Source organism: Nostoc sp., assembly GCF_036919815.1.
Taxonomy (GTDB): Bacteria; Cyanobacteriota; Cyanobacteriia; order Cyanobacteriales; family Nostocaceae; genus Nostoc.
The window spans coordinates 1-57,671 of sequence record NZ_JBALCE010000113.1 but is presented as its reverse complement, the minus strand read 5'-3'; the positions used below and the strand labels follow the sequence as shown (position 1 = coordinate 57,671).

Below are 57,671 nucleotides of genomic sequence, written 5' to 3'. Positions count from 1 at the left end.
GTTTTAACTGGAACAATGCCTGTGAAAAAATAGATGATTGGACAAGAAATAAAAACCAGAGTTGAAAAACCAGAGAAATAGCTATACATCGTCTGAAAATAGTGCAATCTTTGCCAGAATGTTAGCCCTGATTTTGTGAGCGGATTTTCTCTCATTAACACTTGGATAGTTCCTTGTGCCCAGCGTAGCCTCTGTTTCAGAGTAGAACTCAGGTCATCTGGCGCTAAACCTTCTGCCAAAAGTTCATTGTGATAAATAGATTTCCAGCCAGCACTATGCAGACGCATGGCTGTATTCATATCTTCGGTAATGCTATTACTCGATATCCCACCAACTAAATCAAATTCATTTAAACTTTTTTCGTCTTTGGTAAATTCCTCAGCAAAATTTTGCAGTCCGACACTAACTAATGCTTCCCGCCTCAGTATCGCATTTGTGCCCGTATAGAAGGCGGCATTCATGCCATCTTTACCCTGTTGGAGTGGCCCATAAAATAAATGTGCTTGATGCCCAAACGGATCGCCTGGAGGAATGTTGTGAAAATCTTGGGGTGTCTGTACAAAAGCAATTTTATTCGGCTCATATTTACCTATTAAAAGGTTATAGATGTAGAAATAAGGCAGAACTCGCTTGAGAAATTGTGGTTTGGGAATATGGTCAGCATCTAGGGTAAGAATAAACTGTCCTGAAGTTTCTCCAGAAAAAATCGCGTAATTGAGATTACCCGCTTTAGCGTGGTGGGGTACACCAGCTGGTTTGGGACGAGCAATGTAACGAAAACGAGCGAGTTCAAGTAGTTCGAGTTCTTTCTTGCGAATAGCCTCTTCTAAGGTTTTCCGTTCAGTAATTAAGCGATCGCTTATACTTTGATCAGCCGGAGATAACCAAAGTATAAGCGATCGCAGACTTTGCACAAATTCGGTAACAGACCGGTTAACTATTAGTTCTGATGATGATGTTTGCAGCCATTGTTCTGCGGCTTGAGTATTAGCTGTCAGATTTTCCAGTTGCTTGCGGCGCCCCAACAAATAAGAGTGTTCTGCATCAATTCTATTTGCTTCTTGTTGTAGTTGTGCTGACTGCAAATCTTCAAAACATAATCTTTCTGCCATAGCCCGCATATCAGCCGAGTTGCCATCATCCAGCACATAAACTCGTAACTTTATTGGCGGGTAATCCATCGCCAGAGCAGCTTTGGCAGTTTCTTCGACAATTTTGGGTGGTTCGTTGTAGCAGGTTACAAACACATCCACTGTTGGCCAGTCCAATTTGGGTAGAAGTGGGATCATCTGGTCTAGAGACTTAATCTGTCGGACTAAAGGACGCCACAAGCCAATTACAAACATTACGCCGCCAAAATAGCTATAAATTTCTGCTATTAGCAAAGGAATCGAGATCCACAGCGCATCAAAATTGATCGAATAGGTAATGCGCCATTGCAAATACCAGATACCAAAAATTAAATTTATTTCTGCTAAATAGCGAAATAATAGCGTTCTTTTTTTGAGTAACGAGCGGCTGTTACCAGAAAAACTTGAGGAATTATCAATAATAGAAACTGAAGTCATATAGGACTCACATTTTATTTTTGAAATACACGTAGTGGCGTGACAAAGCTAAAATGATGTCATTCGTGGTAGGGTGTGTTATGGCGTTAGCCTAACGCACCGTTTTTATGATCTATTGCGGTGCGTTAGCCTTCGGTATAACACACTCTAGATATACTTATATTTTTTCAAGAATCAAATCGGATTGCCATATTATACAATTTTGGATTTTGGATTGTGTACTCCTGCAAAGAAGCAAGCTACCTGTAGCGTCTCGTAGAGAAAGAGTTATGGGATCGGATTGCGATAGATGAAGCGATCGCAATGATTTTTCAAATTGGTATTAAACCTCATCTAAGTTGAGAACCGTAGTTTTCGCCCTCACCCTAAATTCCTCTCCCATATCTGGGAGAGGGACTTTGAAATTCTGGCTCCCCGAATCCCAGATATGGGATTCGGGGTTGGGGGATGAGGGCAAATCCTTTTCATCACCGAAGAACTATAGGTTTCAAGATAGACCTGGTTTAGTACCAATAATAAAATTAATAGACTATTGGATGCCTGCCTCTAACTTTATAAAGCAGACTTTCTAAAACGATCGCATTCGTATTAACGTCAACTGAAGCATTAACACCGAGTTGAGAATTTTCATATCGTCCTGAAAGATAACCACGATTTTTATCTGATAAATTTTGAACAAAGTCTCGCAGCATTTTCGTGTAAGGCTCATCTGGCATGAGAGCAAACCAAGAAAATGCTGCTTTCGTACTGAAAAACCGCAATTGGGGAAAAGCTTTTCCCCTAGTGTTCAGGACTTCCCAAGCTTTCCCATTGGCGTATACGCTGTAATAGAGAAAGTAAGGGGGACGATCCAAGGAATCCTCATTTATAGCAGTTAAAATTCCAGTACGCTTAAACCGTTGTTGTTGCACTTTCAAAAGATTTTGCACTTGAGGCTTGACAGCATCATTCCAACCCATTTCTAAACCCCAAAGCAAATAAGGATCATTTGTTAGGTAATTAGTAGCTCCAGAGTTTTTTAAATTCCGTTGATCGATTTGCAGAGTCACACCATCAACCTTAACCGTCTTTACTGGTGGATTGGAGAGAGCATTAGTAGCTTGAATATTCCACAGCTTTAGACTGTGAGCAGCGTATTGCTCGTAGCCTAATCGCCCTTCTTGCACTTCCAGAAGTCTGCCTGCTCTGGGGATACTACCATTTAACCAACCATCTTTAACAAGTTTCGATAGATTCCAGCGAGTGACGATGCGATTAATCCGATCGCTATATTCTGGATAATGCGATCGCATAACATGCAATCCTAATAAAAATCGCGCCATATCTATAACTGACCAGCCAGTTATCCCTTTAGGATCGGGGGTGTCATTGAGTTGGCGCATTTGGGCAGTACGCGTGCTATAAGCTTTATTGGGTAAACCAGTTGCAGGTAGCGGCAGTTTTTCCAACGTCTGTAGTAATGTGTTCATCCGCTTTTGAAACATATCTGGCGGCAATAACCCTAACTGGCGAGCCGCATGAATTCCTAATAAAGCGCTACCCTGATCCCACCAAGTTGTCCAGGGAAAGTTGTCTGCTGAATTTACTAAACCTGTTTGGGGATTCCAATTACGTTCAAAATATTTCCAAGCCCGCCCTCCGGCAATTTGATCAGCTGCTTGAGTCAATGGCAGTGGTGAGGTTTTCAGCGAAGGAGTAGCAGGTTTTTCTGGCGTAACTGTCGGTTTTGGTTTTAGCGGTAGTGGCGTGACTGTGGGAGCATTAGGTTGTGGAACGGTTTGTGGCGGTGGTGTTTGGACATCAGGGTTAAAGTTATTAGGGGCAGCAATGATCATAGATGGGGTAGGAGAGCATTGCCACATCGCGGTACTTGGACAAAGCAGGGGTTGTTGATTTGTCGTTGTGTACAAAACTGATTGCAAAATCATGCTTTTGATGACGCTTGTTGCCATTTAGATTTTCTTTGCCAACTCAGCAGGGGATAAGGGATTTCCAACAAATAAATTACTACTACTTGTGGGGTAGGCCGAAAAGCCCGCCTTTAGCTATGGGCGGGTGAGACACTCACCCCACAATAAGTAGTTGGATATTTTTTTATTTGTCAGTCCCTAAATAGCGGAAAGCCGATTTAGGCGATGCGAGAAGAAACAAGCGCCTTATACCTATGGTGGAAGATTTGGCGGCACAGCCAGCTAGTAGTGTACCCCAAGAAGAGTGAGGTTGGGCGTGAGTGCGAAGCTACAACAACTCCGTGATGCTAAATAACCGTTGTCGGTCTATTTTCTGAAGCTTGATTTTTTCAGCGTAGAAAGCCTGATAATAAGATTGATAACGCTCTGGTTCAGCTTCTGGATCAGTTTGTTGCCATAGTTCCAAAAAGTGACGATAGCGTTTTTCCAGCATTACCAAATCCATGCAAGCGATCGCAGCTTGAACCACTTGCAGAGTCCGAAGTATTTCTTTCTTCCATTTTTCGTTGAGATGAAACAGATACGACACTAATCCCAAGTCTTCTGATAATTCTAAATATATGTTTTCCAGAGTTGAAATTAAATCTACCTGTTCCACAGCTGTTTCTAAAATCTGTTGCCATAAAAATCGGTGGTGGGAAAGGCTAAATTGCAAATCTCGCTCCTCTAGTTCGTCAATAATCGCTTGACGCTGTTCAGGACAATGTAAGTAAATTCGCAGTAATAACGCCTCTGCGTGTTCTAAAAGACTGCGTTCTGTGGGAAGTGGAGAGTCAGAAACTTTGCCACCTCCCCATGCTTTCTTCGCTGACACGGGCTTAGTGTATGTAGCCGTAGCCGGCGCAATTTGAGTTAGCAGATTTTCGACTCGTAGGGGTAGAAGTCTGGTATCTCCCAAACTGAGTATGTCTGCACAATAAGAAACGTAATAATTTAGTGTATCGCTGTTCGCTATATTTTTAAGTAACTTGACTAATTGCTGAGTTACTTGCTGAAAATCAGTAGCCTGTTTTAAGTCTCGGTCTTGAATAATTTGCTGAATCTGCCAATTTAACCAAAGTGGCGCATTTTTTAGGAGTTCTCCATAATCTTCTGGAGTGTGGCTATACAAATATTCATCAGCATCTTTGCCATCGGGTAAATTGAGAATCTTTAACTGAACTTCGCCCTTATATGCTAATTCGGCAATTTCACCGATCGCCCGAACGGCTGCATTGGTTCCGGCTTTATCAGCATCAAAGTTGAGTACTAATTGTTTCGATTCGGTATAGCGTAATATTAACCGCACTTGTTCTAAGCTTAAGGCTGTACCGAGTGAGGCGACGGCATTATTAATACCAGCAGCGTGGAGAGCGATCGCATCAAAATATCCCTCTACCACCACCGCTTGATCGACTTGAGAAATCCCAGCTTTGGCTTGATCAAGGGCAAATAATGTTTTACCTTTACTAAAAAGTTCGGTTTCTGGGGAATTGAGATATTTAGGTTGTTCATCAGTCAGGGTTCTACCACCAAAGGCAATGACGCGCCCTTGGACATCACGGATGGGAATCATCAAGCGATCGCGGAATACATCATAATAACCGCCTCCTTCCTTACGTGGTTTAATCAATCCCGCTTTTTCCAGTATTTGCGCTGGGTAATGTTTATCTTCCACTAGATAACGATGGAGAGTTTCCCAACCTGCGGGGGCATAACCTAAACCAAATTGCTGTATAGTTTCTTCTTTGAGTTTACGGTTAGATTGTAAATATTGAATTGCCTTTTGCCCTTGGGATTGTCTGAGAGCGTGTTGGTAAAACTGTGCTGACGAAGCGAGAACTTCATACAACTGTTCACGCAAAGATAGTTGACGCTGTAATTCTTGGCGTTGTTCGGGTTCGAGAGTTTGTACAGGTACTTGGTAACGCCGTGCTAAATCTAGCACCACGTCAGGAAAAGAACGCTTTCCCAACTCCATCACAAACTTAATCGCATTTCCCGCAGCTTGACAGCCGAAGCAATAGTACATTTGCTTAGTTTGGCTGACGGTGAAGCTAGGAGATTTTTCGTCATGGAAGGGGCACAAACCGACAAAATCCTTTCCCCGTTTGCGTAAAACTACGTATTCCGAGACGACATCTACAATATCAGCCCTTAGTTTAACTTCCTCAATTGTGTCTGGGTGCAAGCGGGGGATTTGCATATATATATTTAGTTATTGGGCATTAGGCATGGGGCATGGGGCACTTGTACTGAGCGTTGCCGAAGTATTGGGCATGGGGCATTGCTCAATAATTAATAGTTCTTCTTCCCCCACTCCCATTCGGCTACGCCCTTCGACTACGCTCAGGACAAGCTCACGGCAAGCCCACTCCCCACTCCCTGGGCATGAACTTTGAAAAAAGGACAAAGGACAAATGACTTTGGGCTTCTGATCGCTATTATATTCTTGTTGCTAGAGCAAGAATGATGTATAGAATTGCTTACACTTAATTTTACCAGAGGAAATACTGAAAATGGGACGTATTTTTATATCGGCGGCTCATGGAGGCAAAGAAGCTAGAGGAATTGATGCAGGTGCGATCGTAGGTGGTACAAGTGAAGCTAAAGAAATGATTTTGCTACGGGATTTGATTGTCACGGAGCTGAGAGCGCGGAATTTGGAAATTTTGGCGGTTCCTGATGACTTGAGTGCCGTCCAAACTATCGCCTGGATCAATTCCCGTAGTCGCCCTGGTAATATCGCCCTAGAAATTGAATCTAATGCGGCTAACAGCCCTTCTGTGCGTGGGGCTAGCGTCTTTTACATTGCTAATAATAGCGATCGCAAGAGTAATGCTGAACAGTTGCTAATCGGCTTGTTGCGCCGCGTACCACAACTACCGAATCGGGGAGTCAAGCCAGATACAGATAGTGGGTTAGGTAGTTTAGCATTCTGTCGCCAGACAACGCTTCCAGCTTTGGTGATGCAAGTGGGGTTTCTTAGCAATCCAGAGGATCGGGCTTTGCTGCAAACTCGTCGCCGCGATTTTGCTTTGGGAATTGTCGATGGACTTGTAACTTGGAGTCGTGTGATTGACCCCACTCCTGGAACTCCGACCGAAGCGGATTATCCGGCAATTAATATTAATATTAATGGGCAAAGTTATACAGAGCAAGGGGTTTTAGTTAATGGTAATGCTTACATCCCCATTGATTTAGTAGACCTTCTACGGATTGACCTTTCAAAAGCAGCTAATGTCAATCGGATTACCTATCACAAAGTAGTTTATGTTAAAGCGATCGAACTGCGAGATTTTAAGATTGCAGTTAGTTGGGATGCGGCAAGTCATACTGTCAGCTTGCGCTCGAATTTGACGGTTTGCCCTGGTCAATTTGACCGAGTGATGTCGAACGGTAATACTTCAGAAGTACAGTTACAATTATTCCTCAAAAACAATAATGACAATGCTTTGGTAAAGTTTCCTGACATCCCAAAACTTTATCGGGAAGAAGCAGGTATGGAGGGAGTAAACTATGATATTGCCTTTTGCCAAATGTGTTTAGAAACTGGATTTTTACGGTTTGGTGGTGATATTAGACCTGAGCAAAATAACTTTGCTGGGTTAGGTGCGATCGGTGGAGGTTCGGAGGCTGCATCTTTTCCAAGTGCGAGAATTGGAGTGAGGGCGCACATCCAACATTTGAAAGCTTACGCCAGTTTAGAACCTTTGGTACAAGAAGTAGTAGATCCCAGGTTTCGCTTTGTCACACGCGGGATTGCAACATTAATTGATCAGCTATCAGGGCGGTGGTCAGCAGATTTGGATTATGGTACGAAGATTTCAGCAATGCTCAAACGATTATATGAATCAGCAGGACTTCTTTGAGTATTGAGTAAATAAACTTGCACTAATTACTTGATCCCTCTCTTCCTTCTCTACCTTGCGCTGCGCGTACTCCTGCGGAGGACAAGCTACACGTAGTGTCTCGTAAAGAAGGCGTACTTGGCGTACTTGGCGTACTTGGCGGTTCGTTTAATAAATAAATATTAAATGCATCCTCATAGCAAAATGTTAGAGGATGTTTTAAAAGCCCTCTGTTCGGTATAAAAACGTTTTAGATCCCCCTTAAAAAGGGGGATTTTGATTCTGGTTCCCCCCTTTTTAAGGTGAGCCAGCGCGGGAACAGGGGGTTTCTCCCATGAGCGACTGGCGTGGGTTAGGGGGGATCAATAAGTGCCTAAAATTACACCCAACCACTTTTAAAACATCCTCTTATAAGGTTCTGCACGGCGCGATCGCAAACGTGGTCTGCTTCAGCATAAAAATGCCATAAAGTTGTAAACTTGATAGCAATTAAGAAGACAGACCGTGATCGTCCCATCAAGCAGTAGAGCGTTAGTCGCAAGTCATAACAGTAGTTTCGGGTTTACCAGCCTCGCAAAACTATCAAGTGGAAACTTGCTTGCAGAAGTCGATCTTCGTCGGGCTGTAGTAAGTTTAAAGCTAAGGCAAGATAAAAAAGTGTCGATGGGTCAGTTTCTGACTCCCGGCTCAGTAGCCCAATTGATGGCTGGGATGTTTAATCGGCTGGATTTGCCGGAAATATCCTTACTTGATGCTGGAGCCGGAATCGGTTCATTATTAGCCGCTTTTGTAGCAAAAGTATGCCAGCAGGAAAAACAAACGTCAAGTTTGCGCGTTGTAGCCTATGAAATTGACCCTTTTTTAATTGGATATTTGCATCAGACTTTAAAACTATGTGAGAGAGAATGTGAAAATGTAGGTATTTCCTTCAATTACGAAATTCGTGAGACTGATTTTATCGAAGATGCAGTCAGGCTACTTCAACTTGGTTTATTGAATAGTGCGATGCCTACGGCGGTAAACTACGCAACAGAATTTACCCATGCTATTCTCAACCCGCCTTATTTGAAAATCAATGCTCATTCCCAGGTGCGCGAATTGCTGCGTTCCATCGGTTTGGAAACTAGCAATCTTTATACTGGTTTTATGGCTGCTACAGCACAACTTCTAAAACCAAGTGGGGAGTTTGTAGCGATTACCCCGCGCAGTTTTTGTAATGGGCCATATTTCCGTGACTTCCGCAAGATGTTTTTAGAGATGATGGCTTTAGAGCAAGTACATCTTTTTGAGTCGCGCCAAGAAACATTTAGTGACGATGATGTTTTACAGGAAACTATCATCATCCAAGCTACAAAACAAAGACAAAAGTCTAGCAGCGTAATTATCAATACCAGTTATGGCGCTAATGATGACTTGATCCTATCACACTCTGTACCATATTCGGAGTTAGTTCACCCCAATGATTTAGAGCAGTTTATTTATATTATTCCAGATAAGATTAGCCAGCAAATCGTTCAAAGAATGGAACTTTTTACCTGTACGTTGAAAGATTTAGGGCTAACGGTTTCAACCGGACGGGTAGTAGATTTTCGTGCAAAAGAGTACTTAAGGAAAAATCCAGAAAACAATACTGTCCCTTTAATTTATCCGGTGAATTTATCGAATGGATATGTAGAGTACCCAAAAATAACCAAAAAACCCCAAGCGATAGTTCATATAAAAGAAACAGCGAATCTTCTGATACCAAACGAACATTACGTCATATCCAAAAGATTCTCATCGAAAGAAGAGAAAAGGCGTGTGGTTGCGGTGGTTTATGATGCCAGCCAATTTAATTATGCCTATGTCGGCTTTGAAAATCACTTGAATTACTTTCACAAAGATGGGCATGGACTTAGTATTACCTTGGCTCGTGGGCTTGCTGTTTATCTCAATTCAACTCTAGTCGATGCTTTTTTTCGGTTGTTCAATGGGCATACTCAGGTCAATGCAACAGATTTGCGAAAATTAAATTATCCTAATTTGGAACAGCTATTGTCTTTAGGAACAGGGATTAAAGAGGAGTTTCCTTCTGTGCGGGAAATTGATCAACTTATCGAAAATCAGCTATTGAGTATGTCGAACTTATCAGATAATAATCTAATTACAACTAAGTCTCGAATTGATGAAGCGCTGCAAATATTGACACAATTAGGCTTTCCACAAGCACAGCTTAATGAACGATCAGCTTTAACTCTCTTGGCGTTGCTTGACTTAAAACCGACAGACTCTTGGCAATTAGCAACTTACCCTTTGATGGGAATTACGCCGATGATGAACTTTATGGGTCAATATTATGGCAAAACCTATAAGCCCAACACACGGGAAACAGTTCGCCGCCAGACAGTACATCAATTTCTGGATGCAGCTTTGATAGTTGCTAATCCAGATGATTTAAGCCGCGCTATTAACAGTCCTAAAACTGTATATCAAATTGAAAACAGTGCGCTTGAACTAATACGAACCTATGGTACTGAGGAATGGGAAAAGAGCATCAACACCTACCTTGCTTCAATTGAAACTCTGAAAAAGCAATATGCTCAAGAGCGCGAAATGTCTCGTATTCCGATAGTAGTTAATGGAGAAATTAAAACTTTATCGCCAGGTGGTCAGAATATTCTGATTGAAAAAATTATTAATGATTTTGCCCTTTGTTTTACCCCTAATGGAAAGCTCATCTATATTGGTGATACAGATGAAAAGTTCACCTACTTTGATGAAGCTACATTGACAGATTTGGGCGTTAACATCGATTCCCACGGGAAAATGCCAGATGTGATCATTCACTTCACAACAAATAACTGGTTGGTGCTGATTGAAGCTGTAACCTCGCATGGACCAATTAATCCGAAGCGGAAGAAGGAACTTGAAGTCTTATTCAGAGGTGTCCAAATACCTCTGGTAATGGTAACAACATTTCTCAGTCGTAAGGCAATGGTGGCATATTTGGCAGAGATTGCTTGGGAAACAGATGTTTGGGTTGCTGAAGATTCAACTCACCTGATTCATTTCAATGGTGAATATCTATTGCAGGCTTACCAAATAGAGAACAAGCAAACTTCCTGAATATACAGGATAATTCAGGTGTCTGTTGTTTGCTATCACTAAAATGCCCGTAATCAAACTGGCTAACAGCTGTGATCGCACACAGCAGCAAGAAAATACCAACCTGATAGTTGCACATTTGTTTTACAAATCTATGACAAATTAATGACGCAAATGTGACGAGATTGATTATGCTACTTATAAGTAACAATTTCTTGACTTATTGTATATAAAATTAATAAAATTCTGGATGGCTTTATTTTAATATCGGGAAATACTGATACTGTAAAGGATACAACTGTTCTATCTGATGTAGCGAGAGTAACTTCCGGGAACTTACCTGAAAAAATGTATTAAAAGATACATTTTTTTGGAGTAACTAAGTAAATAATTAGTCAAATTTATTAGTTTATTCCTGTCGGTAAACCGTTAGATTTTTCCCAATATCAGGATTTTTGATATTAAAAAACTGTGGTCAACGTATTGTCGAAAAACTTCGTTGATGCGGATGCTGCTGCAATTATTCTAGCGTGTTCGACTGTCGATTTCGAGACAATTATGCTCAAGTGTATTTAACATAAATACATTCAGATTTTTCCTCAGCAGCTTTTTTGACAATTGAGATTGGGGTTGTTTAAAAATACATTACCTTGATGGAGGTTTTACTTAGTGGGTAACAATAGAAACAGACTAAAAACTATCTTATTTAAGGCTTGTAGTTCTTTAGGAAAAAATAGCTTAAATTGCCTCAACATATTTGGCTATTTGGTAACAAGCTTTATTGTCTTTTTCGTGAAGGTGGGATCTAGCCCACTAAAGAAAGGCTTTTTCCTCTTTAAGGATCAGCAATTCCCCACAATCAAGAAAATGCCGATGACTGTTGGGCAAAGTCAGCAAGTTAACAAGTTGACACGATTACGACAGCGTTTACGTGACCCAGAGTGGAGGCGCTATGGTTACTTACTACTGCTGGGCAAGGCAATGGCTATCATCATGCTGTTCATGGTATTTGCCTTCATCCCCAATTTGATAGTTACACCAGTTCTGGCAGCTGATCCAGTACTCAGAGGGAATGACATCGTTAACCCGATTAATACACTCTGGACACTGCTAGCAGCCTTCCTAGTATTCGCAATGCAGGTAGGTTTTACGATGCTGGAAGCGGGTTTCTGTCGCTCTCGTGAAACCGTGAACGTCTTGATGGAGTGCATCGTTGACACCTGTCTTTGCGGGTTACTGTTCTATGCGTGGGGCTTTGCTTTCATGTTCAGTCATGGTAATGGCTTGATTGGGCTGAATTGGTTTTTATTGCAAGGGTCTCCTGCCACCTATGAAAGTACAGGCGTAGCATTTCTGGCATTTTGGCTGTTTCAGTTCGCTTTTGCAGACACCTGCTCGACGATTACCTCTGGGGCGATGATTGGGCGGACAGGGTTTATTGGCGATATTCTCTACAGCATTGGCGTTTCTGGATTCATCTACCCAATTATCGGACACTGGGCTTGGGGTCCAGACGGTTTTCTGGCAACGATGGGCAGCAAAGACGGTTTCCTGCCTTTCTTGGGAATTGGCTTCCATGACTTTGCAGGCTCTACAGTTGTTCACACCATTGGGGGATTCATTGCCCTGGCGGGTGCGATCGCTCTCGGTCCACGTTTGGGTCGGAGGTTCAAGCGCGACGGTGGCGGGCCGATGTTGCCCCATGATCTTGTAATTGCGGCTTCCGGCGGTCTGATTCTGTGGTTCGGCTGGTACGGTTTCAACCCCGGCTCGACACTTTCGGCGATGGACTTTGTGGGGACTGGACGGGTTGCCGCTAATACTACCTTGGCAGCATGTACAGGCGGTCTGTCAGCACTGTTTTTCGCTTATCCGAAAACAAAAAAGTGGGATTTGAGTTTCACAGTCAACGGCTTCTTGGCGGGCTTGGTTGCGATCACTTGTCCTTGCTATTGGGTGAATCCGACAGGTTCTATTATCATTGGGGCGATCGCTGGCGTAGTTGTAATTCTAGGAATAGACCTCTTGGAATGGCTTCGGATTGACGATCCCATCGGTGCAGTTCCTGTACATGGTTTTTGCGGCATCTGGGGAACGTGGTCACTCGGCTTGTTTGCCACTGGTGAATTTGGCGCGACTGGCCCGATCGCACCTGATGTCTCTGCACCGTTAAGAGGTTTGTTTTATGGTGGGGGGATACAGGTGTTGAGCGCACAAGTTATCGGCAACCTCATTATTACTGTGTCTACATTCGCTCTGGCAATGGGGTTGATGTATTTAGTAAATTTGACCGGGACTCTGCGTGTGTCGAAAGAAGGCGAATTGGAAGGTTTGGATTTACACGAGCATGGCATACCAGCCTACCCTGAATATGTCATTAGTTCAGCAGCTAACCCTGGCAGTTCTCCATTAGAAGAAGTGAATAAGCCAAGCGTACTCTAAATAGAGATTATGCCAAAAATCTATCGGTTTTCATCCCCATCACTCGGTGGGGCTTTTTTGTGGAATACGTGTAATCGGTGCGTCAAAATATTGAGTTGATATTAGGCGGCAGGTCTTTAAGATTAACTACTTTACTTTCTTAGCCATTAGTCCTTATGATATTCCTCGTTCAGTTTCAGTCAAAAATTTGACTAAAGCTCTTATGCCAACCATTGCGATCGTCTATTTCTCTGGTACAGGTCATACTCATCTTATGGCCCAAGCTATTGCCGAAGGTGCTGTGAAAGTTGAAGACACCACTGTTGAATTATTGCGGATTACTGGAGAGCAGATTATCAATGGTCGTTGGAAAAACGATCAGGGAATAGCAACTCTCAATCAAGCTGATGCAATTGTTTTTGGCTCTCCTACCTACATGGGTGGTGTAGCAGCTCAGTTAAAGGCGTTTATCGATGCCGCTAGCGAAGTTTGGTTCCGACACGGATGGAAAGACAAAATTGCTGCGGGATTTACACACTCTAGCTCTCCTAGTGGTGATAAGCAAGGTACACTCCTCTATTTAGCTACCAATGCAGCCCAGCACGGCATGATTTGGGTAAATGTCGGCGATTTACAAAGCTTTTTGTCTGGTAAAGATGATGGGGTGAATCGACTGGGGGGATTTTTAGGTGTTATGGGTCAAAGCGAACTTGATACTAGCGGTAAAGAACCACTGTTAGATCCGGGTGATTACCTGACTTCACTAAGGTTTGGGCAACGCATTGCAGAGGTAACTAAACGTTGGGTTAACTAGCTGCTGATTGCAGAACTTAAACTCTCGTAAACCTTGTTTTAACCTCGAACTCTCAAACTAGAAAGCATAGATTTGGGAGTTTTTAAATATGCTTCGATTCAAAGCTTATGTATCATTTTTGTGCTTTTTTCTAGCATTATCAGTTTCAGTCATTCTAGGGAGTATGAATTTTGTTCAGGCTATTGACAGCCGTAACCCAAAGCTTCCCAAGCTAAATACTCTATACGGACAACCGCCGATAGTAATCGGTCATCGCGGCGGTGGAACTGGTTATCGTCCAGAACATACGGTGGGAGATTTTGGACGTGATCTGATTGGCTCTCACAACTTAGGAATTGAATTTGGTGCAGACTACATTGAACCTGATTTGGTAGTAACCAAAGATGGAGTCCTGATTGTTCGCCACGAACCTCTATTGGCAACTGTGAAAACAGATAACAATGGCAAGATTGTTTACGATGATCGTGGGAAACCTACTATCCAAGAAGCCACAACAAACGTTGCCGATGTTTCCGAATTTGCTAAACGTCTAACAACCAAAGTCCTTGACGGGAATCGTGTTACAGGTTGGTTTGCAGAAGACTTTACTTTAGCTGAGATTAAGAAACTACGGGCAATCGAGCGCCTGCCCAAGATTCGTCCTCAGAATACTAAGTATAATGGTGTGTTCCAAATCCCTACTTTTGATGAAGTTATCAATCTTGCCAAACGCAGCGAAGCAAAAACTGGTCGGGTGCTTGGTATCTATCCCGAAACCAAGCACCCGACATATTTTGCGGAAGCTGGTAAATATTTAGATGGCACTCCTATCCATGTGAATACTTCACAACTTCTGATTAATCGCTTGGTTGCCAACGGCTACACTAATCGCGATCGCATTTTTATTCAATCTTTTGAAGTCTCTAATCTGAAAGAATTAAAAAATAAGATCATGCCTGCTGCTGGAGTCGATATTCCTCTGATTCAGTTAATTGATAGTAGTAGCGCTCCTTATGACTTTATTTATCATAAGGTTCCTCAAACTTACGCTGATCTGATCACTCCTAAAGGGTTGACTCAAGTTAAAACTTACGCAACCGGAATTGGCCCTGACAAACGGCTAATTGTGCCTGCGTCTGCACGATTGAATAACCAAGGTCAACCGATTGATATTAATGGAGATGGGCTGATTAGCGATGCTGATAAGTTCCTCGGAAAGCCAACTTCCTTAGTTAGTGATGCTCATAATGCTGGCTTGCTACTCCATCCTTACACCTTCCGCAGCGATTCATATTTTCTGTCCCCTGACTACCACGGGCAACCTCTTCGTGAGTTTGAACAGTTCATTAAGTTAGGAATAGATGGCTATTTTACTGACTTTGCTAATTTTGGATACGTTGCCAAGCAACAAGCGTTACATCGTCCCGTGAATCTCAAAGAATTAGAATATGGCAGCTTTCAAAAATCAACTAACCCACAGTAAGGTTTACACCTGAACTACGGCAAATGACTCAGCGATCACTCTTGCTCAAAAAACACCTCAAATAACTACCAAGATCGAAAAACTGGTTAAGAAGATGTTTGAAAAGTATTATTGCTAACATCAAAGCATCAGGAACCTAACCCCCCTAGCCCCTCTTCCCTATGAGGGAATGGGGGTTTCAAAGCCTCTCGACCCTTGTCTGACGACAGGCTGACGCCAACGGGGAGAGGTTTGGAGAGGGGTTTTTAATATACTTTACGACTTTTCAAACATCCTCTAAGCTCGACTTTATCCATTTTTTGGCAACGCTTTAGCTGACGCTGAAAGCTTTGTATGACCGTAGTTTTACTTTTTAGTTTTCACCTAAAATCAGTGATATGGAAAAAGTTTTTGCCAAAAAGCTAGGGTTTTGCCGATACAAGAGATCCAAGTTATTAATTTTGGATAAAGTCGAGCTAAGCCTGAAGAAGATTCGATAGGATTGAAGTGACCGTAGATAATTTCCGGTCTGAGCCACCCAGGTAAATTAAGAGCGATCGCTCTACCCTCTGACTAAACGCAACTATTTCATTATGTAAAATGGCTGTATGAGTACAACCATCCAATCATCACCAGGAACCTCATCAAGCTGTTTATAAAACCTGATTTCGTCTGCTTCTATCCAAGCCTCCACTATTTCTAAATTGTTGTGATAGAAAGCGTGTGCGACTTATCCTAAAATCCAAAATTGATTGACGGGGACTGAAGCTAATACCCTTTAATAATCAGTATTCTCAGCTTACCTTGGGCTTTTTGAATAAAAAGCCGGAAAACTTAGGTTGGCCAAGGTTTTTCCGTAATGCCTCCATGTAAATGTAAAACACTGGAGTCAGATAGAGAGTCAATATCTGAGAGAACAACAATCCACCAACGATCGCAATCCCCAAAGGACGACGCGCTTCTGAACCTACTCCCGTCCCCAAAGCTATGGGTAATGTCCCAATTAAAGCTGCCATCGTCGTCATCATAATCGGGCGGAAGCGAGTCAAGCAAGCGACATAGATGGCATCAAAGGAATTTTTCCCTTCCTTTCGCTGTGCTTCAATGGCAAAGTCCACCAGCATAATCCCGTTTTTCTTGACGATGCCCACTAGCAAAATAATGCCGATAAAAGAGTAAAGATTTAAATCAACTTGGAAAATCAGCAGCGTTAGTAATGCGCCAAAACCCGCCGAAGGCAGACCGGAAAGAATGGTGATCGGGTGAATGAAATCCTCATAAAGGATACCGAGAATCAAATAGATTACTACAATAGACACCAACAACAGCGCCCCTAAATCGTTGAAGGACTGTTGGAACGTTTGGGCTGAACCCTGAAAACTGGGGGTAATTGTTGAGGGTAGCAACTCACTGGCTACTTGCTTGATGGCATCTGTAGCCTGACTTAGAGACGTTCCTGGTAGGGTGTCAAAAGAGATAGTCGCAGAGGGGAGTTGAGCAACGTGAGTGACGGTGAGTGGTCCGACATTCTGGGTAATATTAGCGATCGCACTCAAAGGAACCAGTTTTCCAGTACTCGATTGCACATATAGTAGCGATAGGGCGCTGGGATCTCGCTGAAACTCCGGTTTCACTTCTAAGATTACATAAAATTGGTCATTTGGGGTATAGATAGTAGAAACTTGGCTGGAACCATAAGCGGCGCTGAGGGTTTGTTCAACTTGTTGGGCGGTAATCCCCAGAGTTGCAGCTTTGTTGTGGTCAATTTGGACTTGGATTTGGGGAGTGCTGAGTTGTAAATCGCTATCAACGTTCTGGAGTCCTGGTAGGGTTTTGACTTTATCTACAAGTTTCGGAACGTATTGGCGCAAGTCTTGCAAATTCAAGCTCTGCAAGGTGAACTGATAAGTAGAATTAGTTTGTTGTCCACCGATGGGAATAGCTGGCGGAGAGCGGAGGAATGTCTTAATCCCAGTTGTACGTCTCAACTTCGGGGTTAGCTCTTGAATGATTTGGTCAGCACTCAGTTGACGTTGAGAACGTGGTTTTAGCCGAATCGTAATTCGCCCGCCGTTGACTGAACCGTTCGGGCCACTTGCACCTACAATCGAATCAACTGCTTCAATGTTAGGGTCTTTACGAATGATATCAACAACCGTTTGCTGGTGACGCAGCATATCATCAAAAGAAATATCTTGGGCGGCTTTCGTGTTCGCCATCAGTTGTCCAGTGTCTTCGGTAGGAATAAATCCTTTGGGAACGATGACGAACAGATAGACGGTCATTAGCAGCAGAATGCCAGAACCAATCAGTGTCATCAGGCGGTATTTTAAAACAGGCTTGAGCGTCCAATCATATCCCCGCAGTAGGAAATCAAATCCCCCTTCTAAGACTCGATAGAGCCGATTTGGTCTTTGCTGATGGGATGAACTTAAGAAACGACTGCACAACATGGGGGTGAGACTGAGGGAAACAAAACCCGAAACCAAAATTGCCACTGCGATCGTCACGGCAAATTCATGAAATAATTTACCGATTATTCCACTCATAAACATGATCGGGATGAACACCGCTACTAGGGAGAGGGTCATTGACAAAATTGTGAAACTGATTTCTTTTGATCCCTTCAATGCTGCGTCTAGGGGAGATTCGCCCATTTCCCGATAACGGACGACATTTTCCAACACCACGATCGCATCATCCACGACAAAGCCCACGGAGAGGGTCAACGCCATCAGTGAGATGTTGTCTAGGGAGAAGCCCGACAAATACATCACGGCAAAAGTGCCAATGATCGCTACAGGTAGCGCCAAACTGGGAATCAGCGTTGCAGTGATGTCACGTAAGAATAAGAAAATCACCAAGATAACTAGACAAACCGAGAGAACCAAGGTAAACTTTACATCGTTGACAGAGGCTCGGATGGTTTGGGAGCGATCGTACATAATCCCCATCTCAATGGATTTGGGAACTTGTTCGCGGAGTGTAGGTAAAAGTTTCTGGATGGCATCAACGATATTTACCGTATTAGCACCCGGCTGTGGCTGCACGGCGAGAACAACGGAATGGCGGTTTGTTACCTTGCGATCGCTATACAAATTCGAGACTTTGACGTTTTGTTCACTGTCAATTACGTCCCCCAAATCCTGGAGGCGCACGGGCGCACCATTTTTGTAAGTTACAATCAGCTGGCGATAGCCGGCAGCATCGGTGAGTTGACCGTTCGCCTGAATCGTATAACTTTTGTAAGTGCCAGAGAGACTGCCTGTTGGCAAGTTGACATTTCCCTGTTGAATTGCAGTTTTTACCTGACTTAGACCGATTCCCCTTGATGCTAACTCTCGCGGGTCAAGCTGGACGCGGACTGCATATTGCTGTTGACCAAAAACCTGTACCTGAGCAACACCATCAATCATCGAGATTGGCTGACCAACTGTTACCTCTGCATATTCATCTACTGTCGAGATTTGCTGTGTCTCAGAATACATATAGAGGAAGAGAATTGGTGAGACAGATGGGTTAACTTTGCGGTAGCTGGGTGGGCGAGGCATTCCGGCGGGCAGTTGTCCGGCTGCTGCTGAAATGGCTGCCTGTACATCTTTGGCGGCATCTTCCACTCTGCGGCTAAAGTCAAATTGGAGGGAGATGTTGGTGCTACCAGTTGAACTGGTGGAATTGAATGAATTAAGTCCGGCAATTTCGGTAAACTGTCTTTCTAGGGGGGCGGCGACCGAAGATGCCATTGTTTCGGGGGTGGCACCTGGGAGACTAGCAGAGACAGATATAAAAGGATATTCAACGTTAGGTAGCGCACTGATGGGTAATAATACATAACTCATCAGACCGAAGATGAGGATACCGATCATTACCAAAGTGGTCATGACTGGACGACGAATGAAGAGTTCTGAAAGGTTCATGGGTTTTGTTCTCCCAGAAATGTGGTGGGGATGCGAATGTGAGTTACTTTGCTATCTCTTCCTTTGCGCCCTTTGCGTCCTTTGCGGTTCGTTAAAAAAATTAGATATTTTTATAGCGGCAAAAGAAAGCATAAGAGAATGAGGAAACGAACCGCAAAGGGAGCAAAGGACACAAAGGTAAGAGAGTTGTAAAGGGTTTTTGCATCAGTACCGTGAATTTTTGAAAGATTGGGATTGCTTGTTGAAAATCACGATCGCCCGCCTGAAAATGAGAATACCCGACGGAACTTAACTTGACTGAGCTTTTTCCGCCATGATTCCATATAGATATAGAAGACTGGTGTTAAATACAGGGTCAATATCTGAGAAAATATCAGTCCGCCCACAACTGCAATCCCTAGAGGACGGCGGGATTCGGAACCAGCCCCAAATCCGATCGCGATCGGTAAGGTTCCCATTAGCGCTGCCATCGTTGTCATCATAATCGGGCGGAAGCGCACTAAACAGGCTTGATAAATCGCCTCAGAGGGCTTTTTCCCTTCATTTCGCTGGGCTTCAATGGCAAAATCCACCATCATAATCCCGTTTTTCTTGACGATGCCCACCAAGAGAATTATGCCGATGAAGGAGTAAACATTCAGTTCGACATGGAATATAATCAACGTTAACAATGCGCCAAAACCTGCTGAAGGCAAACCGGAAAGAATCGTAATCGGGTGAAGAAAATCCTCATAGAGAACACCCAGGATCAGATAAATTACTAAGACTGCGATCGCTAACAATAAACCCAAACTCGGCAGTGAACTCTGAAATACCTGACTTGCGCCCTGAAAGTTCGTGCTAATGCTGGCAGGAATTACCTGATTAATCAGTTTTTCTATCTCTTCGTTGGCATTTCCCAAGGACACACCGGGAGCGAGGTTAAAGGAAATAGTCGCGGCGTTCATCCGACCGTTATGATTAACCATTAACGGGCTGACTCCCTGAGATAGTTTGGCGAATGTCTTCAAAGGAACTGCCACTCCAGTACTGGAGTTAATGTATAATGCCAACAAAGCATTGATATTCTCTTGATACTGGGGTGCTAATTCCAGAATCACCTGATACTCATTGGTCGCTGCATAGATGGTTGACACTTGGTAGGAACCGTAAGCACTTCTTAAGGTATTTTCGATTTGCTCGGCGGTAATCCCATAAGTTGAGGCTTTATCGCGGTCGATGTCAATTTCAATCTTAGAAGCAAACTGTAAATTGCTGTTCACATCCTGGAGTTCTGTCAAGGTCTTCATCTTGAGAACAAGTTGGGGAACATACTCCTGCAAGGGTTTGACATCAGAACTCTGGAGTGCTAGTTGATAAAGTCCTGTACTTTGTTGAGCGCCAATGGGAATCGCCGGGGGATTTTGTAAAAATACTTGGATGCCGGGAAGAGTGGCAAGTTTGGTTCGCAAATTTTGCACGATTTCGTCGGCAGTAAGTTGGCGCTGCGATCGCGGTTTTAACCGAATGAACAAACTGCCGGAATTAGCTGCAACTGCTGCCCCACCGCCACTACCACTCGCTCCCGCCCCGATATTGGAGTTGACTGCATCCACGTTTGGATCTTGCCGAATCAGGTTAACAACTGTTTGCTGATGCTGCACAAGATTATCGAAGGATGCATCCTGGGCTGCTTGGGTAATGCCTGTAATTTGTCCGGTATCTTCGCTAGGAATAAAGCCCTTGGGAACTACCACCAACAGCCCAACTGTCACTATTAATAGAAAGCCAGATAAAATCATCGTGGTGCGGTGATATTTTAAGACTTTTTTGAGACTCCAATCGTACAAACCGAGGAAGCGATCAAATACATATTCGGAAGCTTGATATAACCGACTTTGATGTGCATGATCTACAGGACGCAGAAAACGACTGCACAACATCGGAGTCAGACTCAAAGACACAAAACCAGATACGAGAATTGCAACTGCGATCGTCACTGCAAATTCATGAAATAATCGTCCCAGGACTCCACTCATGAATAACATGGGGATGAAGACTGCAACTAAGGAAAGGGTCATCGATAGGATGGTGAAACCAATTTCTCTCGATCCATTCAACGCCGCTTCTAGTGGACGTTCCCCCATTTCTATATGACGGACGATATTTTCTAGCATGACGATCGCATCATCGACTACGAAGCCCACCGAAAGGGTCAACGCCATCAGTGACAGGTTATCTAGTGAATAGTGCAGCAAATACATCACCGCAAAGGTGCCAATCAGCGAAACGGGTAATGCCAAACTGGGAATCACCGTCGCCGAGAGGTTCCGCAAAAATAGGAAAATTACTAAGATAACTAGAGCGATCGTCAGAATCAAGGTAAATCTGACATCATCTACTGAGTCTCGAATTGACTGAGACGCATCATAGAGAATCCCAATTTCCACGGATGCCGGAATCTGCTCTCGCAAATTCGGCAGCAATTTTTTAATCGTGTCTACGACTTGCACCGTATTTGTTCCGGGCTGTCTTTGAATCGTGATAATAATCGCGCGGGTGTTGTTGTACCAGCTGGCTAACTTGTCATTTTCTACACTGTCAATGATCCGCCCCAGTTGATTAAGATAGATCGGCATTCCATCTTTGTAAGACACAATCAACTGGCGATAAGCAGCCGCATCCTGGAGTTGTCCGTTGGTTTGGACTGTAAAATTCTTGTGATTTCCCGAAAGACTGCCGGTAGGTAAATCGACGTTACCCTGTTGAATCGCCGTCGCCACCTGATCTAGCCCAATTTGCCGCGTTGCCAATTGCTGCGGATCAAGTTGAATTCGAGCCGCATACTTTTGGGAACCGTAGACAGCTACCTGTGCTACTCCATTGATTGTAGATAACTTTTGCGCTAGATAAGTCTGGGCATAATTGTCTACTTGGGAAAGGGGCAGAGTCGGAGAGTCGAGATAAAGGTAAAGAATCGGTTGATCGGCGGGGTTAACCTTGCTGTAAGTGGGAGGATTGGGTAAATCGGTCGCAATTTGCCCCGATGCTCCCGATATCGCGGCTTGCACATCCTGCGCCGCGTCATCAATATTCCGACTCAGGTTAAATTGCAGGGTAATTTGAGTCTGTCCCAGAGTGCTAGTTGAGTTGAGCGAATCGAGTCCCGCAATGCTGGAAAATTGCTTCTCTAGGGGACGGGCAACCGATGCGGCCATGGTTTCGGGGCTGGCTCCCGGTCGGGCGGCACTTACCTGAATTGTGGGATAATCCACACTGGGTAAATCGCTGATTGGCAGCAAGCGATAACTCATAAAACCGAAGATCAAAATCGCCGCCATCACCAAAGTCGTCATGATTGGGCGGCGGATAAATGGTTCTGAGAGGTTCATAAATCACCTCCGCCTGAGTTAGGGGAATGATTTCTTCTAGACTTCGAGGAATTCCCATCTGCATTTGAATTATTGCCGGCTGTTTTGATGCGGATTTTGCTACCCGAAACCAGATTCGCTTGACCATCGGTGACAATTTTATCGCCTGGTTGCGGTCCTTTCTGAACCACATCTAGCCCATCAATGCTGCTACTAACTGTAACTGGAACATTTTCCACTGTCATATCTGGCTTAACTACAAAAACAAACTGTCCATCTGGGCCATTCTGCACGGCTTGGGAGGGAACAACCGTTGCATTCGGTTGTTGAGTCAGCGTCAGCGTTGCATTCACAAATTGACCGGGAAATAAATGTCCTTGCGTGTTGTCAAAGTCGCCAATAAGTTGAATTGTTCCCGTGGTGTTATCGACCGTATTATTGACAAATGTCAAAGTACCTGGTAGAGGATGAGCTTGATTATCCGGGAACGTCACATCTACCTTCAGCTTGCCATTCTGCATATACTTTTGTACTTGGGGTAGATTTGTTTCGGGAATCGAAAAAGCAACTTGAATCGGGCGAATTTGGGTAATATTCACCAATGGAGTCGTGCTATTAGCTTGCACCACATTGCCCTGAGTCACCAGAATATTGCCAGCAAGACCATCAATCGGCGCATAAATTTTGGCGTAAGATAATTGGACTTTGGTATTATCTAATGCTCCCTGGTCGGAACTGACAACGGCTTGAGCATTAGCGATCGCAGCTTGATCGCCTTTGACAACAGCTTGAGCATTAGTTATGGCCACTTGATCGCTTTTCAAAACAGCCTGAGCATTAGCGATCGCTTCTCGATCTGCTTGCAGAGTTGCGGTAGCCGATTTGCTATTAGAAACGTATTGCTGTGATTGATCTAAACTAATCGCGCCCTTCTTATACAACGCACCATAGCGATCGCTTTGTCCTTTGGCAAATTCTGCTTGCGCTTGATCCTTGGCCAAAGTCGCCTGGGCTTGTCGCACCAAAGCTTGGTCTTTAATTAAATTCGCTCTAGCTTGGTCTATCTGACCCAAATCTCTAGTTAATGCAGCTCTTGCTTGTTGTACCTGCGCTTGGTCTTTGGCGACAGTTCCTTGAGCTTGCTGGATTGCAGCAGTTTGCGATCGCTCATCCAGGGTAAACAAAAGTTGTCCCTTTTTCACCTCTTGACCTTTCTTAAAATAAACTCCAATGATCCGTCCACTGGCTTGGGGCGTAATCGCTACCGTAGACCCCGATTGCACGTTACCGATGGCCTGCAATTGGATTGGAACCGTTTTTTGTGTCACCATTGCCACAGTTACAGGTGTCACTTGCTGCTTATTACGATCAGCTTTTCCCGTTTTCTCTGTCTTGGCTGCACCCGCATGGATACCAAAAACAACTAGTCCAGCCAGCAAGATCACGCCCAAAATTACCCAAGTAATCTTTTTTGGCGATCGCGGGAGTTTCGGTTCCATACTCTTCTCGGTTAAACTCTCGTTAGAAATTTCATGGATCATCAGAACCTCCAGAGGATTTTAGTTTATTAGAAATAGCCAAATCCTTTACTCCGTTAACTCCCGCTTCTACCGATTTCATTTGCGATCGCTATACTTACAGCACTTACGCAAAAAAGTTCTGAAGTAGTGGTAATACCCTGGGGGAAGCTAAAGCTACATGAATTACCACTACGATAAATCAGGTTTTTGAGACAAATTTGCGTAAGTTCTGACTTATTTCCCACGCTGTAAACTTAAATGATTAGCCTCAGACTGAATCAATTTATTCAGGTCAGCAACAGCCCTAGCATACTGAGGATCAGCTAATGTCCCTAAGGTTCGATTTTGCACTAATGCTTTCTGTTGTGCCTCAGTTAATTCCACAGTAATATCTGGTGCAATACCGACATGATTGATATCTCGACCTTTTGGTGTGTAGTATTTGGCGATCGTTAGTTTCAGCGCCGAACCATCCCCCAGTGGCTCTACGGATTGAACTAAACCTTTACCGAAGGTGCGAGTCCCGACTAACCGGGCGCGATTGTCATCTTGTAGCGCTCCCGACAGAATTTCGCTGGCGCTAGCAGACCCTTTATCCACCAGTATGACTAAGGGTTTGTCGGTGAGAGGATGTCCCGACGCATTGTAGCTATCTTTAACTTTGTCTCGATTTACCAAAGACACGATCGCTCCTTGCTTCAACCACATACTGGCAATTTGCAAACTCGCATCCAGCAGTCCACCTGGATCGGAACGCAGATCCAAAACATAGCCCTGCACCTGCTGTTTTTCTAATGCTTGAATTGCCCGATGCATCTCTACGGCGGCAGTTTGGGTAAACTCTGGCAAAGTAATGTAACCAATCTTACCTGCTGCCGTTGTTCGCGTATTGTAAGTTACAGGATGAATCGCAATATTTGCGCGGGTAAGTTTGAAAGTTTGCGATTTATTGCCCCGTTGAATCGTGAGTACTACCTTAGTTCCTACCGGGCCAATAATCCGCTTAACGGCATCCTCAATTTTCATTCCCTGAGTTATTTGACCGTTAATCTGGATAATTACATCGCCGGGCAAAATACCCGCTTTAAAAGCAGGCGTTCCTTGAATCGGGGCGATAACGGTTAAGGCTTTAGTTTTCTCATTCTCTCCCAGTTGCAGCCCGACACCACTGAGGTTGCCAGAAAGGTCGTTATTTAGGGCTTGGTATTCATCGGGGTCGAAAAACACTGTGTAGCGATCGCCTAATTTAGCCACCATTTCTTGAATTGCCCCATAAGCCTGTTTCTTGGAACTATAGGAGCGACTAATATATTGCTGGCGAATTGCTTTCCAATCTTGATGGTTAAAGCTGACATCAACATAATTTTTATCAAGGATTTGCCACACCTGATCCACAAGTTTTTGGGGAGTAGCTTGGGGTTTTCCTAAAGCTTTAGAAGCGTAGAAACTAGTTCCTGTCAGGATTGCTGCTATAACGGCGAGTTCTATCTTGATCAGCAATTTTTGTTTGAACATACTTTAACTATTGAGGAATACAGAATATAGAATACAATCAGTGGGGGAATTGAATACCCCCAGTCGTACATAACTCATGGCTTGCTTGTGACGACTGACTCCTGAATTATGTTTTGATCAAACTACTAGGAATTATTTTGAGATTGCCCTGAACGGTGGGGATAGGCAGTCTTAAAAATCTCCTGAATTTTAGTCTTTTGTTCAGCCGTAAGATTCAGGCTCAATACTGCTTTACGCATTTTTTCACCTTGTTGCAATTTCCCTGACAATTGCTTTACCTGATCTGGGGTTAGAACTGCCTCAACTTGCTTGCGAACTGCTTCACGCTTCTGGGCGCGTTCTGGCGTATTCGATGCCGGAGAGTTGGTTGTATCAGATACCTTTGTCCCAGAGTCGCCCCCTTGAGACACATCTGGAGACTTAGAACTGGTGCAACCTGTGATTCCTCCAATGAAGATAGTTGCAAGTAGAAGGGTTGGTAAAATTATCTGTTTTTTAATCATTTGCTTCTCTTTTTTTGTTGTATGTGATACCACAGTTATGACTCAATTTCGCTTTATGACTGTTTGAAAAGTTGCTGATTTACTTACACCAGCTAATCTTAAAAGTTGGGATGGGTTTGTGCATGAGCTAGAATTCCTAACCTTACCAGTAAAAAAGTACTCAAGTTATTGTGACTTTTTTCCTAATTTAGAAATAGTTAATCAGTCGAAACGGCTCTATCGTTACTAGAGACAGATCCGTTATATAAGAAGTTGTTTAATATTTCTCTATAAAATTATGAAAATACCGATGATTTTGTCACAAAGGCCATTGAGTTGGAACAGTTCTATGGTTCGCTTTACCTACCCATCGTTCCGTCTGTTGCTTTACCTAGAGTGGCTGTTATTAGCCACGGCAGTATTCATGGAAGTTATGCTACCGTTTCAGTTGTCCTGGTGGTTGCTGCTAAGAGTTATTGCGATCGCCACCTTCAGCTTAATCGGCTTGAGACTTCCAACTGTGAAGCTGGAAACAAAATTACTTTATACAGCCCTGGAATTCGTTTTAATTTTGCTGCCAGCGACTCAACATATTTTATCTCCTCGCTCAGTTTTCCTGCTGTGTCTAGTACTGGTGATGCGGAGTTGTCTGATATTTAAGCAATTGGGACAGTTGATTGTCTTGGGTTTATCTCTGCTTTCTTATGCAACAGTGCTTTTGTCAAAACCGATTGCACCTGAGAATTTTATGCGAGATAAGGTGATTGCCATGTCCTGGGATTGGCGATTAAGTAATATCTTATTGTTTGGCTTAACGTTAGTATTCGCTTTATTATTAATTAATGCCCTGCTTGCAGAGCGCCAAAGTCGAGAGCAGTTAGAAATTGCCCATCAGCAATTAGAGATCATCAATCAACAGCTGTGCCAGTATGCGCTAAGGATTGAAGATCAGGCAACCTTGCAGGAACGCAACCGAATTGCCCGCGAAATTCATGATGGGTTGGGACACACTCTCGCTGCCCAAACTATTCAGATTAATAACACACTGTTATTCTGGCAATCAAATAATGACAAAGCATTAACATTTCTCAAACAGGCAAAGCAACTGGGGGCTGAGGCGCTGCTAGAAATTCGGCGATCGCTTTCTGTTTTGCGTTCAAATCCTTTGCAAGGGCAATCTCTCAAATCAGCCATTGAAAAGCTGCTGACAGATTTTCAGCAAACCACAGGTATTGAACCGGACTGTAAAATTGATCTACCGCAGACTTTACCAACAGAAGTAAACACAGCGCTTTACCGCATTGTGCAAGAATCGTTGACAAATATTTGCAAACACGCAGAGGCGACGAGTGTCACCGTGGGACTGCTGGCTCACGCTGGAATGATTCATCTGTCAATCGAAGATAATGGAAAAGGGTTTAATCCCACTCAAAATACAACCGGGTTTGGGCTACAAGGGATGCGAGAACGCGCGGTTGCACTGGGCGCTCAATTGAATCTCCACAGTCAATTAGGAACAGGTTGTTGTATTTCTGTTTCTTTGCCACTATCAAAGCTGTTGGTGTTTTAATTATGATTCGGATTTTATTAGTTGACGATCAGCATCTGATTCGCCAGGGACTTAAGAGTATGCTTGAGTCGAATGCCCAGATGCAGGTAATCGGTGAGGCGGAGAATGGGCAACGGGCGCTGGAGGTGATTGCCGCACTACAACCCGATATTGTGCTAATGGATATCAGGATGCCCGTTATGGATGGAGTTGCGGCAACAAAGGCGATCGCTCAAGATTATCCTGAGATTAAGGTTCTCGTCCTCACCACCTTCGATGATGATGAGTATGTTTCCCAGGCGATGCGGCTGGGTGCAAAGGGCTATTTGCTCAAAGACACCGAACCAGAGGAACTCATGTTAGCAATTCGCTCCGTCTATAAGGGACAAACTCTACTCGGCCCGGGATTGTTTGAGAAAGCACTCATGCCGATTGCTGCACCTGTCCCGTCTGTGGAACCCCGAAAAGAATTAGCGCAACTTACACCCAGAGAATTAGATGTATTGCGATTAATTGCTTGTGGAGCGAATAATCGGGAAATTGCGGAATCGCTGTTTCTTTCAGAAAATACTGTTAAGAATTATGTTACCAATATTTTGAGTCGGTTGAATTTACGCGATCGCACTCAAGCCGCTTTGTTTGCCCATTCGTTGTTTGGTGGATTCTGAATCAGATGATTTTCATGAAACACCAGGCTCATCAGCAGTTTTGATCTCTCGCATGATTCGTTCGACTTGGTTAACTTTTTCATCTCTATTCTGTGCTTTGAAAATATTTAAAGCTTTCTGTAAAGAAGATAAAGCCTCGTCTCGTTTATTTGTTTGCCACAATCCCAGTGCAAAATTAGTCAGGGCTTCGCCATAATTAGGATTAATTTCTAAAGCTTTTTGATATTCAGTAATAGCTTCTTCCCAGCGACTTTGGCTAGCATAAACAATACCGATCGCATTGTAAGCTAGAGCGTATTTTGGCTGGAGGCGAATCGCTTCTCGATAAGAGCTAATTGCTTCTTCTGCTTTCTTTTGCCGAAAAAGCACGTTTCCCAGTTGAAAGTGTGCGAAGGCGTCTTCTGGGGATTTTTTAATGAATTTGCGTAAATTTCCCTCTGCACCTGTCAAGTCTCCCTGATTGTATAAAGCATTTGCTTGTTGCAGGAGTTGCGATCGCTCTGGTGTATCTGTGTCTGAAGACTGTGCTAGTTTTTGTGGTTGCAAAGAAACTTTTGCCGGAACCGCTAACACTAATGATGATAGACCGATTACAGTTATGATACTTAGCGTCATGCCGCTAAAAGATTGAACAAATGCTGATTTGGGTTTGCTTTTCAGCTTCATCATCCTCAATGCCTCAATAAGGTTCTGATCTCCATGATAAAATATGGGCGCGTTAAGGTGAGAATGTGAATCTTACAGCTATTTTCAGGTAAATAGGCCACGTGGTAGGGGCACAGAAAAAGCTCATTGGTGTCAACTTAAGCTAAAATCTGCTGACTGTATGAGTTTTGCCCTCACCCCCAGCCCCTCTCCCATCTTGGGAGAGGGGAGCAAATTCTCCAGTTCCCCTTCTCCCAATATGGGAGAAGGGGTTAGGGGATAAGGGCTTCTACCTGAAGTTGACACGCATGAGCATTGCTGTGCCCCTACGACAGATGTGGTTCAAATATATGAAAGTCTTAGTTTTGGGGATGTTTCTGATGAATTATGACTATTAAGCGTCGGCAATTTCTCCGAACCTCTGGACTAGCTACCTTAGCCACCCAGATACCAGGATTTACCGCCCAAGGTAAGCCATTTCCAAACACCATCCGCAAGCCGCCCCGCCTACAAGTGGGCGATACTGTAGGATTAATCGCCCCTGCGGGTATTGTTGACACCAAAGACATCGAAGCAGCGCGAAAATCAATCACACAATTAGGGTTAAAAGTCAAGCTGGGGGCGCATATTTTAGATCGTTACGGCTATTTAGCGGGTAAAGATGCCGATCGCGCTGATGATCTAAACTCAATGTTTAGCGATCGCTCCATAAAAGCAATTATCCCCATGCGCGGTGGTTGGGGTTGTAATCGCATTTTACCCTTACTTAACTACTCGCTGATCCGCTCCCATCCGAAAATTCTCATCGGTTACAGCGATATTACGACGCTGTTGTTGGCAATTAATGCCCGTAGTCATTTGATTACTTTTCATGGACCAGTTGCCACGTCTACTTGGAATCAGTTTACAGTGGATTACTTCAAACGCCTCCTATTTAATGGTGAAGCGGTGACGATGCAAAATCTCAACCCTAGCGAAGTGCGAGTGGAGGCGATCGCACCGGGAAAGGCGAGGGGTAAACTTGTGGGTGGAAACTTATCAGTGCTATCAGCGATGGTAGGTTCACCTTATCTACCTTCCTGGAACAAAAGCATTCTGTTTGTGGAAGAAATTGGCGAGGATGTTTACCGTATAGATAGGATGCTGACGCAGTTAAAAACTGCTGGAATACTTAATCAAATTGCGGGTTTTATCTTTGGGCAATGCACTAATTGTAGTCTTGGGGATGAACCATCATTTACCTTAATGCAAGTATTGCAAGATCACATACTTCCTTTAGGTATTCCTGTTTGGTATGGTTCAATGATTGGTCATATTAAGGATAAATTTACCTTGCCAATCGGTGTGGAAGTGGAAATAAATGCTGAACTTGGGACAATACGAATGTTAGAGGCGGCTGTTAGTCTTGTGTGAAGGAGGCAGGAGGTTAGAATATAAAAGATAGTGACTCACATTTTATCTAATATGTAGGGGCAATACCCTGCGGGAAGCCGCTCCGCGTCTACATGAATTGCCCCTACGGCGTGTACTTTTGCGTAAGTCCTAAGTAGGTAAAAAACGCACTCCTACTAACTCAAATGCAATCACCTTTGTAGTTTAAGTAGGTTAACGCCGGTCAGTTTTATTCTCTATTCGAGTTCCATCAGCGTCAACATTTAATTCTTCGCGTCGAATGGTTTCTTCAGCTTCAACGGTTTCTTTGTCTACAACTTTCTGCACTTTGACTTCTTCTCGCAAAAAAGCTTCCTTATGGATGTCTGCAACTTCTTCATAGAGGTCTATATGCGCTACCTCGCCCTCGCCAAAGTCAGTCGCATCAGCAGACACAACTTTGCCTGTGTCTTGAGAAGTCACTCGCTCAATCATGACTCGCTCTTTTTCCACCGGAACAGTAACTCTTGCAGTTTCGCTTTCAACACGCTTACTAATTGCTACTTCTCCGCTTTTTCGGCGCTGTTTATTAGCAACTAGCCTTTCTTGGTAAAGTTTGAAGGTTTGGTCTTCGTGAGCGCTGACATCATACAAATCCGCGTCGTCTGCGTAGGTGTAGCTGTCAGGACTGGGAGTAGTGCGGCCAACTGTCGATCCTAGCGCAGCTGAACTTTCTACAGACGGTGTACGATATCCTCCACGCACCTGTTCTTCATAGTCGTAGTCAAGTGTTGTATGCTCTTGATATTCAGGTAAATTTTCCGCTTGCTCTCTTGTTATACCAACGACATATACACGGTTTGCTGTAGAGTCAATACGCGATTTTCCTACTGGTAGCAAGACTTTCTTGCCAAAAATCCAAAAGCCGATGTCAACAATTAAATAGCGGAATGCTCCTTGATCGTCTACTACAGCATCATTTACTGTACCAATCTTCTCATCAGTTCCTTGAACATACACACCCATTCCTTTGATGTCGTTACCTTCAAGAGTATTACGGTAGTCTGTATCAAATTCACTTATTTTCTGTAGTGGCATTATTTGATTCCTTAAAATCTTGCTGTGTCTTTTTTATAAATTACACAATTTAGTTTATGTAAATCTTCTCTCCAAGGATTGACTTCAATCATGTTGATATTTCATCAATTGAAGTAATTAAATATATTTTTATAACCCAAAAGTATGAGATAGAATAACGATTTCAGTATTGATGTATTACTCTGAATGAGATTGATTAGAACTAAATTTTTATAACTTTTGTGACTAGTTTCTAGCATTTGTGTGACTACTTACTAGCAGTAGATTTCAAGTCTAAATTTAGCTAAATCGATACATACCATCAAACCTAGCTAGTTTAATATGTTTATTAATACCTTACACTTAAATCAAATATCCTCACATTCTTAAAAATTTATTGCCTTAAGTTGTAATGCTTGCTCTATCACCCTTATTGAAGACAGAATTTATTCCAAAAGATTGATGATAAGTAAATCTAAAAATGCCTAAATATTATTAAAGTCCTAATAAATTCGCAAACCAATATTTACCTGTGCTGCTAAGGAGCAATAAGGATAAATAATGGACTTAAGTGTACATCAGCGTGATATAGGCGTATTTACTCATCATCGGGATGCAGAACAAGCGCTGCATAAGTTGATAAATTGTGGCTAAGTGTAAACTTTAAAACTGCTCTCATTGCAGAAAATCAGGAGATAATTATGGATACAGAATTACAGCAACAGCAGTATGTCGATGCTGCCTCCCAAAACCAGATAGAAGCACTTAAAGGTTCAGAGTCTGGAAACCTGGCAATGTTACCATCCGCCTCGGAAAATGAAGAACAATGGCAAAAAAATGGTAGACAGATTTCTCTATTTTTGGCAAAAATACCTGAATACATAGGTAGATTCTACCAAGAATACAAACTACTGATTATCAGCTTTGCTTTGCTTGTGATAACGGTTACGGCACTAAGAATTTTTCTAGCGGTACTCAACGCAATAAATGATATTCCACTAGTTTCTCCATTTCTCCAATTAATTGGACTTTGTTACACAATTTGGTTTACTTCCCGCTATTTGCTCAAAGATTCCACTCGGCAAGAATTTACAGCAGAAACTCGCTTGCTTAAAAAACAAATTTTAGGCAGAGAAGAATCACAGACTTTAAGCTAACTAAAGTATAGTGGCGAATACAGTGTATTTGAACTTTCGGTCAAGTAAAACTCGGCTTTTTACTTGACCATTGTATAGAACTGTAGACTCTTATACCACGTCAGCTAAATTAGCAGGAAAAGAAAATGTATGATCAAGACAAATAGATTAGCTTCGCTGACAACAACAGTATTTCTTTCAATATTGCTAACAGTCCCGCTGCTTAATAGCTGCGGCGGAGGTTCCCAAAATGCTGCGCCACCTCCAATTGACGATAGTATTGGTAGAAATTTAAATAATCGCGCCCCCGTAAATCAACCCCAAGCTAGGAGGGGATTGAGTACAGGGCAGAAAGTGGCAATTTTGGCAGGAGCCGCTGGACTTTACTACCTCTACAATCAGCGAAAGAATGCCCAAGGAACAGGAGCGCAGGGGAAATACTACCTTTCTAAGAATGGGCGTGTTTACTATCGAGATGCTCAACGTCGCCCTATCTGGGTAACAGCGCCACAAGAGGGCATTCGGGTTCCACAGGAGGAGGCACAACAATACCGGGACTTTCAAGGATATAATAACAGTCCCACAGGGCGAGACTTAAGGGGTTTGGGTGAAGGTACTGTTCCGACAAATTAATTTTTGTACATATTATAAATAGATGGCGTTTAACCGTCATTCTATTTTTTAATAAAAACTTTTTTCATATTTAAACTTAATAATGTTCCTAATACAAATTCTGTTAGGACTTACGCAAAAAGGCAGTGAAAGCCTTGATTTTGTATAGGGGCAATTCATGTAGACTCAAAGGGGCTGAGAGTTATATTCTAGCAAGGTGAAGTAGAAGAAACTCAGCTTTATTTCATCATTGTAAATTATCTACGTGAGCAGGGGATTTATAGAAAAATGAAATTAGCAAAAATATTATATAGTAAAGTTCTGCATCTATTTCACCAGATAATTGGAATTACCATTTCCCGTAATCCAAACTCAAAGGAAACTAATGTTCCTCTTGATGAAGAATCTCTGGAAGACTCAAATCCTCAATTATCAAAGCAAATTCCTCTTCAAGACAGAGTTAATAAAGATGAGCAAAATTTATTATTAAATTACCAGTATTCAGCAAAACCTCGGCAATTCAAAAAAGCTTCTTTATTTCCTGATAGTAAGACTAATGTTGCTGCTTTGTCGCTAGTTTTGTCTGGAGTTGCTGAAGTCTTATCTCAAAAAATGAATTTGTCATGGAATCAAGTAAATAATACTTTTAGTTACGAAAAAGAAGCTGAAACTGGAAAAGGAAAAATCTTTTATTATGTAACAGATAATCCCGAAACTCCACAAGCAGAAACTCTGGCAGAAGAGGCAGCTTTAGTTGTTATAGACCAATTTGATCCAAGGGCGTGTGCTATTCACCTGATTTACTGTGCTTTAGTAACTAGTCTAGATAAACCTTGGTCAGGCAATTTTGTAATTGATGATAAGCAACTACTTGAATACACAGGGCTTGTTAAACGCAGGGACTTATGCAAGCATGAAAAATTGAGTATTTTATATGACTTGTTACGTCAACCTGCTCAGGTACTAGCTTGTATTGCATGGCCTAAACAGGAGAAAGTAGGAGCTTTTACTGTTGCTGATTTAAAGATTTGGGACATCAGCATAATACGAGATTTTGAAACAGATAAAGCTGGCAATAACAAGCTAGTGGGTTTAAAAGTGATAGGTCAAGCTGGAGTATGGACAAAATACTTCCTCAACAAATCTAAATACCACTACCACACTGGAATTATTACCAAGAAAACCGTACAGAAACTATTTAGTATTGGTAAACAAAATGCTGGCGCGGCTAGAATGCTAGTTTGGCTAACCTTCCAAATCCAACCGGAATTCCAGGATTGTGTAATGGGCAAGACTCTGATGGAGATTGCCTACGGTGCAGACAAAGTGTCAACAGCAGAGCAAGACAGACAGCTTAGACGGCAAATGGCTGATGATTTGGAAACTGACTTGAAAGTTGTCAAAGAAGCCGGATGGCAAGCAGAACTGGAAACAGGCCCAGCTTGGTTAACAAGCAGCACAAGCGCTAAAAGACCTATAGGTTACTGGAATCAAATACTCAATTCTACATGGCGTTTTCATTTACCAGCAGAAGTACAGGAACGCTTGACCGTGGACTCGAATCAGCTAAGTGCAAACAATATCCAGCCTCTATCAGGTAATGTCATCAGAGAAGGGAGAAAAGCAAAAGGCTGGTCTAGAGCATTTTTCGCTACAACGATGGGGAAAAGCGTTTCCTGGGTTGATGCAGTCGAGACGGGTACACGTCAGGTTTCTCAAAAGGACGTGCCCAAGTTGCTCAATACACTGGAACTACACCTTAACAGATATTGATTTCAAGTAAGCCAGGACTTACGCAAACAATAGCCGAAACCCTTATTTTTGGGTAGGGGCAATACCCTGCGGTCAGCTAAAGCTACATGAATTGCCCTTACCGCGTGTAGTTTTGTGTAAGCTTTATAAACTTTTCTTGTTTCTTTGAGGTAATTTTTGCTACTTGGTAAGGTTTCGGCAGAAGGCAGTATTCGTCCTGCCTTCTGCCTCTGTTGTTAATATTTTGATAGACAGTATGCATTTCTCCTCGCTATGTTACGACTAACTGAAGTAAAGCTCCCGCTTGATCATCCTGAAGATGAGATAAAAACTGCCATCCTCAAAAAGCTGCAAATCACAGACGAAGATTTGATCAGCTATTCCATCTTCAAGCGTAGCTACGATGCCCGTAAGAAAGGAGAGATTAACCTTGTTTATATTCTGGATGTAGAAACGGCTCAGGAAACTCATCTACTCAAGCGCCTGAAAAAAGATCCTCATGTGATTGCCACGCCAGACATGAGTTATCGCCCAGTGGCACAAGCTAGCAGCAATTTGGCGATTCGCCCCATCGTGATTGGTACTGGGCCTTGTGGCTTGTTTGCGGGTTTGATGCTGGCGCAAATGGGCTTTTGTCCGATCATTTTAGAACGTGGCAAAAAAGTCCGCGATCGCACTGTTGATACTTTTGGCTTTTGGAAGAAAAAATCAGACTTCAATCCAGAATCCAATGCCCAGTTTGGTGAAGGTGGGGCGGGTACATTCTCCGATGGCAAACTTTACAGTCAAGTCAAAGATCCTCAGCATTATGGACGCAAGGTGTTAACCGAACTCGTCAATGCGGGAGCCTCACCAGAAATTCTCTACATTAATAAACCGCATATCGGCACATTTAAACTGGTCGGAATCGTCCAAAGTATCCGCGCCCAAATCGAATCCCTCGGTGGCGAAATTCGCTTTGAAAGTCGGGTGGAAGATATCAACATCGAAAATGGACAGGTGCGGGGAGTCACCCTCGCCAGTGGGGAATATATCGCCAGCGATTATGTGATTCTGGCAGTCGGTCATAGCGCCCGTGATACCTTCCAAATGCTATTTGATCGCGGGGTTTACATCGAGCCTAAACCTTTTTCCATCGGCTTTCGGGTGGAACATCCCCAGTCGCTGATTGACCAATGTCGTTTCGGCAATCAAGCTGGTCATAAGCTTTTAGGTGCTGCCGATTACAAACTGGTTCACCATTGCCAAAATGGTCGCTCCGTCTATAGTTTCTGTATGTGTCCGGGGGGCTTGGTGGTTGCAGCCGCATCAGAGCCGGGGCGACTTGTCACCAATGGGATGAGCCAATACTCTCGCAATGAGCGCAATGCTAATAGTGCGATCGTTGTTGGCATCACACCCGAAGATTATCCGGGAAATGCTTTAGCGGGAATTGACTTGCAACGGCACTTAGAAGAACGGGCTTTTGAGTTGGGCGGTGGGACTTATGAAGCTCCAGGGCAATTAGTGGGTGACTTTCTCAACCATCGCCCCTCTACAGCGTTAGGCACTGTTAAGCCGTCTTATACACCTGGGGTACATTTGGGTGATTTGAGCGAGAGTTTACCAGATTATGCGATCGCTGCCATCCGTGAAGCACTTCCGGCTTTTGACAAACAAATTAAAGGATTTGCGATGGATGATGCTGTGTTGACTGGGGTGGAAACCCGCACGTCATCACCGATTCGGATTAAACGCCAAGAGGATTATCAGAGTTTAAATACAGTCGGTCTTTATCCAGCTGGTGAAGGCGCGGGATACGCGGGGGGAATCCTTTCGGCTGGTATCGATGGTATTAAGGTGGCGGAGGCAGTTGCTTTAAGTATTTTGAGGAATTGCACATCGTCAAATCTAAAATAGTGAATGCGATATTTCAGCTGTAATTGTCATGTTTAAGTTGTTCCACATTTAACTTGCATATATTGGGCGGGCGAGACGCCCACCCCACAAGAAATGTACAATTTCAGATTATGCAAACTAGATGTGGTTTAGCTTAGTCGAGCGAAACATCTTAGGACTTACACAAAACTACACGCCCTCTGGGGCAATACCCTGCGGTCAGCTAAAGCTACATGAATTGCCCCTACCTAAAAATCATTCTTTTCAGCTTTCAGCGAGTATGTACAGCTACTTTCGCGTGTTTGTTAACGTAGTCCACAAACAATTGCTTCAACCGGGGACTAACGCCAACGTGTTCAAAGAATCCAAAACCCAGATTCCTCGCTCTTACTAAGGTTTCCTCTGGTGTTAATCCTTCCTGGATAGCGATACTTAACAGCGCAATTCCAGTTGATCGCATCCCGGCTGCACAATGCACAACTGCTGGTTTCGGGATTTGTTCTAGTATCGTGAGGATTTTGGTAATTAGGTCTTCATTCAAATTTTTTAAATCTATTTTCATTGGAACATTTGTATAATACAGCCCCAATGCTTGGGCTACTTTTTCCTCATCCTGAGAAAATCCTAGTTCATCAGGCGATCGCAGATTGAGAACGGACTTAAAACCTTCTTGGATAGCTTGCTCAAGCTGTTTTGGTATGACTTGTCCTGTGGTTGTCAAATTTTCGTTTATCTGTATGGCGTTGATCACATTCACTCCTTTTGACTTTCTCATGTCTTCCAGCTTGGTAAATACTCTCAGGGAGCAAGCTTTGAGAAGATATTCAAGTAAACACGGCAAAATTAGCTAAATATCAAACGATATTGCTTGATTACTTCAAAATTTTTCTTTTGAAGTTGGTTATTTTATTGCTTTAGCTACAATACACAGTTTACCGATTGACTTACCGTAGTTTAAAACTTATTGTCCGTTTTGTCGATAGACTTACAGGAGTTTTATTTTCGGAGTTATCCTATTGAGCAGATTGGGTGAGCAATTGGATCAAGATTTTCGGTAAATAGTATAACTAGATACATTATAATTTTGCCTAAGCTATCTTAAAGCTATTTTCAGGTAAATAGACGACGCGATAGGGGCACAGCAATGCTCATTGGTGTCAACTTAACGTAGAAGTTAGGCTTGGCAAGCTTTCAAGGTTTAACCCTCACCCCCAGCCCCTCGACCAATTTTGGGAGAGGGGAGCAAATTCTCTAGTTTCCCTTCTCCCAACTTGGGATTCGGGGTTAGGGGATGAGGGCAAAACGTCTTCTCAAAGCAGATTTTTTCTTAAGTTGACACGTATGTGCTTTGTCTGTGCCCCTTTGAGAGATGTGATTCAAATACATAAAAACTGCTGTAAGGATCGGCATCTTCTGTATTTTTAACAAGGACATAAATAATGACTGTAAAAGAACAAGTTTCTTCTCTATCGATTGGGATAGTATTGTTCCCAAATGTGACGCAGTTAGATTTCACCGGGCCCTACGAAGTTTTTGCCAAATTGCCGAACGCGCAGTTATATCTGCTAGCCCAAACACTCGAACCAATTCGGAGCGATCGCGGCCTTACTTTTCTACCGGACACAACCTTTACTCAAGCCCCAGCCTTAGATGTATTATTTGTACCAGGAGGCCCAGGCATCAATGCCAAAATGGAAGATGAAAAGTTTCTCGACTTTCTCAAAACCCAAGGGAAACAAGCCCGCTACGTTACAGCTGTCTGCACTGGTTCTCTGCTGCTGGCGGCGGCCGGTTTACTTCAGGGCTATCGCGCCACTACTCACTGGCTATCGTTAGATTTACTTGAGATGTTGGGAGTTGAGACAGTTACCGAAAGGGTTGTCATTGATCGCAATCGAATTACAGGCGGCGGTGTGACAGCTGGCATTGATTTTGGGCTGGCTCTAGCTGCTGAGTTATTTGGGGATGCGATAGCCCAAGCAATTCAACTAGGGATTGAATATAATCCCCAACCACCCTTTAACAGTGGTTCTCCCCAAACTGCCCCTGCGCCTGTACTCGCTCGCGTTACAGCTGCGAGTCAAAATGTTCAGGAAATCAGACGGCAGATTGTCCAGCGAGTTGTGACTCAATTGCAAACTGATAATACTAGTAAAGCAATTGAGAATTAGTCTAGTTGATATGTTGCGATGTCTACGATGGTCACTGACTTGTGCCGAGCGCAGTCGAGGTAGCTTGCCTGCCCTGAGCCTGCGCCGTACCACTTCTCTACGAGACGCTCCACGAACGTGGAAGTAAGCTACGCGCAGCGTCTCGTAGAGAAGGGTCGAAGTGCAGGCTACACCTACGCAACTAAAATTTTTCATAACATACCAAAAAGTAAACAGGTATATAATTCTGAATACTAGCCCTGAACCTATGAGCGCTAACGAAATATCTTTTCGATCTGCCCAAGAAACAGATGCGTGGGTGCTGAGTGCAATTCATATTGCTGCTATCAAAGCTCTGCCTGCAACTTTCTACACCCAAAAAGAACTTTTAGCTTGGCGTAATTACCGCGACAAACCTAATGGTTCAAATATCTTGAAGAGTATGAAAGTAGAAAGTTTCTGGGTTGCGATCGAGGGAGATTTTATTATAGGTTTTGCTAGTTTTATTGTTGATGAACTCATGGGGCTGTATGTCCATCCTAAATATCAAGGTAAAGGAATTGGCCGTGCTTTAGTTCAACATTTTTGTGATCAGGCAACTGAGCAAGGTATAGATAAGGTAATTACAACTGCTAGCCTTTATGCTGAAGGGTTTTATTTACGACTGGGATTTACTGCCATCCAAAGAACACCTCATTATTTAAGAAGTGGGGTAGTTGTCCCAGTTATTCAAATGAGTAAAACATTAGCTACCGCACCAAAATAAATTTGAGATAGTAAAGATTTTCAATAACTTTAAAAATGCTGGTATCAAGATTGTTTTTGCCCAAGTTATGACCACTTTTTCTACATAACCTATGATGTAAGTAAGTACTTGCCAGCATAAATGAATAAAACCATCCGTTCATCAACTCTCACCCGTACACGTTTGATAGAAGCCGCCTCACAGGTATTTGCCAGTTTAGGTGTTCAAGGAGCAACTACCCGTGAAATAGCTCGTGTTGCTGGTGTGAATGAGGTGACTTTATTTCGCCACTTTGCTAGCAAAGAACAACTTCTAGGAGCAGTAATCGAAAATGCCTTTGCACTCCAGACAGAAGCCCTTGCACATCCCGAAGCGTGGACGCAGGATCTAAAAATTGATTTAAGACATTATGCCCATCTTTATAATACTATGCTAGAGGCACAGGAAGATTTAATTCGTACCTTCATTGGAGAAGCTAAACGTCATCCACAGGAAGCCAAACAAGTGATTCAAGAAGCTGCCAAGCCCTTAGGAGAAAAACTGGTAGCTTACCTGCAATCGAGTCAGAGACGAGGCACCGTCAGAACAGACTTTGATCCATTTCCAGCAGTCGATATGTTTACAGGAATGCTGTTAGCTGGAATGCTATGCCGCAGTGCAAAATTCAATCAAGGCAGCTATAGCTGTGAGGACTATATCGAAACCTGCGTAGATATTTTTGTGCGCGGTATCAGTATCACTCCCCTCGCAGTTGTCAATACCGCTTTCTGTTAGCATTGTTCTTTGTCATCACTAACTAAAAGGGCTTGTTGTTTTGCTAGCACTTGTTTGCGTAACAAGAGTAATTGTCTATCTTTAATTCCTTCTGCGATTAATCCATCGACAGTTTTCATGAGATAATCAGCACAGGAACCCAATTTTCCCGATGCGGTGGCAATACTATTAACAGTGGTTGTTAATGATATCTGATCAGCGTACCTGGGATGTTGCCGATTGGCAACAAAGGCGATCGCTAGGAATTCCTGCGTACCATCAAACACCCTTACCCAACGAGCAATGTAGATACTGGGCAACATCTCCCGTCGCCAAAGCAGCAATAATTCCGATGCGACATCGGCAGCAGCAATTCGATAAATAATACCACGACAACTACCACCCCGATCAAGTCCTAAAAGTAACCCGGGATTCTCTAGAGTCCCACGAGCCAGGATCGCCCATGTACAGAAGCGGCGATGCCAACCATAAATGATCCCAGCACGGCGCTCGACGTATGTGATTAAGGGATTCCAAATTAGCGAACCGTAGGCAAATATCCAGATATCACAATTTGGTGGTTGTTGTTGTAGTGTTTCATCAAGCGATCGCTGTAATTCATCTTCACTCAGCAGAGTTAACTTTATTCCAGAGTGTGATGCTTCTAATAGTCTGGTCTGGTCATTTCCGGCTTCGAGGTCGCTACGACTGAGTGACATAATGTAAAATTATTTCCTTTTCTGTAAATCTTCAGTAATTTCACTCTTACTTTAACGAGTTCCGTAGGTTTAAGTAAAGAGCAAATATCAAGCGGCAAGTATGTTAGGCAGAGTCTAAATCCCCCTTACAAAACTTAATTCGTAATTCCGAATTACGAATTACGAATTACGAATTATTTTAAAGTTCTTGCCCCGTTGGCCGGATGAGAATTTCATTGACATTAACGTGCGGCGGTTGAGTCAGAGCGTAAACGATCGCAGCAGCAATGTCTTCGCTTTGTAGAGGTTGAATTGACTTGCGTCGTTCTTCGATCCGTTGTTTGGCAACGGGATCGGTAATTTGGTTGTCAATTTCCGTATCCACCAAACCTGGTTCGATAATGGTGACGCGGATATTGTCCTTATAGACTTCTTGGCGTAATGCTTCGGAGAGGGCATTGACACCCCATTTAGTAGCATTATAAACACCGATGCCCGCCCGCGCTGTCCGGCCAGCCACTGAGGAAATATTGACTATATGCCCGGATTTTTGCGCCTTCAACAAAGGCAAAACAGCATGAGTAGCATATAGCAGTCCTAATACATTGAGGTCAAACGATCGCCGCCAGTCTGAGCTATTTCCAGCTTCAATGGTGCCGAGTAAGGCAATCCCAGCATTATTCACAAGGATATCGACTCTTCCCAATTCTGCATTTGCCTTTGCCACCAAGTTATTTACCTGGATTTCATCAGTCACATCGGTGACAATGGGCAATGCCTTGCCACCACTAGCTTCGATGCGTTCTGCTAATGCCTGAATGCGATCGCCACGCCTAGCCGCGAGTACTACTGTTGCTCCAATTGAAGCTAAGGCGATCGCGGTTGCTTCTCCAATTCCAGCTGAAGCGCCAGTGATAATTGCTACTTTTCCGTCTAATTTCCCTGTCATAGATTATCTAACTCCTTTGTAATTGGGCATTGGGCACTTGTACTGACTTGTACTGAGCGGCGTCGAAGTAGCGAAGTCGTTGGTGCAGCCTCTCGTAGAGAAGTATTGGGCATTAATTATTCCTCCCCTGCTCCTCTGCTCCCCTGCTTTTTACTGATCCTCAAAACGGATGCAACTGCTGCCCCACACAGTATTAGGGCTGCAAAACGAAAAGTTCCTTGAAACCCCGCAACGATCGCCTCAGGAGGGGCAACGGAGACATCTGCACCCGCAGACATACTAGCGATTAAGGCTCCAAATACTGCCCCGATTAGAGAAACACCGACTGTGTTTCCTGATGTACGTGACAAAGACAGCAACCCAGAAGCAATGCCTAGCCGCTCCCTCGGTACTGCTCCCATAACAGTGCTATTGTTGGGCGATTGAAATAAACCTAGTCCAATGCCGTAAATAAAATAGCGCGATACATAGCCTAGCTCAGTAATTTTAGCATCAAAGGTGCTAATCGCCAGACAGCCGCCAATCATCAACCCCAGCCCCAGGGAGCTAATTAGTCGAGCGCTAAAGCGGTCTGAAAGTCTTCCAGCCCAGGGGGCAATTAACCCACTAAGTACAGGCGACACTGCTAGCAGCAGCCCCACTTTTACCGTCGGATAATGCTTAACGTCCTCTAGAAAGAAAGGGACGATGAGTAGCGAACCGCCAATAACAATGAATGCTAGCCAGCCACTTAGCAAACCCATACTTAACTTAAGATTGCGAAACAGGTGTAGCTCTAGTAGCGGCTGCTCTACGATCGCTTCAACTACCAAAAAAGTTGTAAAACTCACGGTGGCGATCGCTAATAATACTAATGCATTGGTACTGCTAAAGCCCTGGCTTTGCCCTTGCGTCATACCCAGCCCAAAACTACCCAGAGTCAATAAAGCCAATATGGCTCCCAAAAAGTCAAATTTCTGTTTGCCCTGAATGCATACAGAAGGTGGCACGACTCGAGCTATTAAGAAACTAGCTATGATCCCCAAAGGTACATTGATGAAAAATATACTATGCCAGCCTGACAAACTTAGGAGCAGTCCGCCAGCAGAAGGCCCAAAAGCAATTCCCAGTGACACTACACTACCGATGACGCCAACAGCCCGACCTCGTTCGGAAGAGGGAAAAACTTCTGTGATGATTGCCAAACCAAGCCCAGAAATGAACACAGCACCTAATCCTTGAAGTGCCCGAAAGCCGATTAACCACTCAATAGTAGGTGCAAAACCACACAACAGCGAACTTAAAGTGAATAGAACAAGTCCGCCCTGATATAAGGACTTCTTACCCCACATATCCCCCAGGCGCGTTGCCCCCAAAACTAAACCGGAACTGACCAATTGGTAACTTAATACAGCCCATTGGGTTGTAGGGAAACTGGTCTTAAAGGCTTGCACCAATGTCGGCAAAGCAACATTGATAATGCCCACGTCTAGGGTAGACATAAACACCCCAAGTCCGACACCGAGTAAAACCCAATTTTTTTGAGAGTCTGACAAAGCTAGAGGTTGTCTTTCCAATTGTCCCAACTTTTAGCCTCCGCCTTTGACTTTACGGTTGTGAATAGTTTGCATACGTATATTCATTGTAAGGTGCTATCCTCACAACCAAGTTCAGGAAAGTAAGGTTTTCATCCCTACCATTAGTGATTTGATTCACAGCGATCGCACAGGCGCTTCATTGATCAGAAATGCTCTGGTTGAATCGAATTGTTAAATAAAGTTTATATCTATGGAAGCAACAAATCTTAATCAAAGGTATTGATTACGTAATGTATAATCAATGTGCCTTTGGTTAGGCAAAATCCAAATAAAAAAATGAATCAGTATTCCGTAACAAGCAGCAGTGTAGTGAAAGAAAAAGCCAGGGAGTTGGGCTTTCACAAAGTTGGAATTGCTGATGTAGATAGGGTAGATGCCACAGAAGCGCAGAGGTTACAAGCATGGATTGAACTGGGTTATCACGCCAATATGGAATGGATGGCTAATCCAAAGCGTCAGGATATCCGCTTAGTGATGCCAGAAGCGCGATCGCTAGTTTGTGTGGTGCTAAATTACTACACAGCAGATCAACGTCCCCAAGGCGAAGAATATGCCAAAATTTCCCGTTATGGTTGGGGAAGAGATTATCATAAGGTGATGCATAAAAAACTCAAGCAGCTAGCTACATGGCTAAAATCACTTGATCAAGGCGTACTAGCTCGTTATTATGCAGATACTGGACCGGTGCAAGATAAAGTGTTAGCTCAACTTGCCGGAATTGGTTGGATTGCCAAAAATGGTAATGTGATTACACGAGAATATGGATCTTGGGTATTTTTGGGAGAAGTGTTGACCAATTTGGAATTAGAGAGCGATCGCCCACATACAGAACACTGCGGTAGCTGTACTCTTTGTCTTCAGGCTTGTCCTACAGGTGCAATTACTCAGCCTTTTGTCGTGGATGCTAATCGCTGCATTGCTTATCATACCATTGAAAATCGCGCCGAGGAATTGCCAGAGACAATCACACCTCATTTGCAAGGCTGGGTTGCTGGTTGTGATATTTGCCAAGATGTTTGTCCTTGGAATCAACGTTTTGCCAGCACAACTAATATTGCCGAGTTTCAGCCTTATCCTGCGAATATTGCTCCCCAACTGCTAGAATTAGCCCAAATCTCAGATCAGGAGTGGGATAAACGATTTCCAGCATCTGCCTTGCGGCGGATTAAGCCAGAAATGTTACGACGCAACGCCCTAGCTAATCTTGACGCATCCAGGCGAAAGAATGACCCCGAAAGTAATTATTTTTGATTTTGATGGCACAATTGCTGATACAGTAGATGCCCTTGTGAGTATTGCTAATCGTCTAGCTGTAGACTTTGGTTATCGGCACATCAGCCCAGAGCAATTAACCCTACTTAAAAACCTCACATCTAGGGAAATTATTAAATACTCAGGAGTTTCTCTATTTAAGATCCCTTTTCTAGTCAAAAAAGTTAAAGGAGAACTAAAAAACAAAATCCCAGAATTAAAGCCAATTCCGGGAATTAAAGAAGCATTAATGGAACTGCAAGCTAAAGGATATAAGCTGGGCATTATCACTTCTAATTCTAAAGAAAATGTGACGCAATTCCTGACAATCAATGATTTAAATCATCTATTTGATTTTATCTACTCAGGAATTACAATTTTTGGCAAAACAACGATCATCAATAATGTATTGAGGCAAAATCAACTCCAACCTCAAGAAGTTATTTATGTCGGAGATGAAACCAGAGATATAGAAGCATCAAAGAAAGCAAATATCCAAGTGATTGCAGTGACTTGGGGCTTTAACTCACCGGAAGCACTAGCGAAGCAAAATCCAGATTATTTGATTCAGCAACCTAGCGAATTACTAGAAGTGATGAATCGTAGTTAATTAATAGTTAAAATTTTAACTATTGACAATTTACCCAAACAGTAGGGTGGGCAATGTCTACCAATACCGATAACTTCAACTTTAATATTTGTGACATTGCCTAGCCTACAAAATAGCAAGATATCAGGAAAACTTAATTTTTCCGTTCACCCTTTTCTAAAGCTTGTTTTATTAGATCATCACTGACATTAGTTACACCCTGAGTTGGAGAATTCCCAACTTCCTTTGCTAACTCTAGAAAATCATCAGGATTACCAGTTGATTGCGATTGGGTTTTTGTTTCTTCTGGTTTAGAGGTTTTATATTGAGGTGCAGTGGCTGCTTCGGCTGCTGCTGCACCACCACCTGTCCGATCAACTTCACTGACGCTAAATTGCTGTGCAGCTGCATAATCAGCATCAAAATCTACCTTTGGCGCTTTCTCTTCACCACTAGCTATGTTTTCGGCAGCTAATTGGGCTTCATGGGTGGTAGCTTCATTTAAATTGGGCTTTACTTCATCAGGCATAATTAAAACCTTAGGTAAATTTTTTATTGCTGGGGCGATTATAGCAAATTAAGGTGCTGTTTTCTTGCTTCCTGGGGAGAGACTTTTACCTCTATTAAAAGGTAGATTAAAGCTGGAATTTCTAATTAATTTAACTCTTTCTATCGGTAGTAGAATGTGGTTCTCAAACTCTGGTAGGACTTAGTTTGGCGTGTTAAATTTCTTTGGAAACAAAATTATGACTGCAAGTTACGATAAAACCATTTCTCAAGCCCAGAGCAATGAAACTCAACAATTGGTGGACGCGTTTAATGCTTTAGACACCGATGCCAAACTAGCCTGGTTCTATTTGGTTTATAAAAAAATGGGTGACTCTGTGACTCCAGCTGCTCCGGCTGCGGCTGAACCAGAATTAGCACCAATTCTGCTAGGAGATTATTTGGAATTATCAGATGAGCAGCAACTAAATATTATGCGGGATATAGTTAACCGCAAAGATACAGAATATTCTCGTGCCTATGGGGCGATCAAAGAAAACAACCAGTTGTTAGTTTGGTATGCTTGGGCAGTAGCTATGGGGGATACGGTGGTTGACTTACCAGCTACCTACCAGGCAAGTAAGCCAATTAATGATTTGCTTTCTCAAATTGAAGAAGTAGATTTTGAGGAGCAAATGTCAGTGTTTCGGACAATAGCTGGTGAAATGGGTTACACCGATGTCAAGCCGATCGCAACGCAAGCAGAAACTGGGAAAACACCAAGTTTGTAATTACCCCAATGACTAGAAGTCGCGGCTACACAGCAAGCTGATTCAAGTCGGCTGGAGTGAGGTTGGAGTGTACTACTTCACCATCACGGAACCAAACGATGCGCTGGGTTTTACGGGCAACTTCTGGCTCATGAGTTACGATGACAACGGTGATTCCACTAGCATTGAGTTCGCCAAAAATATCTAAGACTTCTTCGGTTGTGTGTGAATCAAGTGCGCCTGTGGGTTCATCGGCTAGGAGTACTACCGGACGATTAACGATCGCGCGGGCGATCGCTACTCGTTGTTGTTGTCCACCAGATAGTTGAGTTGGTTTGTTGTTGAGGCGATTTGCTAAACCGACGCGCGTCAATGCAAGTGTTGCGCGATCGCTTCTTTCTTTTGGATTCACATCAGCATACACCATCGGCAGCATCACATTTTCTAATGCTGTTAGTTGGGGCAATAGGTGGAATTGTTGGAAGACAAACCCCAGCTTTTTATTACGGATGTGTGCTAACGAGCGATCGTCCATTTGGGCTACATCAAGATTATCTAGGTAATAATGTCCAGAAGTAGGACGATCTAGACAACCGATAATATTCATGGCTGTGGATTTACCAGAACCTGATGGTCCCATGATTGCACAATATTCGCCCTGTTCCACAATTAGGTTGACATCATTCAGCGCTCGGATTTCTGTTTCGCCACTACCATAAATCTTGAAAGTGTTTTCTAGTCGAATGATTATTGGTTTTGGTAGAGGATTAGGAACTAGAGAATCGGTAATTAAAATAGTATTTGCCATAAAGATTTGATTATTAGTGATTAAATTCTTTCTTCCTTGTCTCCCTTGTCCTTTATTTATCCATTAATACAGCATCTCTCACATCTTCGTGATTGATATACCAGTTGCGAATTACTTTTGCTAGTTCTTGCGGCGCTTGGGTTTCAAATTCCGCAATAGTTTCTCGCAGTGCAGGTATAGTTGCTATGGCTTCAGGTGAAAATACATAATCTTGATTTCTCACAACTTGGGTAAATGCTTGGATGAGTTTATCGGCTTCCATTGGTTTATTGTGGTGTTGATTGACTCTTATTTTACCCCACCCTAACCCTCCCCTTGTAAAGGGGAGGGAACTAGATTTTCCAATTTCCCCCCTTTATAAGGGGGGATTAAGGGGGGTAATTCGACTTGTGTGTACACCGTAGCTTATAAAGGGGAGAGAATTAGATGTTCTAGTTTCCTCTTACTAATGTTATTTTGGCGATCGCATTTGTAGATTTAGCGATCGCATTTGTAGATTTGGCGATCGCATTTGTTGATTTAGCGATCGCTGTTGCTGATTGCACTTATTCTCAAACAACAAATTGATATGAAAAATGAGTAATAATACAGACAAACTCGTAATTATTTCGTTTAATTAGCGATCGCCCTTGGCCTACGATAACACCTGTAAATACCTTGCTGAAAACTACCCTGGTGAGTTTGCTAGCTGGTTACTCTCAATTGACACGTCAGATATCCAAGTACTCAAAACCGAACTCAACCTCGAACCAATTCGCGCTGATTCGGTGACGTTCCTGCAAATTGCCAACCAAATCTTACATTTAGAGTTTCAAACTACACCCAAATCCACAACCCCGCTTGACTTTCGGATGCTGGATTACTACACCAGATTAAAGCGAGAATACTGGTGTGACATTAAACAGGTGTTAATTTTCCTTCAAGCTACATCTTCGGCGATCGCTTTTCAAACTCAGTATATAGACACGAACACTACACACAGATATCGAGTGATTCGTTTATGGGAAGAAGATCCCACACCATTGCTAGCTAACCCCGCACTCTTACCACTGGCGACATTAGCCAGAAGCAACTCACCCCAAAGACTTTTAGAGCAAGTCGCTACTGCTGTCGATATGATTGAGGAAACAGACGAACGACAAAATATATCAGCTTGTGTACAGGTTTTGGCTGGTTTGCTGTTTGACAAAAATGTGATTAAACAGCTTTTTAGAGAGGAAATTATGCAAGAATCAGTGATTTACCAAGACATTCTGCAAAAAGGAGAGCAAAGAGGTTTGCAAAAAGGAGAGGTGGCGGTAATACTGCGTCTTTTGAAGCTTCGGTTTCATGCAATTGAACCGGAGATAGAACAGCAGATTCGCAAATTATCTATCACTCAACTTGAGGAGTTAACGGAAGCACTGTTGGGTTTCTCTAGTCAAAGTGATTTAGCGAATTACCTAGCAAATATCTCTTTACCTCAACCTAATCAGGAAGATTAAGTTTTGCCATTCCCATGACTAAGCACTTCTAAGAGCCACAATCGGGTCAAGTTTAGCAGCGCGACGTGCAGGAACAACACCAAAGAATAAACCAATACCAGCAGAGACACCAACTGCCATAATAATCGCTGTTGGAGAAAGACTCGCTTCTAAAGGAGTCAAGGCTCCCACTAATAGGATGCCACTAACACCAACCGCAGTCCCAACTAAGCCACCAGCAGCAGAAACTATTACTGCCTCAATGATGAACTGTAGCAAAATATCTTGCTCAGTTGCCCCGATCGCTTTCCTCAATCCGATTTCTTGGGTGCGTTCGGTGACGGAGACAAGCATAATATTCATGATGCCAATGCCACCTACAAACAACGATATGGCGGCGATCGCTGCTAGCATAGTTGTCAATGCGCCTGTAATTTGACCGACAGTTTGCAAAGCATCCTTTTGAGAGCGAAGAGTAAAGTCATCTTCACCATTAATTTTGTGCCGTAGACGCAACAAATTAGTAATTTGAAATTCTGCTGCATCCACACTGTCTGAATCACGAGCGGCAGCGACGAGATAATCTAAGGCGATACCATAGGGAGAATTCTTTCCCACAAGTCGGTTTGCGGAAGTCGTAATCGGTATTATCGCAGCATTATCATAATCTGCTCCCACGCTGGAACCTTTGGCTATTAACGTCCCAATCACTTGAAAGCTGGTATTTCCAAGTCGCAATTGCTGACCGACAGCGTTACTATTACCAAATAGTTTTTCTGCCAAGTCTCCACCTAATACAACGACTTGGTTATTTCGCTTCATGTCTACCTCAGAGAAAAACCTACCTTTAGCAGTTTCAAAATCCCGCACCGATAGGAAACTGGGAGTTGTACCAATGATATTGACATCAGTGTTTCTGTTGCGGTATGTAACTACCTGTCTTCTGTTTAATTCTGGTGCAACTCCTACTACTGTTGGTACTTGAGAGGCGATCGCATTGGCATCTTGCAACACCAAAGTTTTTGGCACTTCAAAGGAGATACGCTGAGTTTCTCGATTACCTGGAAGTACAAACAGCACATTTGGCCCTAATGACTCCAGCTGTTTATTCACGTACTTTTGCCCACTTTCGCCAATGCCAATCATGGCAATTACTGAGGCGTTACCAATAACTATACCCAGCATTGTGAGGGCACTACGCAGCTTATTTGACAGCAGGGTTTTACCCGCCATTCGGACACTTTCTAAAAAATTCATGTCTTAATAATTACGAATTACGAATTATTCTTTTGTTCTTTTGCCTTTTCGATTTTGTAGTCTTTGGGTGGATTAACAAAAATGCGATCGCCTTCTTTAACTCCCCCGACAATTTGAGTTTGGTCTTGGATTTGCGCCCCAACAGTAATTTCGCGGAATTGAGGTTTATTGTTTGCATCTGGTACAAGTACGCCAGTTTTACCCTTTTCGGTGACGATTGACACCGTTGGTAATACTAAGGCATTATTGACGCGATCGCCTAAAAAAGTCAGATCCACATTTAAACCAGAACGCAGTTTATCTGTGCCAGTATCGAGAGCAACCCGCACCTGGAAGGATGTCACACCTTGTTCCACCACAGCTTCTGGAGCAATCAGGCGCACATGACCTTTAAAAACTTGATCGGGATAGGCATCGGCGACAATTTCCACCTGCTGTCCCTGTTTGATTCTGCCAAGATCGGCTTCGGGAACTTGAGCTAATATTTCTAACCCGCGTGCTACAGCGACAATTGAACTCGAAGTTGCCGACGCACTACTAGAAGCAGAAGTTGTAGGTGTGACAAACGACCCTGGTTCGGCATACTTTTGCGTTACAATTCCCGAAAGAGGAGCGCGAATAATAGTATCTTCCAACTGCACTTGCACACCCTTCAATTGAGCCTCAGCAGCTGCAACAGCTGCTTGACGCTGGACAATTTCTTCAGAACGGGTGCCATCTTCCAAGAGAACCAATGCTGCCCGTGCTTCATTCACAGCCGCTTGGCGTTGGTCGATTTCCTCAGTCCGAGTGCCACTTTCGACTAACGAAAATCGTTTTTTAGCTTCTTCTAAATTGGCTTTAGCACTTTTGTCTTCGCTGATAGCTTGATCGAGTAATTGTTTTTTCTCTGCTCCCTGTTCGTATAGGTATTGGTAACGCTTTACCTGTCCACTGTTGTAATTCACCTTTGCTTGAGCCGCATCCACTTGGGATTGAGATTGAGCAACCTCTTGGGGACGATTACCAGCACGCGCGGCGGCAAACTGGGCTTGAGCTTGTGCTAACCGCGCCCTAGCTTGAGCGATTTCTTGAGGACGACTACCAGCAACGGCTTCGGCTAGTTGGGCTTGACTTTGGGCTAAGTTAGCCCGGTACTGGCTGCTTTGGGCTTCAATGCTGGCACTATCCATCCGGGCGAGAATTTGCCCTTGTCGAATGCGATCGCCTTGTTCCACATATAATTGCGACAGCACTCCAGGGTTCTTCGGGCTAATATTTACGCTCTTAACTGGCACGACTTTGCCACTAGCTGTAATCCGCAAAGTAACATTTTGCGCTGCCACTGGCACAGTTAATTGAGTAATGTCTTCTTTTCTCCCTTGATTTACCAGGGTGTAGGCTGTGAATATACCAACAACCAAGGCACTCCCGGCCATCAGCCCCATCAGCCAGCGTAATGGATATTTAACTTTGCCTATAAGTGGAAATTCTATGTGCGTACCCATATCTAGAAGCCTATGAATCTTGTTTTATGCGAGTAGTCCTCAGTTAGAGGGCAGTGCAGGAATAGGGTTTTTTTCAAACTTTTGGATTAAATTTTTATAAGTAAACTCACAACTACACGCATAATTAGCTTCATAGTTGCTTAATCTTCCTTAATAATAGGCATTACATAGCTGTATGTCTTCACCTAAATGGGTGACTTTAGCCACTCGTGTACTGTAGTGGAAGTTTGCCTACCTATAACAATTAGCTCCCCTACGGTTATTGAGAATGGTTCAAGTAATTATTGCTGAAATTGGGTTAATAACCAAGCACCAACTTGACTTTGATTTATTTGACGAGTTCGCCGTAATGCTTCGTTTAATAAAGAAATTGCTAATCCTGGTAAAACCTGAGATTCTGTAATTCGCCTACTACCTTGATTTTCAATAGCAAAAGCCATAACTTGCACATTCTGGACATTTAAAATCCAATATTCTTTCACTCCTAAATCTTCGTATAAAAGTCGTTTTTTGCCTTGATCATCAGCAAGTGAAGTATTAGCAACTTCAATAACTAAATCTGGTGGTGGATATATATCTAGATTAATGATTGAAGTTCCATAAGGAATGACATCAGCATTCTCGCCAATATAGTAAGACACATCAGGTTGAGCTTCATTAAAGCCGATTTTCCGATATGTACAATTATCCTTACCATTCAGAGCAATACCTTTGATGCTGGCAAACAAGTTAACAGCAAAGAGAATAATTGTATGGTCGCTGGCATGATCATTCCCTATTGCGTAGATTTCAATCCTTATGTGTCCATTATGGTAGTAACCCTTGGCTTTTTCGTAGGCAGGATTTTCAATTATTTGGATATATTCATCCCAAGTTACTGCTATCCAGGTATCAGTTACTAGTTGGATCTGTAATTCGCTCATAATATAGCTAAAGAATAACTTTAACAACGATCATACAAGTTTTCTTTTCCAGCACTAACCTGACAGTAAAGCTTTAACCGCATCCTGGCGACAGCAATTCTCAAATAAGAATTATTATCAATATGTTCAGAGCGAAACTAACTGATCAAACCTGGGAGAGGTTGAGAATTCTGCTGAATGATAAATTTAAAGTAGGGCTGGCTATTTAAAACAAATTGTTCATGGGTTTTAGGGACTTCCAAATATAAAAAATACTCAAGTACTTATTGTGGGGCTGTTTGTAAGCTGCGAGTTATTTTTCAAGAATAAATATTTCTTTATTAACTAGTGTAAAACTAGTAGTTCGGGACAAAATTTTTCCACTACATCTGACTGTACTTGATTCCTAATCATCGAAGCAAATTTGTCAAGGTCTAATGGTTTAAGTAAATATTCTTCAAACTCTACATCTGGAATTTGGTCATAAGTACCTGTGCTAGATGTTGAAGTCACAATGATTGGGATATGATTTCCATTGTCTGCTTCCATAGCACTCAATGTATTTAACAATGTATAAATACTTTCACCTAAGAACCTAATTTCACAGACCAGGATGTTGGGCGTGAAAGAACTCAGGATTTCTAAAGCTTCTTTTACCGAACCAGCCGTAATCACATTTGCACCCAGGTCTTTGAGTAAAAATGCGTACAAATCTCTACTATCGCGATCGTTGTCTACAATGAGGACTTGTACACCTTTGAGTATCCCAACTGTCAAGCAAAAGTCATTGATTAAATTCATAATAAGACCTGCAATTAGGGCTTTAAGTGCAAAGTGAGGTGAAAAATCTGTAGTCTTAATGGGAGGAGACGACCGGATAGGTGAAATACAAAGTAGCAGAGAAGCACTTAATGTTTAAAATTACAAGTTTCTGTTCTTTTACTATGAACGGGTGTTGTTTGATTTCCTGAATGAGTTGATTAATTATGACACAAAAGGTAAGAAAACTTTACAAGTTACGAAAATCTCTGGTTGAATTAACTGACAATAGCTGTAAAGGTTAACTAACATAACTATTGCCATTCCCTGTCCTCAAGTTCCTTCTGAGGCAACAATAAGGTGGCTTCAATTTCCTGTCTGATAGCAGCCGTGACTTCAGAATTGCTATGCAGGCAATCGAGTAGTAACTGATTGGCATCGTAGTAGCGTTGCAGCACTTGCTGTTGTTCAGGGCTAAACTGCCACTCGTGGTTAATATTGCGATAATTATTCACCGTTATCTTTAATTGTTCAGCCCAAGCTGAATAGTTCGTCTGTCCCCATCGCCCAAACCGTTCTTCACTTTGACGAGAATTTGGCAATTGGTCAGAGAGTTGTTGCAAGGATTTATAGAGTCCAACATCCAGAACAATGCCCAGAATGTTGCTCATAGCTTCTCCACAGGCGTGGATGTGGGCAAAGTCCTGGTTCCCATCAATTGCACACTCTAGCAGCAGGTCATCTAATGCGACATCCAGAAACATTCCTTGGTCGAGGCTGCTGGCTAGGGCAAAGTGAGAAGCTATGTGAGGAGTCCGACTCAAGGCAAGGTAAAATGCTCGAACTGTCGCATCTTTTGTTTTGGTGGGAATAGTGCGAGATTTTTGGCTAGCCCACGTCAAAAATTCTTGTAAATAAGGGTCTTGAGCAACTAGTGTATCAATCTGTTGCTTCATCAACAGTACCAGCTCGTCTGCACTCCGAAGCATGGTAGCCGTTAACAAGAAGATTTCGCGCCAGTGCGGGTCAGTGATATGACTGACCAGCCCTCTCAGAGCTTGCTCAAATGCCTGTAGGTTATGGCTGGCAACGATTTTTCTCGCAGTTAAATATTCTTGAAACGCCAGATAGGAGAAGGAGAAAATTCCCCGCGCCCGTTCTGCCAGTAGCCCATGTTGAGCCTCGATTGCCTTCAGCGCCGCTTCGCTTTCTATTTGCAATTCCTCTACATCCATTGGTACGTCGGTCAGGTTCTGAATATAGTCACCAATGTATTGCTCAACGATGCGCTGCTCAAAAAAGTACTGACCTTTCTCAAATGTCGCTGCTGCAATCTGACTCAATAATTTCAGCTTTTGTGGTAATAAAAAGCCTCGGTAAACGTCATCTCGTTCAATGCCTCTGGCTTCATCCCATTTGCCCAACACAAGGTCTAGACCTTGTTTATAAAAGTCAGTCCGCTTAGTCGGAAATTTTTCTTGACCGTGAAACACCCAGCAGGCAAGATGCAGAAATAGGGGTGTAACGACCAGTTGGCGAAATTCCCAGTTTTCATCTAACTCCAATTTCTGAATAAACTGAACGGACTGCGCCAGACCATCTTGAGTGTTGGTCTTGGGAAAAGCCACAAACCATTTTTGAGCGAAGGCTCGGATTTGTTCTAAGGTAAATGGGGCAATCTCAACATCGGTAAAGCCTCGAACTCTGAACTTTTGAACTGCTGTTCGACAGCTGGCCACCAAGTGATTTTTGTGATACTTCTCTGAAAATCTCCGAATTTCGCTTAAGACGGCATTGCTTTGTTCGTTAAGAACTTCATCCATGCCATCAAGCAAGAGTAACACTCTGCCTGCACTAAGCAAGGTTTCGATGACTGAGGGATCTGAAATTCTAGATGTGTGAAACTCCTGGCGGATGTACTTTAATAGGCTGAACTCGCTGGTGACTTTAGACTCTTGGGCAAAGTTTCTCAGTGTGATGAAGATAGGAACTTGATTCACCGCAAATGCGCCTTGATTACACTGAATGGCGAGATATTGCAAAAAGGTGGTTTTACCTGTTCCTGGTTTGCCTAATACCCTGAGCTTGGAGTATTTTTCAACTGCGTCTGTACCAGGGATCTGGTTCTGGTCAGCCTCACCTAAGCCAAAACGGTCAAATTCTTTGGGATTAACGCTTTGTAGCTTAGTGATTTCTGAGTACTGAAGACTTGCAATCTCCTCCAAAATATTCACATCTATATATATGTCATCGATCGCAACGGGACGGTTGATATCCAATAACTGCAAAATACCACACTGATCTTGAATTTTGTCGAAGCGCTGCGATCGCACTTTCTGCACTAATGTATCAATATCCGGGACAGACGGTTGGATGAATTCCTCTCCTTCACCGAATTCTGCCGGAGGATTGGTAGCAATTTCACGCCAATTCAGTGACAACACCGAACAAATTTCCATAAAGGTATGACGTTCAACCGGACGACCACTGAAAAACCGCCAAATTGGTTGTCTAGTCTTGAGGTTAACTTCAAGAGCTAGATTGTCTTGTGTCCAGCCCTTGCGAGCAAATGCTCTTTTAGCATCTTGAATGCCAGTCAGTGATACCTGGAGCGATCGCTTGACCATAGGACAAAAACCCTGCTCCTCAAATCATGAACTTTAACTTTAATGTCTGTAATTTTATTGCTTTTTCTGCGATCGCATCATTTTACACATTTAAAATTATACAACTTGGCAAAGTCTCCTCTCATTTTTTCAACTTTTGTAACGAAATCAAACTTTATACGCCTATATTATACATAATCAAGCTTTGGCAAGACTTCAAAAAGTTTTGGATAATATAGGTTCTGCTTCATCCTGAAAAATCGTTAGGATATCAGGCTGACATTGCTTCACTAATGCAATGATGTCTCTGGCTCCTTCCTGATATAAGTCTTCGACGTAGCCACTTCTAGAAAGTTGTGCCTCTTTTTCACTATCAAAAGGCCCAAAGTAATAAGTACAACGCGGAACAGCAGTGTTAAGTTCTACCCACCAGGCAAACTCTGGCTGATTAGATTGAAATAAATTCATGAGGGATACCAATGATTAATTAAACTTGATTAAAGAAATTTTGGATCACTGATTAAGGGGATGTTTGAAAAGTCGTCTTGTCGATAGCAAAACGTTTTAGATCCTCCTAAATGCCGCTATAAATTGGAGGACTTTGATCGCCCCTAACCTCCCCTTAAAAAGGGCAGCCAGTCGCTCAGACGAGTCTCTCCAAGTGGAGCGACTGGCGTGGGTTAAGGGGATCAATAAGTGCCTAAAATCACAGCCAACCACTTTTCAAACAACCTCTAAAGTACAGTTCGATATCAAGACATTCTTTATTTTTGCGGGTGTCATTTCCTGAACTGGCATTTCCTGATAGCAGTAACTACAGCGCCAGTAAACTGCTCCCGAACGTACGTGACGGAGTAAAGAATTTGAACAGCAAAGACAAGTATATTTTCGCTTCATAGATTAACTGATTTCTGTAGATATAACGCGATGTGCAACTTATTCTTGAAACCCCTCTCAAAACCTCTCCCCGTTGGCGTCAGCCTGTCGTCAGACAAGGGTCGAGAGGCTTTGATTCTTGCTCCCCTTCCCTGCTAGGGAAGGGGCTGGGGGTTAGGTTTGAAAGAAAGTCGCACACGGCGTGATATATAATCTTGGCTGCAACCACTAATCAAATTTTCTTGACTCGTTAATGAATGTTTCATTTTCAAAGCCTAAATTGACAGACCTAACCTCCCCCTATCAGATTGGCAGTCTTAATTGCATCCACTAAGGTGTCAACAGAACCAGCGTTAACGGCAGTATCAGTAATATCAGCCATTTATTGCACTTGGTTGTGTGTAATTTGGGAATTATTTTTAGTATGACATACTAGTGTTAGAAATCATGTTTGAGCAAGCGTTTGAGTAGCGTATAAGTTGTATAATCTGAGCTAGAAAAATTAAATAATTAGAATACAGCAGAATTTAGCAGTTTGAAATGGCAGGGCATTTTCATACGAAGAAAGAAAAATATATAAGTCTTGATTATCATATTGTGGCATGGCTTTTTACCCCGCTTCCATTCTTCTCCCCCTTGGCGTCAGCCTGCCGTTAGGCAAGGGTCGAGAGGCTTTAATATCATGTCCGCTTACTTATTAAACCCGAAGAACCCCACCCCGCCAAAGCTATGCTTTGTCTCCCCTCCCCGCTTGCGGGGAGGGGTTCTTAATTTTTGATTTATGCAAGAAGTCTATTGTCAGGGCACAACAATGTTCATTGGTGTCAACTTAAGCAAAAAGGAACCATAGGATGTAATCTAAGAACATCAATTCCGATGTTCTTAGTGATACATCATGAGTAGCAAACGTCCAGCAAGAACAGGAAACCCAGATCTGCGGCAGCA

The 57,671-nt window shown here is 43.0% G+C and carries 43 protein-coding genes and 1 pseudogene (1 of these 44 running past the window's edge); 20 read left to right on the top strand and 24 right to left on the bottom strand.

The genetic code is table 11. From position 1 onward, the window contains the following. Positions 1 to 1,568: the 5' portion of a glycosyltransferase gene (locus tag V7K15_RS25795; RefSeq protein ID WP_334910166.1), read on the bottom strand. Its footprint begins 445 nt before the window's first position; 1,568 of the gene's 2,013 nt are visible here — the first part of the coding sequence; it begins with the start codon at positions 1,566 to 1,568; the stop codon falls past the left edge of the window. A gap of 521 nt (positions 1,569 to 2,089) precedes the next feature. Next, a complete protein-coding gene (locus V7K15_RS25790) occupies positions 2,090 to 3,520 on the bottom strand; it encodes a DUF3131 domain-containing protein (RefSeq protein WP_334910164.1) in 1,431 nt (476 codons plus the stop codon). A 179-nt stretch (positions 3,521 to 3,699) separates the two neighbouring features. On the opposite strand from V7K15_RS25790, the pseudogene V7K15_RS25785 reads away from it, so the two are divergent. Beyond that, a pseudogene (locus tag V7K15_RS25785) lies at positions 3,700 to 3,786 on the top strand (transposase DNA-binding-containing protein); the annotation flags it as partial. 20 nt (positions 3,787 to 3,806) lie between these two features. Here V7K15_RS25785 and dnaG read toward each other — a convergent pair. Then, positions 3,807 to 5,723 (bottom strand): DNA primase, encoded by a 1,917-nt coding sequence (gene dnaG, locus V7K15_RS25780; protein WP_334910162.1) that lies wholly within the window; start codon positions 5,721 to 5,723, stop codon positions 3,807 to 3,809. Between the two features lie 12 nt (positions 5,724 to 5,735). Continuing rightward, complete coding sequence (locus V7K15_RS25775) at positions 5,736 to 5,930, bottom strand: hypothetical protein (protein WP_334910160.1); 195 nt, start codon at positions 5,928 to 5,930, stop codon at positions 5,736 to 5,738. A 106-nt stretch (positions 5,931 to 6,036) separates the two neighbouring features. On the opposite strand from V7K15_RS25775, the gene tftA reads away from it, so the two are divergent. From tftA to V7K15_RS25750, 5 genes are all read left to right on the top strand, one after another. Next, positions 6,037 to 7,389: a hormogonium tapered terminus morphoprotein TftA gene (tftA, locus tag V7K15_RS25770; RefSeq protein ID WP_334910158.1), complete on the top strand. Its 1,353-nt coding sequence runs from the start codon at positions 6,037 to 6,039 to the stop codon at positions 7,387 to 7,389. 483 nt (positions 7,390 to 7,872) lie between these two features. After that, positions 7,873 to 10,473, top strand: a complete 2,601-nt coding sequence (locus V7K15_RS25765) for a BsuBI/PstI family type II restriction endonuclease (protein WP_334910156.1) — start codon at positions 7,873 to 7,875, stop codon at positions 10,471 to 10,473. A gap of 852 nt (positions 10,474 to 11,325) precedes the next feature. Further along, positions 11,326 to 12,894, top strand: a complete 1,569-nt coding sequence (locus V7K15_RS25760) for an ammonium transporter (RefSeq protein ID WP_334910154.1) — start codon at positions 11,326 to 11,328, stop codon at positions 12,892 to 12,894. Between the two features lie 187 nt (positions 12,895 to 13,081). Next, complete coding sequence (locus V7K15_RS25755) at positions 13,082 to 13,687, top strand: flavodoxin family protein (RefSeq protein ID WP_334910152.1); 606 nt, start codon at positions 13,082 to 13,084, stop codon at positions 13,685 to 13,687. A gap of 163 nt (positions 13,688 to 13,850) precedes the next feature. Further along, complete coding sequence (locus V7K15_RS25750) at positions 13,851 to 15,149, top strand: glycerophosphodiester phosphodiesterase (RefSeq protein WP_334910150.1); 1,299 nt, start codon at positions 13,851 to 13,853, stop codon at positions 15,147 to 15,149. A gap of 773 nt (positions 15,150 to 15,922) precedes the next feature. Here V7K15_RS25750 and V7K15_RS25745 read toward each other — a convergent pair. From V7K15_RS25745 to V7K15_RS25725, 5 genes are all read right to left on the bottom strand, one after another. Beyond that, on the bottom strand, positions 15,923 to 19,045 hold the full coding sequence (locus V7K15_RS25745; protein ID WP_334910148.1) for an efflux RND transporter permease subunit: 3,123 nt from the start codon (positions 19,043 to 19,045) through the stop codon (positions 15,923 to 15,925). Positions 19,046 to 19,293: 248 nt separating this feature from the next. Beyond that, positions 19,294 to 22,416, bottom strand: a complete 3,123-nt coding sequence (locus tag V7K15_RS25740; protein ID WP_334910146.1) for an efflux RND transporter permease subunit — start codon at positions 22,414 to 22,416, stop codon at positions 19,294 to 19,296. Continuing rightward, positions 22,413 to 23,894 carry an efflux RND transporter periplasmic adaptor subunit gene (locus tag V7K15_RS25735; protein ID WP_334910144.1) on the bottom strand — a complete coding sequence of 494 codons (1,482 nt, stop codon included), beginning with the start codon at positions 23,892 to 23,894 and terminating at the stop codon, positions 22,413 to 22,415. Before V7K15_RS25735 ends, V7K15_RS25740 begins: the two co-directional genes overlap by 4 nt. A gap of 255 nt (positions 23,895 to 24,149) precedes the next feature. Continuing rightward, positions 24,150 to 25,430 (bottom strand): S41 family peptidase, encoded by a 1,281-nt coding sequence (locus V7K15_RS25730; protein ID WP_334910142.1) that lies wholly within the window; start codon positions 25,428 to 25,430, stop codon positions 24,150 to 24,152. 125 nt (positions 25,431 to 25,555) lie between these two features. Next, positions 25,556 to 25,933, bottom strand: coding sequence for a hypothetical protein (locus tag V7K15_RS25725; RefSeq protein ID WP_334910140.1), 378 nt, complete (start codon positions 25,931 to 25,933; stop codon positions 25,556 to 25,558). Positions 25,934 to 26,261: 328 nt separating this feature from the next. Between V7K15_RS25725 and V7K15_RS25720 the strand changes: the two genes are divergently transcribed. After that, positions 26,262 to 27,482 carry a sensor histidine kinase gene (locus tag V7K15_RS25720; protein ID WP_334910139.1) on the top strand — a complete coding sequence of 407 codons (1,221 nt, stop codon included), beginning with the start codon at positions 26,262 to 26,264 and terminating at the stop codon, positions 27,480 to 27,482. A gap of 2 nt (positions 27,483 to 27,484) precedes the next feature. Next, positions 27,485 to 28,129 carry a response regulator transcription factor gene (locus V7K15_RS25715; protein ID WP_334910137.1) on the top strand — a complete coding sequence of 215 codons (645 nt, stop codon included), beginning with the start codon at positions 27,485 to 27,487 and terminating at the stop codon, positions 28,127 to 28,129. Positions 28,130 to 28,141: 12 nt separating this feature from the next. Here V7K15_RS25715 and V7K15_RS25710 read toward each other — a convergent pair whose 3' ends face one another. Further along, entirely contained in the window at positions 28,142 to 28,795 is a 654-nt protein-coding gene (locus V7K15_RS25710) for a tetratricopeptide repeat protein (protein ID WP_334910178.1), read from the bottom strand. A gap of 366 nt (positions 28,796 to 29,161) precedes the next feature. Here V7K15_RS25710 and V7K15_RS25705 point away from each other — a divergent pair, with 366 nt between their 5' ends. Continuing rightward, entirely contained in the window at positions 29,162 to 30,187 is a 1,026-nt protein-coding gene (locus V7K15_RS25705; protein WP_334910135.1) for a S66 peptidase family protein, read from the top strand. A 192-nt stretch (positions 30,188 to 30,379) separates the two neighbouring features. Here V7K15_RS25705 and V7K15_RS25700 read toward each other — a convergent pair whose 3' ends face one another. Further along, positions 30,380 to 31,243 (bottom strand): DUF2382 domain-containing protein, encoded by an 864-nt coding sequence (locus tag V7K15_RS25700; protein WP_334910133.1) that lies wholly within the window; start codon positions 31,241 to 31,243, stop codon positions 30,380 to 30,382. Positions 31,244 to 31,923: 680 nt separating this feature from the next. On the opposite strand from V7K15_RS25700, the gene V7K15_RS25695 reads away from it, so the two are divergent. The 4 genes from V7K15_RS25695 (at position 31,924) to V7K15_RS25680 (ending at position 36,621) form a co-directional block, all read left to right on the top strand. Continuing rightward, positions 31,924 to 32,379: a CAAD domain-containing protein gene (locus tag V7K15_RS25695; RefSeq protein ID WP_334910131.1), complete on the top strand. Its 456-nt coding sequence runs from the start codon at positions 31,924 to 31,926 to the stop codon at positions 32,377 to 32,379. 129 nt (positions 32,380 to 32,508) lie between these two features. Further along, positions 32,509 to 32,991 (top strand): hypothetical protein, encoded by a 483-nt coding sequence (locus V7K15_RS25690; RefSeq protein ID WP_334910129.1) that lies wholly within the window; start codon positions 32,509 to 32,511, stop codon positions 32,989 to 32,991. A gap of 267 nt (positions 32,992 to 33,258) precedes the next feature. Continuing rightward, the gene (locus tag V7K15_RS25685) at positions 33,259 to 34,743 is read left to right on the top strand and encodes a helix-turn-helix domain-containing protein (RefSeq protein WP_334910126.1); all 1,485 of its coding nucleotides are present in this window, start codon (positions 33,259 to 33,261) and stop codon (positions 34,741 to 34,743) included. A gap of 252 nt (positions 34,744 to 34,995) precedes the next feature. After that, entirely contained in the window at positions 34,996 to 36,621 is a 1,626-nt protein-coding gene (locus V7K15_RS25680; protein WP_334910124.1) for an NAD(P)/FAD-dependent oxidoreductase, read from the top strand. Between the two features lie 250 nt (positions 36,622 to 36,871). Here V7K15_RS25680 and V7K15_RS25675 read toward each other — a convergent pair whose 3' ends face one another. Next, positions 36,872 to 37,375: a beta-lactamase hydrolase domain-containing protein gene (locus V7K15_RS25675; protein ID WP_442949717.1), complete on the bottom strand. Its 504-nt coding sequence runs from the start codon at positions 37,373 to 37,375 to the stop codon at positions 36,872 to 36,874. A gap of 664 nt (positions 37,376 to 38,039) precedes the next feature. Between V7K15_RS25675 and V7K15_RS25670 the strand changes: the two genes are divergently transcribed. From V7K15_RS25670 to V7K15_RS25660, 3 genes are all read left to right on the top strand, one after another. Then, positions 38,040 to 38,771, top strand: coding sequence for a DJ-1/PfpI family protein (locus V7K15_RS25670; protein WP_334910122.1), 732 nt, complete (start codon positions 38,040 to 38,042; stop codon positions 38,769 to 38,771). Between the two features lie 247 nt (positions 38,772 to 39,018). Beyond that, on the top strand, positions 39,019 to 39,516 hold the full coding sequence (locus tag V7K15_RS25665) for a GNAT family N-acetyltransferase (RefSeq protein ID WP_334910120.1): 498 nt from the start codon (positions 39,019 to 39,021) through the stop codon (positions 39,514 to 39,516). A 120-nt stretch (positions 39,517 to 39,636) separates the two neighbouring features. Continuing rightward, positions 39,637 to 40,269, top strand: coding sequence for a TetR/AcrR family transcriptional regulator (locus V7K15_RS25660; protein ID WP_334910118.1), 633 nt, complete (start codon positions 39,637 to 39,639; stop codon positions 40,267 to 40,269). Here V7K15_RS25660 and V7K15_RS25655 read toward each other — a convergent pair. From V7K15_RS25655 to V7K15_RS25645, 3 genes are all read right to left on the bottom strand, one after another. Beyond that, positions 40,266 to 40,967, bottom strand: a complete 702-nt coding sequence (locus V7K15_RS25655) for a gamma-glutamylcyclotransferase (protein ID WP_334910116.1) — start codon at positions 40,965 to 40,967, stop codon at positions 40,266 to 40,268. The two genes, V7K15_RS25660 and V7K15_RS25655, sit on opposite strands and share 4 nt — an antisense overlap. A 178-nt stretch (positions 40,968 to 41,145) precedes the next feature. Further along, complete coding sequence (locus V7K15_RS25650; protein WP_334910114.1) at positions 41,146 to 41,895, bottom strand: SDR family NAD(P)-dependent oxidoreductase; 750 nt, start codon at positions 41,893 to 41,895, stop codon at positions 41,146 to 41,148. Between the two features lie 116 nt (positions 41,896 to 42,011). Beyond that, positions 42,012 to 43,451, bottom strand: a complete 1,440-nt coding sequence (locus V7K15_RS25645; RefSeq protein ID WP_334910112.1) for an MFS transporter — start codon at positions 43,449 to 43,451, stop codon at positions 42,012 to 42,014. A 297-nt stretch (positions 43,452 to 43,748) separates the two neighbouring features. Between V7K15_RS25645 and queG the strand changes: the two genes are divergently transcribed. Together queG and V7K15_RS25635 are read left to right on the top strand one after the other, a co-directional pair. Further along, the gene (queG, locus tag V7K15_RS25640; RefSeq protein WP_334910110.1) at positions 43,749 to 44,723 is read left to right on the top strand and encodes a tRNA epoxyqueuosine(34) reductase QueG; all 975 of its coding nucleotides are present in this window, start codon (positions 43,749 to 43,751) and stop codon (positions 44,721 to 44,723) included. After that, on the top strand, positions 44,698 to 45,333 hold the full coding sequence (locus V7K15_RS25635) for an HAD-IA family hydrolase (protein WP_292798683.1): 636 nt from the start codon (positions 44,698 to 44,700) through the stop codon (positions 45,331 to 45,333). The genes queG and V7K15_RS25635 overlap by 26 nt, the downstream gene beginning before the upstream one ends. A gap of 133 nt (positions 45,334 to 45,466) precedes the next feature. Here V7K15_RS25635 and V7K15_RS25630 read toward each other — a convergent pair whose 3' ends face one another. Beyond that, positions 45,467 to 45,841, bottom strand: coding sequence for a hypothetical protein (locus V7K15_RS25630; protein WP_334910108.1), 375 nt, complete (start codon positions 45,839 to 45,841; stop codon positions 45,467 to 45,469). Positions 45,842 to 46,058: 217 nt separating this feature from the next. On the opposite strand from V7K15_RS25630, the gene V7K15_RS25625 reads away from it, so the two are divergent. Continuing rightward, positions 46,059 to 46,589, top strand: a complete 531-nt coding sequence (locus tag V7K15_RS25625) for an orange carotenoid protein N-terminal domain-containing protein (protein WP_334910106.1) — start codon at positions 46,059 to 46,061, stop codon at positions 46,587 to 46,589. Positions 46,590 to 46,614: 25 nt separating this feature from the next. On the opposite strand, the gene V7K15_RS25620 is transcribed toward V7K15_RS25625, so the two are convergent. Further along, positions 46,615 to 47,376 carry an ABC transporter ATP-binding protein gene (locus V7K15_RS25620; RefSeq protein WP_334910104.1) on the bottom strand — a complete coding sequence of 254 codons (762 nt, stop codon included), beginning with the start codon at positions 47,374 to 47,376 and terminating at the stop codon, positions 46,615 to 46,617. Positions 47,377 to 47,428: 52 nt separating this feature from the next. Next, complete coding sequence (locus V7K15_RS25615) at positions 47,429 to 47,638, bottom strand: hypothetical protein (RefSeq protein ID WP_334910102.1); 210 nt, start codon at positions 47,636 to 47,638, stop codon at positions 47,429 to 47,431. Between the two features lie 367 nt (positions 47,639 to 48,005). Between V7K15_RS25615 and V7K15_RS25610 the strand changes: the two genes are divergently transcribed. Continuing rightward, positions 48,006 to 48,860, top strand: coding sequence for a DUF4351 domain-containing protein (locus V7K15_RS25610; RefSeq protein ID WP_334910100.1), 855 nt, complete (start codon positions 48,006 to 48,008; stop codon positions 48,858 to 48,860). 18 nt (positions 48,861 to 48,878) lie between these two features. On the opposite strand, the gene V7K15_RS25605 is transcribed toward V7K15_RS25610, so the two are convergent. The 6 genes from V7K15_RS25605 to V7K15_RS25580 form a co-directional block, all read right to left on the bottom strand. After that, positions 48,879 to 50,096, bottom strand: a complete 1,218-nt coding sequence (locus V7K15_RS25605) for an ABC transporter permease (protein WP_334910098.1) — start codon at positions 50,094 to 50,096, stop codon at positions 48,879 to 48,881. Positions 50,097 to 50,113: 17 nt separating this feature from the next. Beyond that, positions 50,114 to 51,583, bottom strand: a complete 1,470-nt coding sequence (locus V7K15_RS25600) for an efflux RND transporter periplasmic adaptor subunit (protein WP_334910096.1) — start codon at positions 51,581 to 51,583, stop codon at positions 50,114 to 50,116. Positions 51,584 to 51,864: 281 nt separating this feature from the next. Beyond that, positions 51,865 to 52,506, bottom strand: coding sequence for a Uma2 family endonuclease (locus V7K15_RS25595; RefSeq protein WP_334910094.1), 642 nt, complete (start codon positions 52,504 to 52,506; stop codon positions 51,865 to 51,867). Positions 52,507 to 52,830: 324 nt separating this feature from the next. Next, positions 52,831 to 53,286 carry a response regulator gene (locus V7K15_RS25590; RefSeq protein WP_334910092.1) on the bottom strand — a complete coding sequence of 152 codons (456 nt, stop codon included), beginning with the start codon at positions 53,284 to 53,286 and terminating at the stop codon, positions 52,831 to 52,833. Between the two features lie 272 nt (positions 53,287 to 53,558). Then, on the bottom strand, positions 53,559 to 55,871 hold the full coding sequence (locus V7K15_RS25585; RefSeq protein ID WP_334910090.1) for an NACHT domain-containing protein: 2,313 nt from the start codon (positions 55,869 to 55,871) through the stop codon (positions 53,559 to 53,561). Positions 55,872 to 56,066: 195 nt separating this feature from the next. Beyond that, positions 56,067 to 56,318 (bottom strand): DUF1816 domain-containing protein, encoded by a 252-nt coding sequence (locus V7K15_RS25580; RefSeq protein WP_334910088.1) that lies wholly within the window; start codon positions 56,316 to 56,318, stop codon positions 56,067 to 56,069. Positions 56,319 to 57,671 lie beyond the last annotated feature (1,353 nt).

Bases quoted from the DNA above. Each gene is read 5' to 3' on its own strand.
- V7K15_RS25790 (WP_334910164.1), bottom strand. From the start codon at position 3,520: ATGGCAACAAGCGTCATCAAAAGCATGATTTTGCAATCAGTTTTGTAC.
- dnaG (WP_334910162.1), bottom strand. From the start codon at position 5,723: ATGCAAATCCCCCGCTTGCACCCAGACACAATTGAGGAAGTTAAACTA.
- tftA (WP_334910158.1), top strand. From the start codon at position 6,037: ATGGGACGTATTTTTATATCGGCGGCTCATGGAGGCAAAGAAGCTAGA.
- V7K15_RS25760 (WP_334910154.1), top strand. From the start codon at position 11,326: ATGACTGTTGGGCAAAGTCAGCAAGTTAACAAGTTGACACGATTACGA.
- V7K15_RS25750 (WP_334910150.1), top strand. From the start codon at position 13,851: ATGAATTTTGTTCAGGCTATTGACAGCCGTAACCCAAAGCTTCCCAAG.
- V7K15_RS25745 (WP_334910148.1), bottom strand. From the start codon at position 19,045: ATGAACCTTTCAGAACTCTTCATTCGTCGTCCAGTCATGACCACTTTG.
- V7K15_RS25740 (WP_334910146.1), bottom strand. From the start codon at position 22,416: ATGAACCTCTCAGAACCATTTATCCGCCGCCCAATCATGACGACTTTG.
- V7K15_RS25735 (WP_334910144.1), bottom strand. From the start codon at position 23,894: ATGGAACCGAAACTCCCGCGATCGCCAAAAAAGATTACTTGGGTAATT.
- V7K15_RS25730 (WP_334910142.1), bottom strand. From the start codon at position 25,430: ATGTTCAAACAAAAATTGCTGATCAAGATAGAACTCGCCGTTATAGCA.
- V7K15_RS25725 (WP_334910140.1), bottom strand. From the start codon at position 25,933: ATGATTAAAAAACAGATAATTTTACCAACCCTTCTACTTGCAACTATC.
- V7K15_RS25720 (WP_334910139.1), top strand. From the start codon at position 26,262: ATGGTTCGCTTTACCTACCCATCGTTCCGTCTGTTGCTTTACCTAGAG.
- V7K15_RS25715 (WP_334910137.1), top strand. From the start codon at position 27,485: ATGATTCGGATTTTATTAGTTGACGATCAGCATCTGATTCGCCAGGGA.
- V7K15_RS25710 (WP_334910178.1), bottom strand. From the start codon at position 28,795: ATGAAGCTGAAAAGCAAACCCAAATCAGCATTTGTTCAATCTTTTAGC.
- V7K15_RS25705 (WP_334910135.1), top strand. From the start codon at position 29,162: ATGACTATTAAGCGTCGGCAATTTCTCCGAACCTCTGGACTAGCTACC.
- V7K15_RS25700 (WP_334910133.1), bottom strand. From the start codon at position 31,243: ATGCCACTACAGAAAATAAGTGAATTTGATACAGACTACCGTAATACT.
- V7K15_RS25695 (WP_334910131.1), top strand. From the start codon at position 31,924: ATGGATACAGAATTACAGCAACAGCAGTATGTCGATGCTGCCTCCCAA.
- V7K15_RS25690 (WP_334910129.1), top strand. From the start codon at position 32,509: ATGATCAAGACAAATAGATTAGCTTCGCTGACAACAACAGTATTTCTT.
- V7K15_RS25685 (WP_334910126.1), top strand. From the start codon at position 33,259: ATGAAATTAGCAAAAATATTATATAGTAAAGTTCTGCATCTATTTCAC.
- V7K15_RS25680 (WP_334910124.1), top strand. From the start codon at position 34,996: ATGTTACGACTAACTGAAGTAAAGCTCCCGCTTGATCATCCTGAAGAT.
- V7K15_RS25675 (WP_442949717.1), bottom strand. From the start codon at position 37,375: ATGAGAAAGTCAAAAGGAGTGAATGTGATCAACGCCATACAGATAAAC.
- V7K15_RS25670 (WP_334910122.1), top strand. From the start codon at position 38,040: ATGACTGTAAAAGAACAAGTTTCTTCTCTATCGATTGGGATAGTATTG.
- V7K15_RS25665 (WP_334910120.1), top strand. From the start codon at position 39,019: ATGAGCGCTAACGAAATATCTTTTCGATCTGCCCAAGAAACAGATGCG.
- V7K15_RS25660 (WP_334910118.1), top strand. From the start codon at position 39,637: ATGAATAAAACCATCCGTTCATCAACTCTCACCCGTACACGTTTGATA.
- V7K15_RS25655 (WP_334910116.1), bottom strand. From the start codon at position 40,967: ATGTCACTCAGTCGTAGCGACCTCGAAGCCGGAAATGACCAGACCAGA.
- V7K15_RS25650 (WP_334910114.1), bottom strand. From the start codon at position 41,895: ATGACAGGGAAATTAGACGGAAAAGTAGCAATTATCACTGGCGCTTCA.
- queG (WP_334910110.1), top strand. From the start codon at position 43,749: ATGAATCAGTATTCCGTAACAAGCAGCAGTGTAGTGAAAGAAAAAGCC.
- V7K15_RS25635 (WP_292798683.1), top strand. From the start codon at position 44,698: ATGACCCCGAAAGTAATTATTTTTGATTTTGATGGCACAATTGCTGAT.
- V7K15_RS25630 (WP_334910108.1), bottom strand. From the start codon at position 45,841: ATGCCTGATGAAGTAAAGCCCAATTTAAATGAAGCTACCACCCATGAA.
- V7K15_RS25625 (WP_334910106.1), top strand. From the start codon at position 46,059: ATGACTGCAAGTTACGATAAAACCATTTCTCAAGCCCAGAGCAATGAA.
- V7K15_RS25620 (WP_334910104.1), bottom strand. From the start codon at position 47,376: ATGGCAAATACTATTTTAATTACCGATTCTCTAGTTCCTAATCCTCTA.
- V7K15_RS25615 (WP_334910102.1), bottom strand. From the start codon at position 47,638: ATGGAAGCCGATAAACTCATCCAAGCATTTACCCAAGTTGTGAGAAAT.
- V7K15_RS25605 (WP_334910098.1), bottom strand. From the start codon at position 50,096: ATGAATTTTTTAGAAAGTGTCCGAATGGCGGGTAAAACCCTGCTGTCA.
- V7K15_RS25600 (WP_334910096.1), bottom strand. From the start codon at position 51,583: ATGGGTACGCACATAGAATTTCCACTTATAGGCAAAGTTAAATATCCA.
- V7K15_RS25595 (WP_334910094.1), bottom strand. From the start codon at position 52,506: ATGAGCGAATTACAGATCCAACTAGTAACTGATACCTGGATAGCAGTA.
- V7K15_RS25590 (WP_334910092.1), bottom strand. From the start codon at position 53,286: ATGAATTTAATCAATGACTTTTGCTTGACAGTTGGGATACTCAAAGGT.
- V7K15_RS25585 (WP_334910090.1), bottom strand. From the start codon at position 55,871: ATGGTCAAGCGATCGCTCCAGGTATCACTGACTGGCATTCAAGATGCT.
- V7K15_RS25580 (WP_334910088.1), bottom strand. From the start codon at position 56,318: ATGAATTTATTTCAATCTAATCAGCCAGAGTTTGCCTGGTGGGTAGAA.